The organism is Streptococcus sp. 27098_8_148 (assembly GCF_041432105.1).
GTDB classification, from domain to species: Bacteria; Bacillota; Bacilli; order Lactobacillales; family Streptococcaceae; genus Streptococcus; species Streptococcus parasanguinis_AE.
Genome location: NZ_JAPVYY010000001.1, coordinates 57,672 through 115,342, shown reverse-complemented (window position 1 = coordinate 115,342; position 57,671 = coordinate 57,672). Strand labels below are relative to the sequence as shown.

Here is a 57,671-nt window from a genome sequence, read left to right as displayed (position 1 = left end):
CGCAGTAAAGCGTTCCATGGTTGAGATTACCCCACGGTGGATCATGACTGGACGGTGTTCTTCCCCGTCTGCTCCAATGTAATGAAGATCAAAGCGTTCTGGAAGCAAGAAGTCCAATTGGATCGTAGAAAGAGTTTCTTCTTTACCAAGAGCTGTTTTCACTTGGATATCCAATTTTGGTCCGTAGAAGGCTGCTTCTCCTTCAGCTTCATAGTACTCAACACCCATATCATCAACGGCTGCTTTCAACATGCGTTGAGCATTTTCCCACATTTCATCGTTATCAAAGTATTTGTGTTTGTCTTCAGGATCACGGTAAGACAAGCGGAAACGGTAATCTGTCAAGTTAAAGTCTTCATACACATCGATGATCAATTGAAGGATCTTCTTGAATTCTTCCTCGATTTGTTCTGGAGCCACAAAAGTATGACCATCATTCAGAGACATTTCACGCACACGTTGCAAACCAGTCAGAGCACCAGATTTTTCATAACGGTGCATCATACCAATTTCAGCGATACGGATAGGCAATTCACGGTAAGAGTGCACATGATGTTTGTAGACTTCAATGTGGTGAGGACAGTTCATTGGACGAAGAACAAACTCTTCTCCATCCCCCATATCCATTGGTGGGAACATGTCTTCACGGTAGTGATCCCAGTGACCTGAAGTTTTATAAAGTTCTACAGAAGCAATTGGTGGAGTGTAGACGTGTTGGTAGCCTGCTGCTACTTCTTTATCAACGATATAGCGTTCCAACTCACGACGGATGGTCGCACCATTTGGCAACCAGAATGGAAGACCTTGACCAACTTCTTGAGAAATCATGAAGAGGTCAAGCTCTTTACCAAGTTTACGGTGGTCACGTTCCTTAGCTTCTTCACGCATTTGAAGGTAGTTCTTCAAGTCTTTCTTGTCAAACCATGCTGTACCGTAGATACGTTGCATCATCGCATTGTCGCTATTCCCACGCCAGTAAGCACCAGCAACGTTCAGAAGGTGGAAGATTTGGATGCGACCAGTTGATGGGACGTGTGGTCCACGGCAAAGGTCAACGTATTCACCTTGACGGTAGATGGTCAACCCACCTTCGTCTTCTGAATGTTCTTCGATCAATTCTAATTTGTACGGATCATTTTTGAAGATTTCACGCGCTTGGTCTTTGGTCACTTCTTCACGAACAGATGGGAAGTTTTCTTTCACGATTTTCTTCATTTCTTCTTCGATACGAGGAAGGTCTTCGTTAGAGATTTGACCAGCTTGGTTGTCTGTATCGTAGTAGAAACCATCTTCAATCGCTGGACCAACACCCAAGTGGATATCTGGGAAGAGGCGACGAGCTGCTTGGGCAAACAAGTGAGCTGCTGAGTGACGCAAGATTGGAAGAGCGTCTTCGTGATCAGGTGTCACGATTTCAATGCTTCCATCTTCGGTGATGGCACGAGTTGTGTCAATCAATTTGCCGTTGAATTTACCAGCAAGAGCTTTTTTAGCCAAAGAATTGCTGATAGATTGGGCAATTTCAAAAGTAGTAACGCCAGATTCGAATTCACGAACAGCGCCATCAGGGAAAGTAATCTTAATCATGGTTTTCTCCTTAAAAATTTATCGTATTTTAAAATTGAGGCTTGAAGAAATAGCAAAGGGTTAGTTATAAAGAACAATTATATTTGTTTATCTAACTGAATGATGCTTTAACATTTTCATCCTATAAATAAAACAAACAGTTGAAATAAGTAAATAACTTACCAAGGAAAGGATTAAAGACATATATTGCTCATCAGTCATTATTTTACTACCCATGTATATCCTTATCGGATAGCTTCTTAGTGCATTGAATAGATAAATACCAGCAGTAAGACTTAAAAGATATCCTGCTATCACGAGTTCCTTTTTCTTAAAAAACATTAAGATACCGAGAAAAGGAGCAAGAAATGGTATAAGAGGGATAAATGCCATAAATGCAAAGAAAACAATGTACGTTGAACCCCATAGACTAAGAGTTTTCATTAGCCATACATAGACTATAAAGTAGATACAGGCAATCACCCAGGGCAATACTTTCTTCATATCAACCTCCATATTCAATTTTTGTTTATATTCTTTCCTAAGCCAGTAATAATAGTTCTCCAAACAAAAAGCGACCTCCTCGAAAGGACGTCGCAACGTGGTTCCACCTTCATTTATGTTCCTCAAAAAAGAGGGACACCTCTGATTGGCTCTAACGTAGCCACCGTTTTATGTTTGCATAAAAGAATCACGAGTAGTCCCAAACCTATCCTCTACGCGATTTCCAGCCCCACGCGCTCTCTATCAGATTTCCTAGATTTGATATGTCTCTGTCAGTTATTATAGCACGATTGAAAAATTTTGCAAGAAAAAGTTTCATTTTCAATCAAAGAAATGCGTGATTTTACGGATTTTCTTCACTTGTTTGACCGAAGCCTTCATCATCTTCACAGATCCATTGACCGGAAGAGCAATCACCTTGGTCGGGATTTTCACAATGGTCTTAGACATCCGCTTAACCCGACTTTGCTCAGGATTCAAATCATTTGAAAAGTCTTTAGAGATGATTTTATCCAAGTAAAATTCGTAGACCCGACGGCCAAAGGTTGCTGCAGAAATATCATCAATCTTTTCTGCCCACTTGGTCTCATCGATTGGAGGCATCTCATCAATCGCTTCAAGAATCGCTTGTGCCAGATTGCTCTCTTCATAAAAGAGCTTTCCAAACATAGGGTCATCAATCACATGATCGAGATAAGGATTGCCATGAGCGATGATCGGGGTACCACTCGCAATACTCTCTAAATAGGTCAACCCTTGCGTCTCACTCGTTGAAGCTGAAATAAAGAAGTCAGCTGCTTTATAGTAGAGAGCTGTCTCATTTGGTGGGATCATCCCTGTAAAGACAACCGCATCTGAAATCCCCAGTTTCGCCGCTTGTTTTTTCAAATCATCCAAATAAGGACCATCTCCAGCCACGATCAACTTAACTTTTGGATTGACCTTGAGGACATCAGGAAGGGCCGCGATAACTGCCTGAATATTCTTTTCATAAGATACCCGCGACAGGCTCAATAAAAGCGTTTCATCTTCTGCGACCTCATATTTTTCACGAAGGGCAGCTGTCTCTATCGGAGTGATTTCCGGTCGGTCAAACTTGGCCAAATCAATCCCTGTCGGAATAATACGTTTTTCTGCCTTGACCTTGTACTTTTGGAGTAAGTCATAGACGATCTCGCTTGGACAGATCACGCCATCCAGATCATTCATATAACTTCTCACAATGTATTTGACCATACTTGGGCGAATGACCATACCTCTTGCAATATAGCGGACATAGTCCTCATACTGAGTATGGTAGGTATGAATGACTGGAATCCGCAACTCACGTCCAATCCACACTCCCAAAAGGCCCAGTGAAAACTCAGTCTGGGTATGGATAATATCCAACTGGTATTGCTTAGCAATGGCAAGTGCCTTTGAAAAACCACGATAAGCAACGCGGCGGTCCTTAAAGGCGAAGAAAGGCACACTTGGAATCCGAATAATTTGCCAATCTTCATAGCGGTTGACATCTTTATCCGTTGTCGTAAAGATAAAGACCGTGTGACCCAATTTTTCTAATTCTGTTTTGAGCGTCCGAATGCTGGTCGCCACTCCCGAAACTTGCGGGAAATAGGTATCTGTAAATAATCCTACACGCATCTTACATCTCCAAAACTGTTTGATAGGCTTCGACCAATTGATGAGCCACTAAGTCGATCGAACGACTCTCAGCAACCTTATAGCCGGCCTCCCGCTTGTCTACTTGTCCGTTCAAGACCTTGTTCAAGGAATTCACAAATTCATCCACATTGTGGCACAATTCAGATGAGTTCTCGTCGATCCAGCCATTGTATACGGGAATGTCCCGCAAGACCGTATGCTGATGACTAGCCAAAGCTTCTAAAACAACGATTCCTTCTGTTTCTTCATAAGATGGGAAGAAGAAAGCATCTGAACCCGTCATAGCTCCTTGGAAGACCGCTCCCTTGAAATAGCCAGGGAATTCCACATTACTAGGATGATCCTTTTCCACGATGCGACGAATCTTACGCGGAATGATCCATTTGTTAATCGATCCAAGCCAAATAAAGCGCACATCCGGCATGCGACGGGCCACTTCTACGAAATCTTCAATCCCTTTGCGTTTAAAATACAGCCCCGCACAGATGACAACCTTTTGACCTTCTTGGATTTTAAAATGCTTGCGAAAGACCTCTTCTTTTTTCGGATCCTTTTTGTATTTTTCCAAATCAATCCCATTGGAGACCGCGATAATCGGTGTAGTCACCCCATAAGACTGAATCAGGTGTTTGGAATACTCAGATGGCGTGATCACATAGTCTGCCTTTTGGTACATGTGAGCCAAATACTTCCCAAACAAGGGCGCAAAAAAGTTAGACCCGATAAAAGAATTTTCAAAATCCTCACGGGTTGAATGGCCATGCATGATGACTTTCTTTCCACGACGCTTTGCTGCATGGAGCAAAAGGAAACTCCGTGGGCCATAGGTATTGATATGCACCACATCATAGTCCCCTAAAATATCTGTCGTATACGGAATCCCAGCCAAATCAAGCGCATGCATTTGATGCTGCAAGGCTCGACCAATTCCTGATTTTTGTAATACGGATTTTCCTTCTAAATACAGTAAAACTTTCATACCTTCTATTATACCGAAATAAAGAGTGCCCAGCAAGTCTCTACCTGTTTGCAGTATAAAAAAGAGGCTAGAACAGTTCTGTTCGAAATTTAAAATTCTATTTTATTTATATACGATATACAAAATCCAATTGCGATTCTGTTTTTCCTCAATTTTTGAAAAACCAATACTTGTTAGTAACTGACTAAATTCATGACTTGTACGATAATCTGTCATATGATAATGTATTTTTTCTTTTTCAGAAGCAATTATCAAAGTAGAATTGCTGGACAGGACTCTATAAACTTCTTGAAAACTCTTTTTTATATCCTTCCAAAAAATATGGGTCTGAATAGCAAATATTCTATCAAAATAGTTATTTTGATAAGGCATATTCTCCACATTTCCAATCTTAAGTTGGACACTACCTTTTCTTATGGAATCTGAATGAACACGTTGGGCAGTTCTATATGATTCCTTAGAAATATCAATACCATGAATCTCAAGATTTTTATTTAAAGCAAGAAGGTTCTTGATAGTACTCCCGCCACCGTAACCAATTTCTAAAATTCTATAATTATCTGAAATAGTAGTCTGTTTAATCGCCCAAAGACTAAGTTTTTTAAAATAGAATGACCATATTTTTGTGATGACTCTACCAATAAGACCACTAGGTTTTTGAGACTGCTTAATAAGAAATTCAGTTAACATTAAATATCTTCCCTCAATTATTATAAGTTTGAAATATCATTAATTATATTTCAAACTTAATTGTATTGTAAATATCAGATATCGTCAAGAATTAATGAAATAATCTGAGATAAATTTCAAAGTTGTGCTATAATTGATATCAAATGGAGTGTTCAAATGAATCAATATCAAAAAACAACAGAAAAAAAGAAGCAAGCTATTATTCAGTCTGCTCTTTCTTTATTTAAAGAAAAAGGGTTTAAAGAAACAAGTATACAATCAATTGCAAAAGTCGCAGAAGTTTCTCCTGTGTCAATCTACAATTACTTTGATAAGAAAGATAATTTAGTAGCTTTATGTATTAATGAATTGTTTAAAGACATCATACAAGAAGCTGAAAACATTCTACTCAGTAATATAGATTATAAATCAAAATTAAATCAAGCCTTAGCTTTATGTCAGAAAAAAATAAGCCAACAGATTTCTAACTACTTTCAAGAAAAAACGTTAGAGGATCCTACTTTTACGAAACTTATGACAAAAGCGATAGATGAGAAAAAGCGTGAAATATATCGTGCATATATTGAGCTAGGTAAAAATGAAAATATAATTGCTAAAGATTTGTCAACAGAGGTTATTTTAAACGTCATGAGTGCTCTCAATAGCACAGGAAATCATCTATCTCCAAATAAAAACATAGAAGACGAAACAAAACAAATTCATCATATTTTGTTGTATGGTATTTTAACAAACTCTAGAACGATTTAATTGTAACTTACACATCAATATTTGAACCAACACTCATTCAATTTCACTTCATCATTACTTATGATTTATGACACATATAAAAAGAGGCTAGAACAGTTCTGTTCTAGCCTCTTAGACTAGTAGACACGTCTTCCCAAGTCGAGACTCTAGTCTACTAATCCTTATTTTTTGGTCGTTCCACGTTGGTTGATCGTATGAGACAATAGTACTTCGCGTTCTTCCAACTCTTCTTTGTGCATGATCTTGGTCAACATGCGCATACTGATCGCACCAAGGTCATACAAGGGTTGGCCAATCGTTGATAGATTTGGACGTGTGTAACGAGTGACTTGTGAATCATCACTAGTAATGATTTCAAAATCTTCTGGTACTTTGATACCGTGATCAGACAAGCCGTTCAAGAGACCTGCAGCCAATTCATCCCCTGTTACAAAGGCAGCTGTTGCTTTGGATGCAATGATGCGTTCTGCCAAGTTATAACCTTCATCGTAACGGTACTTGGATTCAAACACAAGTCCTTCGCTATAGCTCAATTTTTTCGCTTTCAAAGCTTCTTTGTAGCCTGTCAAACGAATTTTTCCATTGATATCATCCACCAATGGGCCACTTACAAAAGCAATTTTCTTGTTGTGTTTTGCCAACTGTGTAACAGCATCAACAGTTGCTTGCTTGTAGTCAATATTGACACTTGGTAATTGGTGTTCAACATCCACTGTCCCAGCAAGGACAACTGGCGTACGAGAGCGTGAAAATTCTGAGCGAATCTTTTCAGTCAAGTGATAACCCATGAAAATGATCCCATCCACTTGTTTTGAAAAGAGGTTGTTTACCACTGAAACTTCTTTGTCATCGTCTTCATCACTATTTGCAAGAACAATATTGTACTTGTACATTTCAGCAATGTCATCGATCCCCTTAGCCAATGTAGAGAAATAGCTATTCGTGATGTTTGGAATCACAACACCGACTGTTGTGGTTTTCTTGCTAGCAAGACCACGCGCAACAGCATTTGGACGGTAATCCAAGCGTTCGATCACTTCTAATACTTTTTTACGTGTATTTTCTTTAACGTTCTTATTTCCATTCACTACACGACTAACGGTTGCCATTGAAACCCCTGCTTCACGGGCGACATCATAAATCGTTACTGTATCGTCTGTATTCATAAGATTTCCTTTCATTATTGAAAATTTCGTTTTCACTCTCTAATTAATCCTATTTTATCATGGATTGTAAACACTTTCAAGTATTTTGGTAAAATTTTGTAAACTCTTGCTTTTTTGGGGAAAATTTGACAAAATAGATCCATAGAAAGAAGGTAGCATTATGTCTAAATTAGATCAAATCGTCGATTTTCTTGAAACTGAAAAAACAGATGTCGCTGTTGTATCCGATCCTGTCACCATCAATTACTTGACTGGATTTTACAGTGATCCCCACGAACGTCAACTCTTCTTGTTCGTTTACACAGACCACGAACCACTTCTCTTCGTTCCTGCACTTGAAGTGGAACGGGCGACTGCAGTTGTCGATTTCCAAGTGGTTGGCTATGTGGATTCTGAAAACCCTTGGGAAAAGATTAAAGGGGCTATCGCAAAACCAGATGCTAAAACCGTTGCACTTGAATATGATAACTTGATCCTGACCAAATACAATGGCTTGCGTACTGTCTTTGAAAAGGCTCAATTCACCAACTTGACACCACGGATTAACCGGATGCGCTTGATCAAATCTGCTGATGAGATCCAAAAAATGTTGGTGGCTGGTCAATATGCAGATAAGGCTGTCAATATGGGATTCGACGCCATCTCACTAGATAAAACTGAAACTGATATCGTAGCAGAAATCGACTTTGGTATCAAACGCTTGGGTTATGAAATGAGCTTTGAAACCATGGTCTTGACTGGAAATAATGCAGCTAACCCACACGGAATTCCTGGAAGCAACAAAGTCGAAAACGATGCTCTCTTGCTATTTGACCTTGGCTGTATGGTGAATGGTTATGCGTCTGATATGACTCGAACTGTTGCTGTTGGGAAACCGGATGATTTCAAAAAAGAAATCTACCACTTGACGTTAGAAGCTCAACAAGCAGCCATTGACATGATCAAACCAGGTGTAACAGCACACGACGTCGACCGTGCTGCACGGAGCGTCATTGAAAAAGCTGGCTATGGTGAGTACTTCAACCACCGCCTCGGACACGGTATCGGAATGGACGTGCATGAATTCCCTTCTATTATGGAAGGAAATGACATGGTGCTTGAAGAAGGCATGTGCTTCTCAGTCGAACCAGGAATCTATATTCCAGGTAAAGTCGGTGTTCGTATCGAAGATTGTGGGTACGTCACAAAAGACGGATTTGGACTCTTCACTGAAACCAGCAAAGACTTACTTTACTTTGACTAATCCTTTAGTCGTTTCAATATATAACAAACATCTTGTTTCGTTAATAACTATAAAAAATGAGGCTGGGACAAAAGTCCTAGCCTCTTAATTATCTTTGGATTGTCGAGCAAGACGCAGTGGTTGAGTGGGCTCTACTACGCTGATTTCATCAGCTTTTACAGCCCTACTCAACTGTGCGGAGGTGGGACGACGAAATCGAATTCTAACGAATTACCGATTTCTGTCCCACTCTCTTTTTTCTTATGAAACCGATTCGAGTTTCATTCTTTTCTGCGTATCTTCTACAACGTCTTTTAAAGTGGTTTGGGACATTTCTTTTTCCATAGCAGTCTGAATGTCCTCAAGCTTTCCATCTAAAACATTATGGATATTGTGGCCAATTGGGCAGGCTGGATTCGGATTGTCATGAAAACCAAATAATTGACCTGTCGAACCTAAGCATTCTACTGCTTGATAGATATCCAGCAGGCTGATCTCATCGGCTGCTTTTGCGAGCTCAGCTCCGCCTGTCCCACGCGCTACATGAATCAATCCAGCTTTCTTCAACTGAGACAAGGTCTTTCGAATAATAACAGGGTTCACGCCGACACTTCCTGCCAAAAAATCACTGGTTACTTTTGTTTTCTCTCCTTGTAGAGCAATCATGATCAAGACATGAGTCCCAATGGTAAAGCGACTCGAAATTTGCATAACTTCACTCCTTTCTACCCGTTTTTGAAGGTAGAGTCTATTGAACAACCGTCAAGGGACGACTTTCGTTATTCCTATTATACTCTTTTCAGTTGTAATGTCAACAGTTACACTATTGGAAGAAGTCCTCTAGCCAAGCATCGATTTCTCGATCATGACCTTCTCTCTGCTCAATTTCATGAAGGAGCTCATGATTGTGGGTATGATGAATGCCATTGACCAAACTTTCATAATATACTTGGTAATAAGGAAGATGGAGGTCTTTTGCCAGTTGCAGTTCTTTTTGGACATCATAGTCCACCCGTCTAAAATCGACATCTTTTAGCCCCATTTGATCAAATTCGAGAATGGCATACATGGCCCGAAGGTCCTTGCGAAGATTCTTTTCCAAAAAGAAAGGTTGACCGATCGATCCAGGATTGATAATCAGTTCTCCTCCTGTCCCGTAGCGGAAAAACTGCTGGTGAATGTGTCCGTAGACTGCAATATCACAAGACGGGTTTGTCACCAAGCGATCAAAATCCTTCTGCTCACCAATGTGGATCAATTCGCGACCCCAATTCTTATCAGGTAAGTGGTGGGTAATGCCGATCTTTAAACCTGCGATTTCTCTATGGACCTGCATGGGCATTTTCTGCATGTCTTCAATTTCCTGGGGCGTGATTTCTTCAAGAATATATTGACACTGGCGCATGAGGTAGCGATGACTGGGTCTGGTCTCATCCAACATCCCCCTCATAGCCCGCCAAAGACTATCTTCCCAGTTTCCAAGGACTTTGACCGTAATCGGTAGCTCCTCTAACAGCTCCAAGAGGGCCCGTCTCCCTGTCCCCGGCATCAAACTATCTCCCAAGAGCCAATATTCATCCACCTTGGCTTTTCGACTATCCTCTAGGACAGCTTCCAATGCTGTCGTATTTCCATGAATATCTGAAAGTAAAGCAATTTTAGTCATGATCTTCTCCTTCTCTCCATTATAACAAAGAGAAGAAAAACTTCCACCCAAAGGTGAAAGTTTTATGAACATTCCATGCTACCAGAAATGAAAACTCAGGCTAGAAGCGGACGCTTCGTCGTTGGATTTATCTTTTTCCAAAGAGTTGCTTAACGGCTTTGTATCTTAGTCTACTGATTTGAGGGCTTCGAGCATGTCTACTTTTCGAAGATAATGGTCAACATAAATTCCTAACAGGATCAAGAGAAGGATCATTCCTCCGACAGGGAAGAGGAAAACGCCAAGTCCCACTTTAGGGTAAAAGAGAATGGCATCTGGTGCAATCATAGCAATGAGGAATTGATGAAGATAATAACCACCAACTAATCCCAAAAGGATCCCTATGATAGACAATAAGATGGTTTCGCGGTAAATATAGAGCGTCACTTCCTTATTATGGAATCCTAAGACCTTAATGGTCGATAATTCCCGGATCCGCTCTGCCACATTGATATTGGTTAAATTATACAAGATCACGATGGCTAGCAAGATCGATACGACTACTAGAATCATCATAGTGGTGTCCAAAGATTTGGCAACTGAGTTAAAGAGGGAAATCATCGAAGCATTCTGACTAACCGCCTTCACAGCTACAAGTGCCATCATATCCCGACTAACAGCCTGCACTTGTCGTGTAGAAGGATTTTTCAACTGCACCAAATAGCTATTTGCTGAAGTCCGCTTTCCGTAGATTTTTTGGTAACTTGCCTGATCCATATAGACAAAATGGCCGACATAATTTTCAGTGATTCCCGCCACCTTAAAAGTGTGACCATCTAAGGTCAGTCGATTGCCAACTGTAACCTGGGCTAGTTGTGCTAGCTTACTACTGATGATGACCCCTTTCTTGAGAGACAAGGACTCTCCTTGTTTGAGAGAACGCAAGCTGACAAAGGGAGAAAAATCTGTACGATCCGTTACCATCATCGTAATGGTCTGCTTGTCGCGTCCACCCTTTAAAGATGCTTCGATGACCTTACTATAGATCGGTCGATAATCTTTGATATCTGATTTTCCCAGACGATTGGTTAGTTCCTTGCTTTCTTGGCTTGATGCATTGGTTTTTTGGGCTACAATCAACTCATATGATAGGATCTCTTGAAATTGGCGTTTGGGAACCCCTCCTACAGAAGATTGAATCCCTAGCCCTGCGAAGAGAAGAGCAACAGAACCTGCCACTCCAAATATGGTCATCAGCATCCGTTGTTTGTAACGAAAGAGATTACGAGCAGTGACCTTGTGGGTGAAACTCAGACGCTTCCAAATAAAATGGAGACGCTCCAGGAAAATCTTCGAACCAGATACCGGTGGTTTGGGCAGTAATAAAAGATTGGCTTCTTCTTTTAATTCCTTACGCGAAACCCAGTAAGCTGGAAGCACACTCGCGACGAAAGACAGTCCGAGCGCAATCAGAGTCATATCCCCATAAAAATACTCTCTGCTCTCTCCAATCACCATCCCTTGCGTGATAATGTTGGAAATGATCCCCGATAGGAAATAATGGCCCAGCAAGGTTCCTAGAAGGGTACCGATCGTCCCTGCAAAGAATCCATAGAGGACAAATTTGAGAATGATGTCCCTGGTACGATAGCCCAGCGCCTTAAATATCCCTGCATTGGTTCTCTCTTCATCGACAAAGCGGGTCATCGTGGTAAAGGTCACCATGGCGGCTACTAGATAAAGAACAACCGGAAAAATATTTCCGACAGCGGAAATACTACTACTAGCATTGCTATACATCAGGTAACCTTGTCCACCTGGCATGGTCTTGCGGTCATAGACATGATAAGTTGGAATTTCCAGTTGATCTCGCTCCCTTTGGGCTTTTTTTAGCTCCTCCTCTTTTTTTGCGAGCTCCGTTTCACCTGCAGTCCAGTCCTTCTTTTTCTGATCCAGTTGTTCTTTGGCTTGATGGATCTTTTCTTGGCTGGCTACTTGCTCTTTAGCTGGCAGAAATGGAGCTAGTTTACTGAGCTGCGTCTCCTGCAAGTCTAATTGCTTTTGAGCCTGATCAATCTGACTCTTGGCTGACTGGAGTGTTTCCTTAGCACGACTGAGTTCTTTCTGGCCTTTTTGAATCTGCCCATCCGCCTCCTGCTTGAGCCTTTGATAGCGGGCCTTACCATTATCTTTCAAAAGTTTTTCTAACTCTTCTTGATGAGCTTTGAGCCCTTTTTGGTAGACTTGCGAAAAAGAATCTAAAGACTTCAAATCATCAAACTGGATCCGCGCCATCGCGGGAAGTTTAGTCGTAAAGACTTCTTTTGAAACCAGAGCATAGGCATCTAGATTTCCACTGCCACTCATGGCAGTGCCTAAATTCTTTTGAGACCACATCTCAGAGGATTGAACAAAGCCAACAATGGTGAATTGCTTTTGCTTTAAACTAGACCTAGTTCCCGCCTTTTCTTCAAGTGTGAGGGTATCCCCTAATCGATAACGATCCTCCCAAAAACTCGCTAGGGCCAATTCCCCTTCTTTTTGAGGCAGACGCCCCTTGGTCACACGAAAAGAAGAGAGACTCTTTGGGGGAGAAAAAAGTCGGATTGCCTTTCCTGTTCCTTTCAACGTCAGATCCAGCAGTGAACCAAATTCGACACGCGTCCCTTTGAGTCCTAAAAGCTCCTCTTGGTCTACCTGGTCTAATCCCAAGTCCCCCATGACAGCAAGATCTAGCATCTTTTGTTGCTGAATAAACTGGTTAGCCGTTCGATGCATATTTGGAGTAGTCACCTTTAAGCCTACCAAGGCCAAGCTTCCCAACAACATCAAGGTTAAGATGGAGAGAAAACGTCCTTTTGAATGTGTAAAAGAACCAAACAGATCCTTCCAATAGACTTTTCGTTTCATGCTAGCACCTCTTCTAATACTCTAGTGTAGCAATATCTTGAGGAAGCTCATTGATTTCTACCGACTTGACCTTGGCATCATGCATGCGAATCACACGGTCTGCAATCGGGGCTAAAGCAGCATTATGGGTTACGATGATGACCGTCGCTCCCTTTTTACGAGACATGGCCTGTAAAATCCCCAATACTTGCTTACCTGTCTGGTAGTCTAAGGCTCCTGTAGGCTCATCGCAAAGGAGAATTTTAGGGTTTTTCGCCACTGCCCGAGCAATCGCCACCCGTTGTTGCTCTCCACCTGACAATTGGGCAGGAAAATTATCAAGACGATTGCCAAGTCCTACTTCTCTTAAAACGGCTTCCGGATCCAAGGCATCAGAGACGATTTCTGAAGCCAATTCGACATTTTCCTTGGCTGTCAGATTGGCTACTAAATTATAAAATTGAAAGACAAAGCCAACGTCATCTCGTCGATAATCCGTTCGTTGATGGGAATTGAGCTTAGAAATATCCACCCCATCAATCAGGACCTGTCCTTCGTCATTCGTGTCCATCCCTCCTAAGATATTGAGAACTGTTGATTTTCCAGCTCCTGACGCCCCTAAAATAATGACCAATTCGCCTTTTTCAATCTCAAAAGAAACATCCTGATTAGCGAGAATCTCCGTTTCTCCACTAGTGTATCGCTTGTAACAGTGCTGCATTTCGATGTAGGCCATTTTTTCTCTCCTCCCTCCTATTTCCTATCTATATTATAGTCCTTTTCGTATAGATTACAAAGAAATCGAGGCATCACCAATAGTGATTCTTCCTCATTATCATGAACTATTATAAATTTTATGCTATAATTAGAGAGAAATTTGATTTATTCTTAGAAAGAAGGCTCATCATGAGTTTACAACAGTTTGAAAGGAAATCTCTTCAAGAAATCAACCAGTCTATTGACGTGCCAAAAGGCATCCCCTTTTGGAAGACTCTTCTACTCTTTTCAGGACCAGGAAGTCTGGTAGCTGTCGGCTATATGGACCCGGGAAACTGGATTACCAGTGTGGTCGGAGGGGCACAATACCGCTACCTCCTCTTATCAGTGGTTCTTCTCTCCTCTTTAATCGCCATGCAGTTGCAACAAATGGCTGGTAAACTAGGAATTGTCCATCGTAAGGACCTGGCCCAAACAACCGCCCATCACTTGCCAAAATGGCTTCGCTATACCCTTTGGATTGTGATCGAGCTTGCCCTGATGGCGACAGATTTAGCAGAAGTCATCGGATCAGGGATTGCCCTCCACCTTCTTTTTGGCTGGCCCTTGCTTTTTTCCATTCTGATCACCATCTTTGATGTCTTCCTCTTATTGGGGCTCATGCATCTAGGATTTCGAAAGATCGAGGCCATCGTATCAACCTTGATCCTCACAATCCTTGCGATTTTTGGTTATCTGGTTTTCCTATCGAAACCAGATATCGGGGGAATCTTTGCTGGATTCCTGCCTCAAAAAGAAGTACTGGGAATTGGGCTTCCAAAAGGAAATGAAGCCTTGACCTTGGCACTTGGAATCATCGGGGCAACGGTGATGCCCCACAACCTCTACCTCCACTCTTCCATTTCGCAAACGCGAAAAGTTGATTATAAGGATCCAGCAGATATCAAACGGGCAGTGCGCTTTATGACCTGGGATTCAAATATTGAATTGAGTTTGGCTTTTGTCGTCAACTCCCTCCTCTTGATTCTTGGAGCGGCCCTCTTCTTCGGGCACGGAGATAAGATTGGTGCTTTCTCTAGCATGTACAATGCCCTCAAGGATAACCATATTGCTGGTGCCATCGCAAGTCCTTTCTTGTCCACTCTCTTTGCCATCGCTTTGTTAGCTAGTGGTCAAAATTCAACCATTACTGGGACCCTAACCGGTCAAATCGTTATGGAAGGTTTCTTGCGATTTAGACTACCACAATGGGTGGTGCGTCTCATGACTCGGATCATTGCCCTCCTTCCCGTTATCATTGTCGCAATTTTATTCGGTGACCAAGAACATGTCCTCGATGACCTTCTGGTTTATTCTCAAGTCTTCCTATCAGCGGCTCTTCCATTCTCCATCTTCCCTCTGGTTTATTTCACCTCCAACAAGGAAATCATGGGAGAACATGTCAATGCGAAATGGAACACTTTCTTAGGTTATCTCGTTGCGATTGTCTTAACTATCTTAAATTTCAATCTGATCGTGACAACTTTTATCAAATAAAGAGAGAGTGGGACAGAAATCGGTAATTCGTTAGAATTCGATTTCGTCGTCCCACATCCGCACAGTTGAGTAGGGCTGTAAAAGCTGATGAAATCAGTGTAGTAGAGCCCACTCAACCACTGCGTCTTGCTCGACAATCCAAAAATGATTTAGAGGCTAGGACTTTTGTCCCAGCCTCTTTTGGTTTATTACACTCCCTTTTCCATCTTGCTCCTCCTTTTCCTAAAAATTTCCTGACCATTTTTTTAGGAGGGAATTATTTTAAATCACTAATTGTTGTGAGATTTTCACAAAATCTTGCCAGTGCCCGTCACTCATAAACTTGTAAAATTTTTGTACATTTTTCGTTATCTGTACAAAAATGAGAATTGTTGTCTAATTTATTCTTTTGGAGTATAATGCTCTTTGTTAGTGTCGTGAAATTATTTAACATATAAATTATTTTAACGTCAAATAAATAAGAATAAATTTATACAATTACAGAAAGGAACATATGGTACGCCAAAGACAAACAACAACCAAGTCAGACTTACGAAATGCGCTCTCAAAACTCCTCTTGCAACAACCTTTTGAAAGCATCACTATTCGACAATTAACTGAAACCGCTGGGATTAACCGCGGGACCTTCTACTTGCACTATGTCGATAAATACGACATGTTTGAGCAAATGAAAATGGACATGATGCAAGAATTGGATAGCCTCTTCGTTGAAGGAAGCCCTGTCAAGGTGAATTTTCTCAATGTCTTGACTGCTATTAAAGAGAATTATGATTTTATTTATGCCTTGTCCCAATCCTGCTGCTCGGACTTCCGTAAATTGGTAAGAAGTTTTACCCTCCATGCACTAGACGATACTCCCCATGCGAAAGAACACATCATTTCAGACTTTCAAGTTCCATACAAGTATGGGCTAGAAATTTTCATCGCTACGATTGAATCTGTAATTGTGACCTGGTTAGAATCCGGTGCCAAGGAAGAGCCAATCGAAATCGGGACGATCATTCTCAGCGTCTGCGACTTTGCTAGCTGGAACTAAATTCCCCAACCTTTTCCTACCTTTATGGAGAAGGTTTTTCTTTTTGGCAAATGAACAACATATAGATCACCTTGTTCAACTTGTTTGTAGAAAGCAAAAAAGCAGGATGCTAGGCTCCTGCTTTTTCTTTATTTTTTCTTTGCCAACATGGTTGCAAATCGAAGTTGAATCCGATGGCCATTCTCATCTCGCCGATGGAGATGGCCTGGATTTTCATTGTACTTGACCAATTCCCAATCCTTGTAATACTCCGCCAATTCTCCTTCTTTGAAGGTGAACGAGAAGGGCATCTGGCAAGGATAATCTTCCGTATCCATGGCACAGACAATGAGATTATAGCCCCCTGGATTGGTATGCTCTTGCATATTGCGGATAATCGCTGGAATCCGATCAGCGTCTAAAAACATGAGGACCACAGTTGATACGATGAAGTCATAGTTTTGGGTAAGAGCTGCAGCATTGATATCATAGAGGCCCACTGGCATGTCCAGATCTTCCTCAGCGACAATACTTTGTAAGATTTCAAGAGCCAGTTCATTTTGATCTACAGCTGTTACGTCAAAGCCATGTTGGGCCAAAAAGAGGGCGTTGCGTCCTTGCCCGCATCCTAGATCCAGTGCCTTTCCAGCTGGGACAATTCCCACTGCTTCTAGCACTTCTGAATGGACAGGATTGGTGTTGTATTTTTTGGGGAAATAGTCTTTTGGCTCACAGTAAAATTCCAAGTACCACTCCACATCGTCCGTCGCTGCTTCCACACGGTGCCAGGCCTGGGGCTCGGCCATGGGGTTCTCTGCTCCTGCTTCAAAGAGGTGGCTCGCGATTTCTTCCCCCTCTTCGGTCAATTCAATAAATCGTAACTGACCTTTTAAAACAGTAATCTTTCCCCAGGTTCCTACCTTGGTATTGTGCTTTCTTTGAAGAGCTTCTGGCATGGTATCCTTGGTCCAGATAGGCATGCGTTTGTAAGCGATCAATTTTTGTGTCATGCTGCTTCTCCTTTTTCTTTCACTACCCTTATCATACAGAAAAAAGCCCCTTTTTACAAGTTGGAAAAAGGAGAGCCCATCTCTAAGAAAAAAGACAGATCTGAAACAAGTTTCAAAACTGTCTTTTTCTTTAACGTGTATTGTATTGTTTCATGACCCGTGCGATGTCCCGGTTTTGTTCCCGACGCTTGATGGATTCACGCTTGTCATAATCATGTTTCCCTTTAGCGAGTCCCAAAAGCAATTTGGCATAGCCGTCCTTGAGATAGACCTTCAAAGGCACCAAGGTCATTCCGGTCCCTTTGGTGTCTTGGTCCAGCTTTTGGATTTGCTTTTTATGAAGAAGGAGCTTGCGACGACGGTCTGGGTCTTGGTTCCAGATATTGCCTTCCTCATAAGGGGCAATGTGGACATTGCTAAGCCAAACTTCGCCATTTTTTACTTGTGCAAAGCCATCTTTCAAGTTAATGCGTGCCGCACGGACACTTTTGATCTCTGTCCCCGTCAGCACCATCCCTGCTTCAATCGTATCCACGATGGTGTAGTCATGTCTCGCCTTTTTATTTTGCGCGACTACCTTTCCTTCGCCCTTTGCCATGTTTGGCTCCTTTCTTTGCTACTTCCTTGTAAAATGGTTTCTTCCCTTTTTTCTTTTTGGATTTAGAGGAAGAATCTTTCCGCTTGTCATCTTTTCTAGCGGTTGATCCCTTAGAAACTTTTTTGTCCTTGAGTCTGCGATCTCTACGATTGCCATCTCGGTCACGTCCTTTAGACTTGAGACCTTTTTCGACGACATCCCATTCACTTGGAATATAAGAGAAATCAATCTCTCCTGTCATCTTGTCGGCTCTTTCTACCTTGATCCGGATTTGCTGACCGACACGGAAGGTCACTCCTGATTTTTCTCCGCGAAGGGTTAGATCCCGTTCATTAAAATGGTAGAATTCAGGGAGATTGGTAATATGGATCAAGCCTTCAACCGTATTTGGCAACTCCACAAAGAGGCCAAATTTCACCACACTGGAAACCACAGCATCGTACTCTTCCCCAACATAGTCTTCCATGTATTCTGCCTTCTTCATAGCCTCTACTTCGCGCTCCGCATCAATAGCCCGGCGCTCCCGACTAGAGGATTGGTTGGCAATGTCTGGAAGAACTTGCTCAAAGTGATCTGCCACTTCTTGAGATTTTCCGTATTCGCGCACCATTCGATGAACCATCAGGTCCGGATACCGGCGAATGGGACTGGTAAAGTGAGTATAATACTCAGCAGCAAGCCCATAGTGGCCATGGTTGTGCTCTGAATAGCGAGCTTGCTGCATCGAGCGCAACAACATCATCGAAAGGACATCTGCATAGGGTTCCCCTTCGACCTTGCGCATAATTTCTTGCAGGGCTTCTTGGCTCATCTCACTAGCCGTTCCATAGATCTGGATCCCGAAGCTAGAAGCATAATCGATAAACTTCTGTACTTTTTCTGTTTTTGGATCTTCGTGGATCCGGTAGATGAACGGCAGTTTCAGTCGCGTAAAGTGCTCCGCCACTGTTTCATTGGCAATCAGCATAAAGGACTCGATCATCCGCTCGGCAATTCCTCTTTGGCGAAGGACAATATCGACCGGTTTTCCTTCTTTATTGACTAGGATTTTAGCCTCATTGGTATCAAAATTGAGGGCTCCGCGGCGAATCCGCATGCTTTCTAGAATGCCATGCAAGGTCGCCATTTGATGAATACTTGGGACAATTTTCTTAAAGGTTTGAGCCTTTTCTTCGTCGCCCGCTAAGATATCATTGACATCGCTATAGGTCATTCGGAAGGTCGTATTGATCACTGTTTGGGTAATGGTATGCTTGACAACCTTGCCATGAGGATCAATCTCCATGATGGCAGACTGGGTCAGGCGATCCACATTCGGATTCAAAGAACAGATCCCATTGGAGAGACGCTCTGGTAACATGGGTACTACTCGGTCGGTCACATAGACAGAGGTCGCCCGATTCAGAGCTTCCTTGTCGAGTGCTGAACCTTCCTTAACGTAATAAGAAACATCTGCGATGTGAACACCCAGCTCAAAGTTGCCGTTCTTGAGTAGCTTGATATGGACCGCATCGTCCAAGTCTTTGGCATCTGCCCCATCAATGGTAAAGGTGATCTCCTCTCGCAGATCCAAGCGTCCCTCTAAATCCTTTTTAGACGGTGCATCTGGAACATTCTCAGCCTCTTTCAGCACTTCTTCTGGAAATTCTGAGACAATGTCCATGGATTCTAACACTTCCAAGACATCGATTCCTGGATCGGTTACATGACCGACCACATCCCGCACAGTCGCCACAAAATAATTGTGCTTGCGGCTCGGGTATTGATCAATTTCGACCTTGAGGATTTCGGTCCCTTCCAATTGGATGGCTGGCTTCTTCACATAGATCAGCTGGCTGATCTTTTGATTTTTCGAACGAATGTAGCCGGCATATTTAGGCTTTTCCTCATCCAGAACGATTTGTCCAACTACCGTTTTAATGCTATGCTCCAAGACATCAATAATCTTAGCTTCTGCTGCCGTTCCCTTGTTTCGGTCTGCTACCTTGGTAATGACGATCTCAACGGTGTCCCCATCGATAGCGTGATTAACATCATTTCGGCCAACAAAGAGGTCCTCTTCTTCACCTTCTAAACTGACAAAGCCAAAGCCATTTTTATGCGCATGAAAGATCCCCTTGAGGGTAATAGCTGGGGCCTTCTTTTGAGCCAAACGAAGAGAGCCATCATCTTCGAATTTCAACTCATGGCGGCGTTCCATCAGAGAGATGGTTTTGACCAAGTCACGGAAATCCTTAGACCCTTCCTTTCCTAGAGCTGCTGCCAGATCATTGATCTGGGCTTTGTCATGCTCTTGTAAATATTCTTTAATACTTGTTTTCATTGATTTATTTGCTGGTTATCCAGCCTCCTTTTTTCTATCTACTTGTGTCTTTGTTTTACAAAATAAAAATAGGCAAAGACATTGTCTGAGCCTATCTTATCTACTAGAAAGTACCATTAAGATCATCGCGATCAATAACCAAAAGAAGATCATAATAGCTGTTAAACGCTGCATCACGGCTTCAAACCCGCGCGCTTTTGAACGTTCAAACAAGTCATTTGAACTTGCGTCAAAGACGTTGCTCGATTGGTTTTTTGTTGGTTGCATAAAAATTGCGATAATAATCAATACTGATAATACTAGTAAAATAGTTGTTAATGCTCCGCTCATATTCAAAACTCCTTAAAATCTTCACTATTATACCATGAAAATCATTTTGATTCAATATGTAAGGTTACTTTTCTTTCCTTGGGACAATACTTCAAGACCTCGATCTTTTCAGGATGGGTTTTGGTATTTTTACTGGTCAAATAATTCTGACTCCCACAGCTGGTGCAGGTCAATTGAACTTTAATTCGCACGTACGTCTCTCACTTTCAAATACTTTCTAAATAAGAATAAGAGGAACATCAAATCGGTAAAGGCCAAAAGGGCTGTACCGTAAAATACCCAATGATAGCCAAAATGCATGAAAATACTCGATCCCATCATTGGCCCTAACACGCCACCTAAATAATAAAAGAGCTGGTTGTAGCTAAAGATCCGAGAAATCCCTTCAGGAGGGGTTAAACGATTCAATAATGCAGAAACTCCTGGTAGTAGGGCTCCTGTCCCGATCCCAAAGAGGAAGCGTAAAATCCCTAATTGAAGGGGTGATTGCGCTTGGGCACAAAGGATATAGAGACAGCCACTATAGAGAAGGGCGATTAATAAGAGCCGGTGATTCCCGATTCGGTCTCCGAGTTTTCCCATCCAACCTGAAAAGAGCATACTAGAGACTCCCATAGCTGAAACAATCATCCCCGATACAAAGATCAGGTTATCTCTTTGTCCCAAAGCTCGCACATAAAGAGGCAGGATCGGAGAAATAGATTGGGCGATCATTTGAATGGTCATGCTGGTCAAAAAGAGTCCCAAGAGGATATCTTTTTGCTGAATGGACATGAGCAACTCCCAACTGGATTTTTGTTCTTCTTTTGGAAGGGGCTCATAGTCTTCCTCAATGCCCCAGAAGGTTAAGAGGGAAACCAAAAATAAGAAGAAGCCGACCAAGAGAAAGACATTGCGCATGCCTAGATTTTCAGCAATGAGTCCCCCAATCAAAGGCCCCATCAAGGTTCCAGCCACGACACCAGTCGATAAAGTCCCTAGAGCGTAGCCAGATTGGTCCTTTGGAACTTGACTGGCAATCAGGGCTGTACTATTGGGGACAAAGCCTGAAAAGACCCCATTGAGCAAGCGTAGGACCAAGAGCCAAAAGACGGATGGTACAAAGGCAATGCCTCCCATGGTCAGTGTCATGGCAATGGAGGCTCTAAGCATCATGGGTTTTCGACCATAGCGGTCGGCTAAGCTCCCCCAGATGGGAGACATGATCGCAGAGGTCACAGAAGAACTCGCAACGGCTATGCCAGCATAAAGGGGAACAGCCTTGCCCGTAACACCCAACTCTTCCACAAAGAGGGCCATAAAAGGAACGACTAAAGAAAGGCTGGCTCCGATGAAAAAGCAGCCGATCCAGGCAATATATAGATTTTTACGCCAATTGATTTCTCTTGTGATAAGATCATCTTCTTTCTAATTGTTGTAGGGCTGCATCTAATTGGGCATAGAGGGCCGTTAGATCGTCATTATTGTCTAAGACCAGATCTGCATGGGCGCTTTTTTCATCTAGCGGCATTTGAGACGCAATGCGTTCTTGGGCCTGCAGTTCTGATAAGTGGTTGCGTTCCATCAGGCGTTTGAGCTGGGTTTCTTTTGATACAGCTACCAACCAGACAGATTCAAACCACTCTTCATAGCCTTGCTCGATTAAGAGTGGAATATCCATAAAAAAGAGATCGGATTGTGCAGCTTGTCTATCTCTTACCTCAGCTAGAGCCTCACGAATAAGCCTGCCTTGGACGCGATTGGACCAGTTTCTTTCACTAGGATTTGAAAAGATCCGCTGACCCAAAGCGACGCGGTCCAGCTCTCCTTCTTTGGTAAGGATCTCTCTCCCAAAATGATCTACTAAGACACGGTAGAGAGCTCCTCCTGGTGCTTGCAAGTCATGGACCACTCGATCAGCATCAATGACAGGATAACCTTTTTCTTTCAAATAGGAGGTGACAGTGGACTTTCCTGAAGCAATCCCTCCTGTTAATCCAATGATTCTTGCCATCTAGTTCTCCTTTTGACAGTGCGGGCAAAAATGGGTTCCGCGTCCACCCAGCTGGATTTTCTCAATCGGTGTCCTGCAGCGCAAACACGGCTGACCTGTCTTTCCATAGACCTGATGTTCCTCCTGCATGGTACCATCCTCTCCAAAAGCATTGCTGTAAGAGCGAATAGTGGAGCCACCTTTTTCGACAGCCTGAGCTAATACGGCGATTGTTTCCTTTCGGATGGCTTTGGCTTCTCTAGCAGTCAAGCTTTGACCCAAACGAGCTGGGTGAACCTTGGCTCGATAAAGGACCTCATCTACATAGATATTGCCCAGACCAGCCACTAATTTTTGGTCTAAAAGAGCTGATTTAATGGGTTTCTTTGATTTTTTAAGAGCTGCTTGGAAGGCTGGCCCTTTAAAATCTGATTCTGTTGGTTCTGGACCAATCTTTTTCGCCAAAAAGTAGCTGTCTACAAGCTCAGGTACTAAGACTTCCATGGTCCCAAACTTGCGGACATCTTCATAGACCAGGGTGCTGCCATCTGTAAAGTGAAAGAAGATATGGGCGTGCTTGCGAAAAGGGACTTCGTCTGGATAAAAGAAATACTTACCTTCCATCCGCAAATGCGAGATGAGGACCAGATCCGTCAGATAAAACAAGAGGTATTTCCCGCGGCGTCCCATGGATCGAATTTCTTGACCTGGGAGATCTTGACAAAAAGCATCTAGATCCGTATGAATCATCTTAGGATACTTTACTTCCACTGACTGAATGGTTTTTCCAAGAATTAATTTCTCAAGACCGCGTCGAACCGTCTCTACTTCTGGTAATTCAGGCATAGAACTCCTTTCAAAAACAAGAAGCAGGCCTTCTGCCCACCTCTTCTTAATATTCTTTTTCGTTGTATCCGAAATCGGCAAGATCCAATTTCTTATCCCGCCAATTTTTCTTGACCTTGACCCAGGTTTCTAGGAAGACCTTGTCCCCTAGCATGAGCTCGATATCCTTCCGCGCAAGGGTTCCAATCTTCTTAAGCATGGCGCCACCTTTTCCGATGACAATCCCTTTTTGGCTATCGCGCTCGACCATGATGGTTGCACGGATATGAACCTTATCGGTTTCTTCATCCCGCTTCATAGAATCCACCACTACGGCAACAGAGTGAGGAATTTCTTCCCGCGTCAAGTGCAAGACCTTTTCGCGGATCATTTCAGAGACCAAGAAGCGCTCTGGATGGTCAGTGATTTGGTCAGCAGGGAAATATTGGAAACCTTCTTCCAAGTTTTCACTCAAAATATCAATCAAACGCGAAACATTGTTTCCTTGGAGGGCTGAAATCGGCACGATTTCCTTGAAATCCATCTGACTACGGAAGTCATCGATTTGCGCCAAGAGTTGGTCAGGGTGCACCTTGTCGATCTTGTTGACCACCAGAATAACCGGCACCTTAGCAGCCTTGAGGCGCTCGATGATCATGTCATCGCCCTTCCCACGTGGCTCATCTGCTGGCACCATAAAGAGAACGGTATCGACTTCTCGAAGGGTGCTATAGGCCGACTCCACCATGAAGTCTCCAAGCGCTGTCTTGGGTTTGTGAATCCCTGGGGTATCGATAAAGACGATCTGTTCCTTATCCGTCGTATAAATCCCCATAATCTTATTGCGCGTTGTCTGCGCCTTGTCACTCATGATGGCAATTTTTTGCCCCATGACGTGGTTCAAAAACGTTGACTTCCCAACATTGGGACGTCCTAAAATGGCTACAAAGCCTGATTTAAATGTCATAATATCCTTTCACGAGGGCATGCTCCCTCTTATCCAAATACCAAGGCCCAGAATTTGGGCACAAAAATCACCAGTCCTGTTAGTAGGGCAAAACCTGATACGACAAGGACTGCTCCAGCCGCCATGTCTTTGGCATTCTTTGCCAACATGGAGAAATGGTAGTTACTAGCTAAATCCACCACATTTTCAATGGCTGAATTCATAATTTCAAAAGCAATCACCAAGGTGATGCTGAGCAATAAAAAGAGCCATTCTGTCGCAGAAATCCTAAATACCAAACCAGCAAGAATTGCAACAAGGGCTGATAAGGCATGCTTGCGCATATTGCGCTCTTCTTTGATCGCCGTGAAAATTCCTGTTATCGCAAACTCCAGGCTTGAAGTGAAGTCCCGATTTTTCCATTTTCTCTTATTGTCTTGTGAGTCCATAGGCTGTCAAAATCTCTTCCTGTAAGCCAAACATTTCCTTTTCTTCTTCCGGCGTATAGTGATCATAGCCATTGATGTGAAGAAAACCATGCACTGCTAAAAATCCCATTTCGCGCTCAAAGCTGTGGCCATATTCTTCGGCTTGCTCACGCGCTTTGTCAATTGAAATAAAGAGCTCACCAATATAGGTATCGAATTCAGCCATCATCTCTGCCAATTCTGGATTTTCTGCAAGGTCTTCCTCGTCAAAAGAAATCTCCATCTCTGGCTTGTATTCTAAACTGATGACATCCGTCGGACGATCCGTATCACGGTATTCAAGATTTAGTTCATGACTGCGTTCATTGGTTACAAAAGTCACAGCCATTTCCTTGTCTTCTTTCCCAATTTTTTTAGCAGCAAATTCTAAAATTTCTTGCGTTTGTTTTAAAATTTCGTCAGAGACTTGACCAGTCTCATCTACCATTTCAATATACATCTGGATCACCTCACTATTATCACTTCATTATAGCATAAAACCAGCCTATAGACTAGATACAGGCTGGTTTAAAATATAGATCCGTAGTTTTTCATATCAAAATATCAAGAAAGATATAATAATTTTTATTTTTTTGATCAGTCAAGACACTAATAAAACTTTCCGCCGTGAGAAAAGTGCTTGAAACAATACTGTTTCAAGCACTCGGGAGTTTTGAGACTTTAGGCTCAAAACTAAGTCATGGAACTTCGAAGAAGGTCGCTGACGTCCGTAATCACATGAGGAAAGTTTCTAAGAATCTTTTATCCCAGATATTAACCAGCTTATATCTAAAATATAGTCTGTTATATTGCAAAGATAAATCAGCTAGGGATTTTCCTCGTCTTAAACAGTGGAACTCATCTTACACCACTGTTTGCTGGATGGCATTCATCTGGGCATAGATCCCGCCTTGTGCAACCAGTTCTTCATGTCTACCACGTTCCACAATGCGTCCTTCGGATAAGACTAAGATCTGATCCGCATCTTGGATAGTGGACAAGCGATGGGCAATGATAAAGGTGGTCCGGCCCTTTTGCAGGACTGCCATAGCCTTCTGGATGATTTCTTCTGTTTCCGTATCGATGTGAGAGGTAGCCTCATCCAAAATCAGAATTTGCGGATTCATATAGAGCGTCCGAGCAAAGGAAATCAATTGGCGCTCGCCACTTGAAAAGGCGGATCCTTTTTCTACGACTGGATGGTCGATTCCCTTTTCAAGACGCTCTACAAAGGGCCAAGCCCCGACTTTTTTCAAGGCATCTTGGACCGCCTCCCGATCAATGTGATCCTGACTCATGGCCACATTACTAGCAATGGTTCCTGTAAATAGATAAGGATCCTGCAGGACAATCCCCATATGGCTTCGTAGGCTCTCACGAGAGACTTGGCGAATATCTTGACCATCGATCAAAATCGCTCCTTCTTGAGGATCATAAAAACGATAGAGCAGATTCATAATCGAAGACTTACCCGATCCAGTATGGCCCACAAGAGCGATGGTTTCCCCAGGGCTAGCCTGAAAGGCAATATCTCGCAGAACTGGCTTGCCTTCTTCATAGGCAAATTGAACGTCGTCAAACACGACTTGAGCTTTTTCTATCTTCAGTTCCGATGCACCATCGGCCTCTAAGGGTTGGTCTAAGAAAGCAAGGACTCGGCTCCCCGTTTCTAAGGATCGCCGAATATTCGGGAATTGACGACTAAGATTGGCCATGAGATCAAATAGATTAATCACATAGTTAATATTGATAAATAAGAAACCAGCCGTCACACCGATATTGCCTTGTAGGAAAGAAATCCCAGCGATGGTCAAAATGCCCGCAATCACTAAAAACTTGAGCAATTCCGTCAAGGTCCAAGAAGCAATGGAATCGGCTAAAAGGATTCGATCATTGGCTCCTAACATCTTCTGGGTAGTAGCTTCAAACTCCTCCACCACACCAGGCTCTTGATGATAGAGTTGAATCATACTGGCACCATGCAAGAGTTCATTGACCTGGGTATTGACCTCGCTTCTCGCATCAAAGAAATCCTTCATAGGCTGGTCCGTCATGACCTTGTAGAGATACTGGATCCCATAGAAAATCGGAAAGACCAAACACAAGAGAAGGCCCATCATAGGACTCAGGTAAAAGAGAATTCCTAAAATAAAGAGGAAACGCACCAAGTAGATGACTAGTATCATACAAGAGTTATAAAACTGGGTCCGCAAGGTCTCCGTATCATTGACAATTCTTGTCGCGATCTTCCCAGCCGGCTTATCATCAAAATAGGAAATAGGCAGCCCTTGCATGACTTGAAAGGCTTGGTCTCTCAGACTAGCCGTTACTTGGTTACTTCCATGCAGCAAGATCCGATTGCCCATGTAGCTAATCAGCTGTCCTAGGCTCAAGACCAAGAGATAGAATCCTCCCATCTGAATCAAGTCCCCTTGCCCGCCACCGTGGGTCAATGCGGTCAAAGGGCCATCGATCATCTTTTGGAGAAGAAAGGGAGACAATTCAGAAAAAATGGTGGCTAGTAAGAGGCAAATGAAGCCAGCAAGAAAGACAGTTGGATAAAGCGTGATCCTCGATAATAATCGTTTTAAAACTTTCATCTTATTCTCCTTCCTGTTTTTGTTGCCGTTGGTATTGTTCATAATACCATCCCTCTTGAGCTAATAAATCACTAGCCCTGCCTTCTTCTACAATCTGCCCTTGATCCAAGACGATGATCCAATCCGCCTGATGAACAGCAGACAAGCGATGAGAAACAATGATGGTCGTTTTGTCTTTTCGTTCCTTTTGAATCGTGTCAATAATGGACTGTTCAGTCTTAGCATCCACTGCAGAAAGGGAATCATCTAACAGCAAAAGTTCTGCATCTCTTAAGAAGGCACGCGCCAAAGAGATCCGTTGTTTTTGACCTCCTGATACAGAGACCCCTTTCTCACCGATCAGGGTGTCCATTCCATGAGACATCCGCTCGAGATCATCCGCAAAAGCAGCTTGGGCTACTGCTTCCACCAAGTCTTCTTGGCTGGCATCTTTTTTACCAAGCGCTATATTCTCACGGATAGACTTAGAAAATAAAATATGTTCTTGGGAAACATAACCAATTTTTTCTTCAATCGAGTGTCGGTTGTAGTCCACGATCGGTTGCTGGTTGATCAAAAACTCTCCCTCACCAACTGGGTACTGCCGCAAGAATTGTCGAACAAGGGTAGTCTTTCCTGCACCGGTACGACCAACAATCCCAACCGTCTGTCCTTTCTGGATGGTCCAATCAATGCCTGACAGGCTCTTTCGCTCAGCACCAGGATAGCTGAAAGAATAGTCCTTAAACTGCACCAAATCAATCTGCTCTAAGTAGTGAGGACCATCTGGCTCCAGATCATCCGTTTCATCAATCACTTCTTTTAATTTTTTATAGGACATTTGACCTGTCTGGTAGACCAAGATCAGGTCCGCCATCATCCACATAGGCTCAATTAAAAAGACCAAATACAGCTGTAAAGCCAATAACTTACCAAGGCTCAACTGCCCGCTTGCCAGGGACTGGCCTCCAAATTGCAGGAGCAAGACTGTCGAGAATCCAATAAACAAAAGGGCTAAAGGTCCAAAAGAATACTGGATAGAGGCAATTTTGTCCCCTGTTTTGGATAGACTGGCTGTTTTTTTCTGAAACTGTTTGACCTGCTGGTCCCGTCTACTATAGGCCCGCATGACCCGGATCCCTTCGATCGACTCCAAGACCTCATCGTTCAACTGAGCGACTGCTTCCCGGTTTTGCTCAACATACTCCTCCTGCTTTCTACTCAAAAAATAGGTAGAGACGACGAGGAAGATCATGGGAATAAAGGAAATCAAGGTTAATTGCCAAGAAATGAAAAACATGGTCGGAATAATAAAGGCAAACAAGCCACCGCCAAACAGGAGCACCATCATCCCATAACCCGCCATGTCGGCCATGCCATCGACATCTGTCGTAAAGCGCGTCAAGAGATCTCCTGAACGGAATTTCTCAAAAAAGGGACGCCGCATGGCTACTAGCTTACGAAAAGCTTGTCCCTGAAGGGTCGCCTTGAAATGGACTGACGACTGAAAGAGTCGCAACTGCCAATAAAAAGCCGTCAAATAATTGAGGATGGCTGACCCTACCAAGAGGACCATATCCCATACAAAGTTCGATTGCGTCAGCGTCTGCTGACTCAAATGATCCACTAAACGCTGGATAACTTGCGTCGGGATCAATAAGGTGTAATCATAAAGAATCAGGACCATAGCGATCTTCACATATCGCCACTTGCGCTCCCTGATATACTCCCAAATAGCTCTGATCATATATTCTCCTTTTCAAAATGGCACAGAAAAAACCCAAGCAAGGAGCTGAGTACGTGCTCAGTCCACACTTGGGCCTTCTGATGCCTATCACCAATTCAGTTAAGGCAGGTAAAAATGCATATAAAAAACCCAAGACAAACTCCTCCATCTTGGGTTCCATTTATAGTTTACATCGAACTCAACTGAGATTGGAGAAGCTGTGTATTCAATTGTGTCATCAAAACATCTACTTTGTTCATGATGGTTTTCTCCTTTCTCTTTGTTGTTCTAACTTTACCACGGATTTCCTTGCTTGTCAACGTTTTTTTGAAAATTGTTGAAAAAACCGGACTTTTAAAGATGGACTCGCAAAAAAAGAAGCCTAGATCTTCTCTAAGTTTCTCTCTTCTGATATGCTAGTTGCCGGGATTGAACCGGCGACCTCATCCTTACCATGGATGCGCTCTACCGACTGAGCTAAACCAGCAGTACCTATCTACTATATCATGGAGATAGGCCTTTTGTCAATATCCTGACTCATTTTTCTGCCAAATATTCTTCCTTAGTGAGGACATAATGAACTCTCGTCACCATTCTCCCTTCTTCATGCAAGTCTAGCATCGCGTAGGGCTCCTCGTGAGAATATTTCATCCCTGATTTGGCCATCACCCGTCCAGAAGCTGGGTTGTCCTGATCATGAACAGCAATGAGCTTGTTCATCCCTAACTGTTCAAAAGCCAAGGCAATGACTGCCTTGGTAGCCTCTGTCGCAAGACCCTGGTTCCAATAGTCTTTATTCAGAACATAGCCGATACTCCCCTTCTTCAGACAAAGATCCAAATCCAGCAAATCAATCGTCCCGATAAATTTTCCATTTTCTTTGAGCTCGATCCCCCATTTTCCAAGTGGGCTCGCTAGGTAAAAGAGGGCAATATTATTACGCGTCTCTTCAAGACTATGATTGGTTGCAAAGGTATAGCGCGTAACTGTCTCATCAGAAGCATACTCAAACATAGCTGGTGCATCATCAAGAGTGACCGGACGCAAGTGCAAACGCTCTGTCTCCACTTCACGATAAGCCGCTAACTTCACATATAAATTTTCCATTTGACACTCCTTCTTTAGGAATTAGTTTAGCAAATAACATAAAGTAAGGCAAGCTCAAATTTTTCTTGCTTTTTAACCCACTTTTCTATACAATAAAATCAATCAAAACAATCGGATAAGGAGTGAAAAGGTCATTGAGTCAAGAGAGCAATCTTACACCAATGGCCTTTTTACACCTAAATCTGAGCAAGGAGGCAAGAATGCTTATTGGTATTCCTAAAGAAATTAAAAACAACGAAAATCGGGTCGGTTTGACACCTGCAGGAGTACAAAGCTTGGTCAAGAAAGGGCATCAAGTTTTAGTAGAAACAAATGCCGGACTTGGTTCTGGCTTTGCAGATGAAGATTACGCCAAACAAGGAGCGACTATTGTTGCGACTGCTGCAGAAGCTTGGGCCGCTGAGATGGTGGTCAAAGTCAAAGAACCTCTTACTGAAGAATACGGCTTCCTTCGCGAAGACCTCTTGCTCTTCACTTACTTGCATATGGCTGCCGCACCTGAATTAGCGGACGCTATGGTCTCAGCTAAAACAACTGGGGTGGCCTACGAAACGGTGCGTGACCTTGATGGACAATTGCCTCTCTTGGTGCCAATGAGTGAGGTGGCTGGACGGATGGCCGTGCAAATCGGTGCTCACTTCCTGACCAAACAAGAAGGTGGATCAGGAGTCCTCCTAGGTGGGGTACCAGGTGTTCCCAAAGGGAAAGTCACCATCATCGGAGGCGGGGTCGTTGGAACCCACGCAGCTCGTATCGCCCTTGGACTCGGCGCCCAAGTGACCATCTTAGATATCAGCGCTAAACGTTTGGCTGTTCTGGAAGATGTCTTTGGCCACCAAATCCAAACCCTCATGTCCAACCCATTTAACATTGAAGCCAGCGTCCGTGATGCTGATGTTGTCATCGGTGCTGTCTTGATTCCTGGTGCTAAAGCTCCTAAATTAGTGACAGACGATATGGTTAAACAAATGCGTCCCGGTTCAGTCATCGTCGATGTGGCCGTTGACCAAGGTGGGGTTATTGAAACAGCAGACCGTGTCACAACGCATACGGAGCCAGTTTACGAAAAACATGGTGTGCTCCACTATGCCGTTGCCAATATCCCAGGGGCTGTCGCTCGTACCTCTACTATCGCCCTTACCAATGTGACCCTTCCTTATGTCGAATCCCTAGCTGACAATGGCTTCCACAATGCCATTGCCCTCGACGAAGGCCTGCGCCAAGGGGTCACCACTTACCAAGGTCACATCACTAGCCAACCCGTTGCTACCGGTTTAGAGCGTGACTTCACACCAATAGATGAATTGGTTTAAACTATCATAAAAGAATTACCATCGAAAAAAACAAACAACTTATTTTTTCATATGAACTAATTAAAAATGTTTTGGAAAAAACAAGTTGTTTTGAATTTTTTAAATCATTTTTAGAGACTTTCCGCCGTAAGAAAAGTGCTTGAAACAATTTAGTTTCAAGCACTCGGAATAATTGAGACCTTAGGCTCAATTATTAGTCATGGAACTTCTTGGATTGCTGAAATCATCCACTGGATAATTTCACCTAACCTCCGTTCTCACCTAAGGAAAGGCTAGGAGATGATTTTATCGTCAATTTAAGGCAAAGATCCGACGATCTTTGCCTTTTCTTTTATTCTTCTTCCACATCCGGTTTTTCTTTGAGGACTGGATTTGGGATGGGCTCGTAGGCCCGGATAATTTCTGCTACTACTGGATGGCGAACGACATCCTTGGCAGAGAAATGCACAAAGTCAATTTGAGAAATGTTCTTCAATTTCTCCTGAGCATCAATCAAGCCTGATTTGACATTTCGAGGAAGGTCAATCTGGCTGGTATCCCCATTGACAATCATCTTGGAATTAAAACCAAGACGGGTCAAAAACATCTTCATCTGCATGATGGTGGTATTTTGCGCTTCATCGAGAATGACAAAGGCATCGTCTAAGGTCCGCCCCCTCATATAAGCCAAAGGCGCAATCTCAATAATTTCTCGTTCCATCATCCGAGTGGTTTGGTCTTTCCCTAAAATTTGATAAAGAGCATCATAGACCGGACGTAGATAAGGGTCTACTTTTTCTTTGAGATCTCCTGGAAGGAAACCAAGGCTCTCTCCAGCTTCAACAGCAGGACGCGTCAAAATGATCCGCTTGACTTGACCACGCTTGAGGGCAGTCACAGCCAAGGTCACTGCTAGGAAGGTTTTCCCAGTCCCCGCTGGTCCAATCCCAAAAGTGACATCATGATTCTTGACACTATCCACATAGATCTTTTGACCAAGCGTTTTAACTCGAATGGGCTTACCGTAACTATCCTTGATAATCTCTTCTTCATAGAGAGCGATGAACTTATCCAATTCACCATTTCTCACCATGGTAATGGCGGTCACCACATCCGGCGTTCCAATGGTCATGCCACGGTTGACGAGGACCAAAAGAGCCTGGATGACTTGACGAACCTGCTCGCAGCTTTCTTCTTCCCCAATGATTTGGACGATTTCTGTCCGGGCGTGAATAGTTACCCCAAATTCTTGCTCCATCAAACGAAGATGGCGTTCGTTAGATCCAAACAAATGAAAGAGATCGTCTGGATGCGTTAATGTAATTTCAACTGAATGTTCTTGCAAATAAAGAACCTCTCTACCTGTATTTTTCTATTATTATAACAAAGAGGCCGAGAAAAAACCATCCTCGACCTATCCTTCTCTAGTGGGCTTGGTATTCTTCCCAAATCGCATCAAAATCGCCAAGATTAAAGGAAAAGCTCGCATGCTCTTCTAGATAGCGACTGACCTCGTCAAAGTCATCTGTATGCTTGGGAAAAGCAGACTCGTGAAAAGCAAGATCTGCTAGAATGGCCTTAGGAGCATTGCTTTTAGGATTACGCTCCGTCATCAACCAAGTATAAAACGATTTTCGCATAAGCCTCCTCTTAGATTAACTCTGTTCCAAACTGGTCCTGCTTGATTTTTTTGGCCTTCATCAAGCCACCCAAGGCCTTTTTGAACTGGCCTTTTGAAATCCCAAAAGTTGCCTTGATCTCTTCTGGAGATGATTTATCATTCAAGGTCATAAAGCCACCATTGGCTTCCAAATAGGTCAAAATCATTTGGGCATCGTTTTCCAACATTTCAAACGAACGTGGCTTCAAAGATAGGTTCAAGGTCCGGTCCACCTCACGAAATCCAATGACGCGGGCATTTAAGACCTCTCCCAAACGTGGTTCTGCATAGCGCTCACTTGGGTGGATAAAGCCCAGCATATTGTTCTCTGGAAGGTAAACAAAGGTTCCAGACAATTTCAAGCGGTAGACAATGGCTGGCCAGTTTTGGTTTTGCATATTGTTATAGGCTGGACGAGCAAAACGCTGAAAATCTTCCTGGTAGGCTAAGATCCCCCAAATCCGATCTTTCTTATCGACTTCTAAACGAATATAGAGACGATCGCCCTTTTTAGGCCATAGATCTTTGATCTCCGGTAGGATATCTAGTGAGACAACAATCTGCTTATCTGGAAGCCCTGTGTCCACAAAGACTCCCAAATCCTTGCGCACTTCCGTGACCGTTCCCCAGCCAAAGCTTTCTTGAGTTGCAGTGACTTCAAGTGTCGTGAGTCGGAGCTTTTGCTTCATATCCGTATAGGCAAAGCCCTTGACACTTTCTCCGACTTTGTGTGGGCCTTCTGCTTTATCAAGCGCGTAGGTCTGGCCATCTTTTTGAACAAAATAGAAGTGATCATTTTCATCGATGACCATTCCCATGATGTAGCTTGCTAGATTCGTATTCATGTTTCCTTCTTTCCTCTTGCCTCTTCACAAGAATAATGGAAATAAAACCCAGCCAGCAGTGCCAACTGAGTCTTTCTTTCCTGTAATGGTTGGGATGGATTAAACTTCCATCAATTCTTTTTCTTTGTGCGCTGTCATTTCATCTACATGCTTAACAGCATCATCCGTAACTTTTTGGATCTCTTTTTCAAGACCTTTCAATTCATCTTCTGTGATCTCTTTTGCTTTTTCTTGTTTCTTCGCTTCATCCATAGCATCACGACGGATGTTACGGATCGCTACTTTAGCATTTTCACCCACTTTTTTCACTTCTTTTGCCAAGTCACGACGAGTTTCTTCAGTCAAAGCTGGGATAACCAAGCGGATAACAGATCCATCGTTGGCTGGAGTGATACCAAGGTCAGAAGCATTGATGCTGTGCTCGATGTCTTTCAAAGATGATTTATCAAATGGTGTGATCAACAAGACACGCGCTTCTGGAATGGTGATAGATGCCAATTGGTTCAATGGTGTCTCTACTCCGTAGTATTCTACGAAAATACGATCCAAAAGACTTGCATTTGCACGTCCAGCACGGATGCTACCAAATTCACGTCCCAAACTTTGGTGAGACTGGGTCATTCTTTCTTTTGCTTTTTCTACGATTGGGTTTGCCATAATCTTCCTCTATTTTCTATTATTTTTCTACGTTATTTGATACGGTTGTACCGATATTTTCACCAAAGACAACGCGTTTGATATTGCCTGGTTCATTCATATTAAAGACAACCAAGTCAATGTCGTTGTCCATGGAGAGAGTAGAGGCTGTTGAGTCCATGATGCGAAGACCTTTGTTGATCACATCACGGTGAGTCAATTCCTCAAATTTCACAGCTGAAGCATCTTTTTTCGGATCGGCATTGTAAACACCATCGACCCCATTTTTGGCCATAAGAATGGCATCTGCTTCAATCTCAGCTGCACGAAGGGCTGCGGTCGTATCTGTTGAGAAGTAAGGAGAACCGATCCCTGCACCAAAGATCACGATCCGATCTTTTTCAAGGTGACGAAGGGCACGACCACGGATATATGGTTCTGCAACTTGTTGCATAGCAATCGCAGTTTGAACACGGGTATCCACGCCAACTTGTTGTAGCGAATCAGCCATCACAAGAGCGTTCATGACAGTACCGAGCATCCCTGTGTAGTCTGCTTGGACACGATCCATCCCTGCTTCAGCAGCAGGTTCTCCACGCCAAAGGTTTCCCCCTCCAATCACCAAGGCAATTTCAATTCCAAGTTCGTGAACTTCCTTGATTTCTTGGGCCATATTTTGGACAGTTTTGATATCGATTCCGACACCACGTTCGCCTGCAAGAGCCTCACCAGATAGCTTGATTAAGATACGTTTATACTTAGGTTCTACCATTTTCTCTCTCCTTTTTTGATCTGTATTATTTTACCATAAATTACGTTTTTTATATAGTCATATCCATCAAAATTTTCTTTTTTCCATCCGATTAGTTTTACCAACTGTAGCAAATAAAAATGGAGTACAAAAAAAGCTACCCGAAGGCAGCTTTTCATTTCAATTAAAGTGAGTTAACATCCACTTTGATACCAGGACCTTGAGTTGTAGTCAAAGTCAAGCTAGTTACGTAAGTACCTTTAGCTGTAGCTGGTTTTGCTTTTTGGATTGTGTCGTTGAAAGCTTTAAAGTTTTCAACCAATTTAGTATCATCGAATGAAACTTTACCGATGATCGCTTGAACGATACCTGCTTTATCAGCACGGTAAGTGATTTTACCACCTTTAGACTCTTCAACTGCTTTCGCAACATCCATTGTTACTGTACCAGTTTTAGGGTTTGGCATCAAGTTACGTGGTCCAAGGACACGTCCAAGACGTCCAACAAGAGCCATCATGTCAGGTGTAGCGATAACAACGTCGAAGTCCAACCAACCATCGTTGATTTTCGCAACAAGGTCATCTTCACCTACGAAGTCTGCACCAGCAGCTTTTGCTTCTTCAGCTTTTGCACCACGTGCAAATACAAGAACGCGAGCTGTTTTACCAGTTCCGTTTGGCAATACCATTGCACCACGGATTTGTTGGTCAGCTTTTTTCACGTCGATGTTCAAGTTGTATGCAACTTCTACAGTTGCGTCAAATTTTGCAAAGTTAGTTTCTTTTGCAAGAGCTACAGCTTCTTCTACGCTGTAGACTTTTGTGCTGTCGATTTTTTCAAGAGCAGCACGAAGTTGTTTGCTTTTTTTAGCCATTTTATCTTTCTCCTTGTAATGTGGTCATATCGATTTTCATCTCCCACGTCACTCGTCATTTGATCAAGTGTATTGCGGGCAAATAGGATTGTTACAATTAGTCAGTAACAGTGAATCCCATAGAACGAGCAGTACCTTCGATCATACGCATTGCAGACTCAATGTTTGCAGCGTTCAAATCTGGCATCTTAGTTTCAGCGATTTGTTGTACTTGTGCACGAGTTACAGTTGCAACTTTTGTTTTGTTCGGTGTACCTGAACCTTTTTCAACACCTGCAGCTTTTTTCAAAAGAACAGCAGCTGGTGGTGTTTTTGTAACGAAATCGAATGATTTGTCTTCATAAACAGTGATAACAACTGGGATGATCATACCAGCTTGATCAGCTGTACGAGCGTTAAACTCTTTAGTGAATCCCATGATGTTGATACCTGCTTGACCAAGCGCTGGACCAACCGGTGGAGCTGGAGTAGCTTTACCAGCAGGGATTTGCAATTTTACAAGTTTTTCGACTTTTTTAGCCATTTCTTAAATCCTCCTTTGTGGTTTTGGCGGTAATTACAGATTTTTACCTCCCACAAGTATGCTTTGTGCATACCTTTCTATTATACACGATTTCTCTTTTTTTGCAAGAAAAAATTAAAATATAGTAAACTTTTTTTTCGTTTTATGATAGAATGAAGCTATGTTAATCAAAGTTGCTTCTGTATTATTTATTTTTTTAACGCTGATTCTGAGCGGCATCATCATTCACCTCTTTAAACTCCAAAAAAGAGGATGGCGATCCACTGATATTGCCTTTCCTTTATTTGCCTTGGAGTACTACCTGATCTCAGACAGCGCCTTTTATCACAGCCTCTTACCGCTACTAGCTTTAAGCCTTTCGCTTTTAGCCTTGGGGCTAACGATTTATTTCTTAAAAAAGAAAAAGTGTTTTTATTACCCTAAATTTATCAAATACTTCTGGCGCGCTGGATTTCTAGTCACCTTCTTGCTCTATCTGATCCTAACCGCTAGTTTGTTTATCTAATGCCAAAAAGAGGCTGGGACAAAAGTCCTAGCCTCTTAATTGTTTTTGGATTGTCGAGCAAGACGCAGTGGTTGAGTGGGCTCTACTACGCTGATTTCATCAGCTTTTACAGCCCTACTCAACTGTGTGGAGGTGGGACGACGAAATCGAATTCTAACGAATGACCGATTTCTGTCCCACTCTCTTTCTTTTATTTCTTCCGATGAAAGAACCAGCCCACTAGTTTCTTGAAGACTTGAATCAATATGAGAGCAAGAACCGCCATGATGGCGCAGATAAGCAGCGTTTGAAGCCTCAAGGGGCTCATGTTGAAGAATTTTCCTAAGATACTACTTGAAACCAGAAAAGCTAGGATATTTCCTAGGAGAACCAGTCTCTTGTAGTGATTGAGAGGCTGGGATTCTTGGTAGATGATGGTAAAACCGACGAAGGCCATCAAGCAGATGGCTACACTCGAGAGCTCTTCTGACCTCATGCCAAATGTTGAAGAGAGCAATACCAGACTGAAGATCAGTATAAAATCCGTCAAGGCAGCAGGTAGCGCATTTTTAAAGACCGTTTCAATAAAGCGCCCCTTGATGCGCTCGCTATTGGTCTCGAGCGCTAGAAAGAATCCTGGAATCCCAATCGTAAATCCACTGATCAAAGACATCTGCGACGGCATGATGGGATAGGTAAAGGCTAAGAGCGTCACTGAGATAGCCAACAGAATGGAGAAGATATTCTTGATCAAAAAGAGACTAGCTGATCGTTGAATGTTATTGACCACACGACGACCTTCTGCCACGATAGACGGCATCTTCCCAAAGTCAGAATCCAGTAAGACCACTTGCGCCATCTTTTTGGTCGCATCATTTCCAGATTCCATCGCAATACTACAATCCGCTGTTTTGAGGGCCAGAATATCATTGACGCCATCTCCGGTCATAGCTACTTTATGCCCCTTTGCCTGCAAGCCTTCTACAAGGCTTTTCTTTTGCTCTGGGGTCACCCGACCAAAGACTGTATACTGGCTCGCTGCCTGGTGCATGTCTTCTTCCGTCAGTAAAGTTCTGGCATCGATTAGATCCTCTGCTCCTTCAATTCCTGCTTTTTGTGCAATAGCTGAGACGGTAGCAGGGTTGTCCCCTGAAATGACCTTAATGGTTACACCTTGTTCTTTAAAGTAGGCGAAGGTTTCTTTGGCATTTTTTCTCAAAGGATTGGAGAGAATAATCCAGGCTACCAAATCTACAGGAGCCTCTAACGTCTCTCTAAGGTCTTCTCCCCTATATTTTCCAAAGGCCAAGACCCGATGGCCTGCCTGAGTAGCAGGGGCGATCTCTTTTTCAAGCTCAGAGAAGCTCTCTCGTAAAACAAATTCTGGAGCGCCTAATACATAGATCCCCGATTCAAAGGCAATGGCCCCATACTTTTTCTTGGACGTAAAGGGCAGTATTTCAAGAGTCTTCCAAGGACGGCTGACTGGCGTCTTGTGGAATTTTCGGATCGCATCCATGGTATCGTTTTGATCCATACTAGCTTCTACATACTGAGCTAGAGCTTCCAAGTCTTGAGCGTCTTTAACTGGACGAATCTCTGTCACTTCCATACCAGGCTCTGTAATGGTCCCTGTCTTATCGACACAAAGGACATCCACGCGCGATAATGTCTCAATCCCCTTCATGCTATTGAGCAGAACCTTTTCCTTGGCCAATCTGACAGCACCAAGAGCCAGTGCCAAGGTCATCAAGAGGTACAAACCTTCTGGAATCATCCCGATCAAGGCTCCGACTGTTGAAGTCACACTGAGCTTTAGGCTATCGCCTAGGCTGATATAGCTACGAAGAAAAAGGAGGGAACCTAGCGGAATGATAAGGAGACCAATGATCCCTACGATGCGGTTAACTGCATGAACCATATCAGACTCCTCATGGGACTTGACCTGCTTGGCTTCCAAGCTCAATTGGTTGATGTAGGAGTCATTCCCCACTTTTTCCAATCGTGCCAGTCCTTGACCAGCAATCACAAAGCTACCTGACATGAGCGCATCTTGCGCTCCTTTTTTGACCTCATCAGCTTCACCTGTCAATTGCGATTCATCGACTTTTAGCTCGCCCTCCAGCAAGACCCCATCCGCATAGATCTGATCTCCAGCTTGAAAGAGAACCAGATCACCCTCCACCAGCTGATCGATAGGTAGAGCGACTTCTTTGCCTTCGCGAAGAGCGATCGCCTCACTCATGTGTAGAAATTGCATCTGACGCAAGATCCGTCTAGAGCGGACTTCCTGCACAATACCAACTAAGGAGTTGACCACGACAATCGGGACAAACAAGAGATTGTTCCAAGATTTCACTGCTACCAGCAAAATAGCCAAAATCAAAAATATCAGATTAAAGTAGGTAAAGACATTGTCTCGAATGATCTGTCCTAGGCTTTTTTCTGTCTTGATTGTGACCTTATTTTGCTTGCCCTCTTGGATCTTTTCCGCTACTTCTTCCTGACTGAGTCCTTCTAATCTAACCATTGCTTTCCTCACTCATGTATTTCCAAGGGCAATCCTTCTGGATCGAAGAAAAATGCCATCTTCTTGCCATCAAAATCATCATAGCGAAGGCCTGTATTCTCAATACCTAGCTGATCCAATCTAGCTAGATAGGTCTCTACATCGTCCACTTGAAAGGCCAGATGACGCAGTCCCGCATGCTCGGGCAAGGGGAGCTTCGGACGGTCTGGGGCCGTCGGTTTGATAAAGAGTTCTAAAGTCAGCTGCCCCTGACGGAGATTGATCAAGATATCTCCGCGTTCAGGACGGTCATACTCACTGACAATCGCAAAGCCCAACTGGTCCACATAAAAGTGCAACATGGCGTCGCGATCCCGTCCAATGATGGCAATATGATGAATCGTGTCTAACTTCATCTGGTCCTACTTTCTATTTTCTATAAAAAGAAAAGGGAGTGGGCCATATGCCCTTTTTCCCTATCCTTATGATTGTTGCAACACTTTTCGAGGCTTAGTCCCTTCAGCTGGTCCAATCACACCCGCTGCTTCCAACTCTTCCATGAGGCGAGTCGCCCGGTTAAAACCAACCGATAAGCGGCGCTGGATCATCGAAGCACTGGCTTTTTGGGTCTCGATGACGAGCGCTTTGGCCTCTTCAAAGAGAGGATCACCTTCATCAGAGCCACCCATGCCTCCGTCAAAGTCTGACTCCGATACTTCTCCTGGATCAAAGGCATCATCATAATCAGCTTCTGCCTGCTCTTTGACAAAGTTGACAATCCGCTCCACATCATCATCAGAGATAAAGGATCCTTGTAGACGGATCGGGTGATTTTCATCAATCGGTTTAAAGAGCATATCCCCGCGACCGAGCAATTTCTCTGCTCCATTTTCATCTAAGATGGTCCGTGAGTCGGTCCCAGATGATACCGCAAAAGCGACACGGGAAGGCACATTGGCCTTGATCAAACCGGAGATAACGTCAACCGATGGTCGCTGAGTTGCCAAGATCATGTGGATCCCCGCTGCACGCGCCTTTTGTCCAAGGCGAATAATAGCATCTTCCACTTCTTTACTTGCGACCATCATCAAGTCTGCCAACTCATCAACAATGACCACAATCAATGGAAGGGGAACTTGCTTCATCTCAGACTGGGCATTGTACTCAGCCACCTTGGCATTAAAGCCAGCAATATTGCGAGCACCCACTTTCGAGAAGAGCTCGTAGCGATTTTCCATCTCATCAACGACCTTCTGCAGGGCTCGACTGGCCTTTCGTGGGTTGGTCACAACTGGGATCAAAAGGTGAGGAATATCATTGTAGACTGAAAGCTCCACCATCTTTGGATCGACCATCATAAACTTGACTTCGTCCGGACGGGCCTTCATCAAGATACTCGAAATAATCCCATTGACCGCTACTGACTTACCAGATCCGGTCGAACCCGCTACCAAGAGGTGGGGCATCCGAGCCAAATCAAAAGTCCGAGCTGAACCATCTACAGCCTTCCCAAGAGGAATCTCAAGGAGTTTAGCTGGATCTGTTTTGGACTGCTCCCACAATTCACGGAAGGAAACGGTCGCAATCTCTGAGTTGGGCACTTCAATCCCGACCAGAGACTTCCCTGGAATTGGTGCTTCAATCCGCACATCCTTGGCAGCTAGGGCCAAGGCCAAATCATCTGCTAGGTTGGAGATGCGGTTGACCCGCACACCAACAGCTGGCTTGACTTCATACTTGGTGACAGAAGGACCGATCTCTGCCCGCTCCACTGTCGCCTTGATATTGAAGCTTGCAAAGGTTTCTTCCAAAATGCGGATATTCTGACGAACGATGTTTTTCTCTTTGGATTGATTTTTGGGCTTGTCAGGTGCGAAGAGATCAATGGTTGGAAGCTTGTACTGGAGGAGTTCCTTAGGTGTGAAATCCACTTGAACTTCTTCTCCATCGTCCTCGAATTCTTCGGCTTCCGGAAGCTCTTCGTATGCTTCAGGCTCTTCAGGCCATTCTTCATCTGGCAGGTAGATCTCTGGTGTTGCTGGTGCGACAATTTCGGCTTCTGGGAAGGTCTCTGTGAACGGCTCTTCCGCCAGCACCTCTCCCGTTTCAGGGTCTACAGGATGCCCTTCCATTGAAAGGGGAGATGGAAGAACTGCACTTGCTTCTTCTTGCTCTCTTTCAGCTGCAGCAGCTTCCTCAGCAGCTCTCGCTTCTTTTTCAAGGAATTTCTGCTCGCGACGTTCTTTGCGTTTTTCCATAGAAGCGTGGAAGGCTTCCGATCCCTTTTCAAACAAATCATAGATGGAGTAAGGACTCATCAAGAGGATCCCCAATCCAATAAAGAGAAGGCCAATAAAATAAGAGCCAATATTTGAAAACAGGAAGGAAATCGGAGCATAAAGAAGGGCACCGATCATACCACCACCGGCAAAACTCTCCACTCGCAGATGAATCAAGTCTGCCATGATTCTTGAAAAAGTGACCTTGATTCCATTATTGTCTAAATGAAGGGAGGATACAAAGAAGGCCTGAAACATCAAAAGAACCCCAACAAAGAAGCTTAGGAATCCTGAAATCACCCCTTCGTGTTTATCCAGCCATTTAAAGGCATAAAGGTAGAAGAAGGTCGCTAAAATAGCCAAATAAGCCAAACTTCCGACAAAAAGACGGATCAAATTATAGGCTAAGACCCCTACTGCCCCCAATTTCAAGGCCGCAAAAATTAAGACCAGACTAATCAGAATGGTCGCAATCATGCGATGAATTGCTTTTTTTCTTTCTAATTCTGCTTTGGACAGTCGTCTTGTCGACCGTGTTTTTTTTGATTGATTATTGTTTGCCATAACCTTTATTATATCACATTTCCAAGCTAGTTCTCTAGTAAAATCTCTTCCATAAATTTGTAGCAGAAAGCAGAAAAACAGCACCGAGTGGGCACTGTTCTTTAGAGCTGTTTAGAACGATATTCAATGATGTTCAAATTCCAAAATGGTTCTTACTCAGATTTTTTATCCTCCGGTGTGATGGTATCTAGAACTTGGTCGAATTTTTGCTCTCTTTCCAAGTCATGATCCATTTGAATGATATCGATTTGATCTTGTAAATTTGTCTGTTGGACTTGTGGTTTATATAGTGAGGTAAATCCTACTCCAATCACCAGTAGATTCGCTCCAAGGACGCAAAGTCTTTTGACATGCCAAGCCATCGGCAAGGGAATTTTTGCTCCGAAACCTGATTTCTTGACCCAATCCGGATGGTCTCGCATCACGCGATTTGCTGCCATCAGAGGCTTCAAGTAGCCAAAGAGCGCAATGACCGTTGTCAAACCAATACCCCGAAAACGATTCTGATTGGACGGAGAAACATGGTTCACATCCATAAATACCATTCCCGTAATCACTAAAATAATGACCAGTAATAAGCCCAAAGATCTCCAAAGAACTTCTCTACGGTAACATTTCAATTCATCAAACGACATCTCGTTAAAATTCTTATTCATTTTTTAATAACTCCTTGTGTTTTTTCAGGTATTGTTTGCCATACCATTCTTCTACTGACTTACCTTCCCAGTTTCGGTATTCTTCAGGATATTTCCATTTGTAGTAGGCTTGGAGGAAGTATGGTAAGCCTATAAAAGCACTGACAGCAAGCACTACTATATTACAAAAGATCCACAGCAATAAAAAGCCAAATGCCTTGATGGAAGTTGAAACATCTAATGAAAAGATTCCCAAAATATGCTTGATAATGATCCCTATTCCTAAAATAGCCATCCCATAAAGAGAAATCATTTTTGCGATCTTATTAAGGAAAGTATCTTCCGAAGCCTCTGCATACATAAGTTTTCTTAATCCTGCTAACGCAATTGTAAACAGCATGTAAGTTGCTATCATCATGATTCCATAAATGGCAATGATTTCCGCAGTGGATAGATTGGCCAATAAAATGTCAAAAACAACTAGATCTATTTCCAATATGAACCAAACCAAAAATGTAAAAACGTGAAACTGATAGCGATATGGTAACAGGTAAGCTCGTTTCACCCACTTTCCAATCACAACGAAAGAAAGCCAAATGAGAACCAAGATTAAAAATACATTTACTGTTAAGGATTCATGCTTAGCTATTGGAAGAGTTAACGTCTTGCTTTCATGAAATTCCATTGATACAATCAACAGAAAGAAGTTAAAACCGACAGGAAAAATAAGGGATAAAATAAAACTTCGAATTCGAAACCAAAGAGAAGCATGCCCATTCTTAAAAAATTTCGCTGTCTTATCATGTTGCTCTTGCTGTAACTTTACAAACCCATCGTCTTCGAGATTGAGACTTTCTTCAAAACTGGCTTTAAAGATCGATTTCTTCATTCTTATCTTCCAACAACTCCTTGTGTTTTTTCAGGTACTTCTTACCATACCACTCTTCCAGTGATTTTCCTTCGAACTCTCGATATTCTTCTGAATATTTATTTCGATAGTAACCATACAGTGAATGGGGCAAAAGTAATATAAAATACATACCCAAAAATATCACATTCATTAGAAATATCATACCAATCACTGATACTACACCTATAATATCGGTTCTAACTTCTCCGATTTGTGGAAAAAAGAATTTTAAAACCATCCAAATTGCAACAATTCCTCCAGCAAATCCTGTAACTAATTGAATTTGTTTAGATTGAGAACCATTATCAGTTTGTTTTTCATATAATCGAGTTCGAATTGAAGATATTCTTTTTCGAATAATCATCCCATCAATGATTCCAATTAGAGAATAAATTACAAGTAAACCAGGAATGGTTAAAGTTCTCCCAAAACCACTAATAAAGAATAAATTAACAAACAATATCATCCATATTATATACAAGTTTCCATTTAGAATGCTAACATATGGAACTTTTGCAATGTATTGTTTTCTACAATTGACTTTACTTATGGCATACCACAAAAAACCGCACAAGAAAAATAACCAGAATGGCAAAAAATTGATGCCCCAAGTTTTCACAGTCATGCCATTCTGTGGATGGGCAATATTTGAATCGGTTATTGCTGATAGTCCAAACAGGAACAAAATCCCCAAAAATGAAAATAGTTTCCTAGCAATACTAAATGGCTTTGTGTAGATTTTGCGACTATTTGTGTCCTTGACCATATAATCGATAAAGCCATCGTGACGCAAACGACGGCTTTCATAAAAATTAGCCTTAAAGATTGATTTCTTCATTCTTACCTTCCAAAAACTCCTTGTGTTTGTTCAGGCTCTTTCAATTAATCTCTATTTCGATTAGAGGATTTACAGATGACTGCCCTCATCCTCCAAGTATTGTTTAGCCTTTCGAACGATATAGAGTGACTCATCTTCTGAAATCAACTTACGAAAAAGCTCTTTCGCTCTATCCTTATCACCTTTAAGAGTAGCATTCAAGGCTTGGTAGTAGATAATTTCCAACTGTTGATACTTGAAGTCATTGCTTAAGTCTTCGAAATAGTCATTGCTTTGGTGGGCAATGGTTAAATCATAAAAAGCGAGACAGACCTTTTTAGTTTTCTCAGCTAAAGTCGGGTCTGTGATGGTCAATTCATTCAACCGACCCTCCAGTTCTTCTCTAGTCAAATCAGGATCTGTGAGAACAGTAGATCGCATGAGATAACTCTCAAAAAAGTTCTTATATTTCTGCGGACAATCCGTCTGACTGATTGCTTCTCTAGCTTCCTTTATAACAGTATCAAAATCTCCCATCATAAACGAATAGGCAACCGATGTCAGCTTAATATCTATCTGTAAAATGGGCTTTTTCACATTCTTGTTCAACTGAAGGTATTGCTGCCAAAAAGCTAAATCTAAGTCTACATGGAGCAAGGTGTTGCACTTGTTGGTGTAGCTTTTCTTGAGCAATTGGATGAATAAAATCAAGCATGCAATAACCAATAAAACGCCAGCAGTCTGAAGAAGAGTATCCCTGACCACTAATCCAATGCAAAAGATCAGAAGCATTGCTAACAAGCCTGCAGATCTAATATAGAGTCTATAGTTTTTGCGTAGAGTTTTATAATCCAATTTGTAGCCTCCTATTCATGATACGGTTTTTGAGGGAATTCGTTCATTTTCAAACAAATTAACATATCTCCCATCATACCGAATTTTCCATCTATACGCAACTTCCTTCTTAATTAGTGATTTATCAAATGTTATCGGTCTTGAAACAACCTCAGAAAATAGAGAATCCCGTCCAGATTTGAAAGTATCGCAAAATTAAGGTACAATAGAGAAAGACAACTATGTTGGAAAGGAAGAATATGAAAAAATTAATCGCACTACTATTATTTTCCGGCTTGGCTTTGACAGCTTGTTCGTCCAATAAGACAGACGCTAGCTCTTCAAGCGCAAGCAAAGAAAAGACAGAGCAGACAGCAACTTCTAGCTCTAGTGAAAAAGATCAAAAGAAAATTGAACAAGAACAAAAGAAATTAGAACAACTGCGCAAAGATTTTAACGATGCCATGACCAATGAAAATGCAGTTTTTCCACAGCTCTCAAATGAAGTGGCTGAAGACGAAGCAGAAGTTAAAATCACAACAACTGAAGGCGACATCACTGTCAAGCTCTTCCCTAAATATGCTCCACTTGCAGTTGAAAACTTCTTGACCCACGCAAAAGAAGGCTACTACAATGGCTTACTTTTCCACCGTGTCATTAACAACTTTATGATCCAAACTGGGGATCCTAAGGGAGATGGTACTGGTGGCGAATCCATCTGGAAGGGCAAAGACAAATCCAAAGATTCAGGTACTGGTTTTGAGAATGAGTATTCTCCATACCTTTACAACCTTCGTGGAGCCCTTGCCATGGCCAATTCTGGTCCAAATACCAATGGGAGTCAATTCTATATCAACCAAAATAAGGATGATATTTCAAGTAAACTCCCAACTGACCGCTTCCCAGCTAAGATCATCGATGCTTATAAAAATGGTGGAAATCCAACCCTCGATGGTGGTAACTACACTGTCTTTGGCCAAGTGATCGATGGCATGGATGTGGTCGATAAAATCGCCTCTGCCGAAACTGATGATAAGGACAAACCAAAAACAGACATAAAGATTGAAAAAATCGAGATCTTAAAAGACTATAATTTCAAGAAATAATGAAAAGAGAACCGAGAGGCTCTCTTTTTAAGATATTGATAAACATTTTACATAAAATTAGCTAATAGATTCATTGGTAAAAAAAAGAATTCTAATTATTTAAGTCATTCATCTACTGAAACTTTCCGCCGTGAGAAAAGTGCCTGAAACAGATTTGTTTCAGGCACACGGAATTATTGAGACCTTAGGCTCAATAATTAGTCATGGAACTTCCTGGATTGCTGAAATCATCCACTGGATATTTTCACCTAACCTCCGTACTCACCTAAGGAAAGTTTCTAAGAAGAATCTGAAAAGAGAACCATGCGGTTCTCTTTTTGTCTTTAAGTCAATTCATTAAAGTCCCAGATTTGGTCCATCCAGCCTTCATAGAAGTCTGGCTCGTGGCAAACCATGAGGATCGATCCCTTGTACTCTTTCAGAGCCCGTTTCAATTCATCTTTGGCATCCACATCCAAGTGGTTGGTCGGCTCGTCTAGTACCAAGACATTATTTTCACGATTCATCAAGAGACAGAAGCGTACCTTGGCTTGCTCTCCACCGGATAACACCTGGATTTGGCTCTCGATATGCTTGGTAGTCAAACCACAGCGAGCAAGGGCTGCACGGACTTCTGCTTGGTTGAGAGCTGGAAAGGCATTCCAAACTGCTTCAAGCGGGGTCTGACGATTGCCACCTTCGACCTCTTGCTCGAAGTAGCCAAGCTCTAGGTAGTCTCCACGCTCGACTTCACCAGCGATTGGTGGGATGATTCCCAGCAAGCTCTTCAAGAGAGTGGTTTTCCCGATCCCGTTGGCCCCGATGATGGCCACCTTTTGATTGCGCTCGAAGGTTAAGTTCAAAGGCTTGGTCAACGGACGGTCATAGCCAATCTGAAGATCTTTGGCTTGGAAGATAAAGCGTCCAGGAGTCCGGGCATTTTTAAATTCAAAGGAGGGTTTTGGTTTCTCACTTTGCAACTCAATGAGTTCCATCTTGTCCAGCTTCTTCTGACGAGACATGGCCATGTTCCGTGTAGCCACACGCGCCTTATTGCGGGCTACGAAATCTTTCAAATCAGCAATCTCTTTTTGCTGGCGCTCATAAGCCGCTTCCAATTGCGATTTCTTCATTTCATAGACTTCAAGGAATTGGTAGTAGTCTCCGGAATAGCGGGTTAACTGCTGATTTTCCACATGGTAGACGATGTTGATCACATCGTTCAAGAAAGGAATATCATGGGAAATGAGGACAAAGGCATTTTCATAATTTTGCAAGTAGCGTTTGAGCCAATCGATGTGCTCTGCATCCAAGTAGTTGGTTGGCTCGTCCAAGAGAAGGATATCTGGTTTCTCAAGTAAGAGTTTGGCCAAGAGGACTTTGGTCCGTTGCCCACCTGACAAGGAGGTCACATCTGTGTCCATGCCAAAGTCCATAACCCCAAGAGCACGGGCCACTTCATCGATCTTGGCATCCAAGGTATAAAAATCACGACTTTCTAGACGCTCTTGGAGTTCTCCTACTTCTTCCATCAAAGCATCGACATCGTCTCCCTCTTCCGCCATGGCCATATAGAGGTCATTGATGCGAGATTCAGCTGTGAACAACTCATCAAAAGCTGTCCGTAAAACATCGCGAACTGTTTGTCCTTCTTCTAAGACCGAATGCTGATCCAGGTAACCTGCCGTCACATACTTAGACCACTCGACCTTCCCTTCGTCAGGTTGCATCTTACCAGTCACGATGCTCATGAAGGTGGATTTCCCTTCACCATTGGCCCCGACAAGACCGATATGTTCTCCCTTTAGCAAACGGAAGGACACATCCTCAAAAATCGCACGGTCCCCAAAACCGTGACTCAAATTTTTCACTTCTAAAATACTCATGCTTGACTCTCTTTCATTGATTTCACTCGTATGATTATATCATCTTCACTACAAAATGAAAAGGGAGCCCAACTCCCTTTAGAATATATATAAATAAATTATAAGTAAGATAGGTTACGCGATTTTGTCAAGAAATCAAAATAAGTTCTAACTTATGAATCTCATAAAGAATATACCGAAACTTTCCGCCGTGAGAAAAGTGCTAGAAACATTATTGTTTCTAGCACTCGGGAGTTTTGAGACCTTAGGCTCAAAACTAAGTCATGGAACTTCTTTGAAGTTCGCTGACGTCCGTACTCACCCAAGGAAAGCTTCTGGCATACCTTTATTATAGATCTGAAGAAAATCCAACTCCCTTTTCTTTTACAAACCTAAGTCTGCGTATGGTTTTCGGTAGCCCACTTGAACAACTTTTCCGTCTTTGACAAGCAAAGGCCGCTTGATCAGCATACCGTCTGAAGCAAGGAGATCCGCCGCTTCTTTCACTGTCAGTTGATCCACCTTATCTTTCAAACCGAGTTCACGGTATTTCATCCCGCTAGTATTGAAGAAAGACTTGATCGGTAGGCCAGACGCTGCTATCCAGTCTTGCAATTCTTGGCTAGTCGGTGTTTCTGTGACGATGTTTTGGCTTTGAAAGTCATATTGGAGACCGTCCAATTCTGATTTAGCCTTTCGACAAGTCGAACATTTTGGGTATTCAATAAAGGTATACATCGCTTTTATTTCTCCTTCCAGGTAATTCCTTCATGGTGTAAGAGCCAGCGTTTGCGATCGAGTCCAGACGCATAGCCCGTCAGTTGTCCATCTTTTCCCATCACGCGGTGGCAAGGGACTAAGATCGTCAAGGGATTGCGTCCGACAGCCTGTCCTACGGCCTGGGCTGAACCACAAGAAAGATCCTGGGCAAGCTGTCCATATGTCTTGGTCTCACCATATGGGATCTCTCGCAATAACTGCCACACCCGCTCTTGAAAAGCTGTCCCTTGCGGTGCTAGTGGAAAGCTGATAGCGATTGGATTTCCCGCAAAATAGTGGTCCAACCACTCCTTCACCTTCTCATGGTAGGGATGGACCTGCTCCAGCGCCCCATAAGGATCAGGCGCTTCCTCTTTTGGATCATAAAAATCAAGCTCTACAAGGCCTTCTTCACTGACAACGATCGAAAGAAGCCCCATAGGGCTTTCATAAAATTGTTTAAGATAGAGAATCATTATAGGCTTCTTCTGCTCTTTGGTCCCAGCGGTCCTCTTCTGAGACCACTTGGAATAGACTCGTTTCTGCTTTTCGTTTGATCTTTTGATAAGCCAGACGGACGCCATCAATAGGGACCTTCCCACAATAATGGTAGCCCAATTTTTCAAGCAAATGTTGCATGACCAGATTATCTGGGTGCGTATCGCAACGGAAATCCGGTCCTTTTTCCCCTTCGATTAAACCTTGAAGGAAGGTCTGAGCCACCCCTTTGCCAGCAGCTTCTTTGGCTACAGCGACGCGGTGAAAAGTGACATACATATAGTTGTCATGCTCCCACTTGCCATCGTAAATCTCATTATAGGCCGCTTCATTTCCCTTGTGGACGGCTGCATAGGCGACGACTTCCTGATCTTCAACGGCCACATAGCCACGACTTTCTAGAATATCCTCAAAAATGATCTCTTCATCTGGATAGCCATCCTGCCACTGGTCGACCTGTCTTTGAGCCAGGCTTTCCTTGGCATCTTGGATGATTTCCATAATTCGCTTGATCTCGTTGGGATAAGCCATTCTAATTTCCATCCTGCTTCCAACCTTTCCTAGTCTTGATGGTAACGAGCATAGAGCTCACTCTTTTGCAGGCCGTATTGTTTGGCGACCTGTTTAATTGCTTGATTTTTCTTCATGCCCTCTTGGACCAAGGTATCGATCTCTTGGATCAAGTCGACCTCTTCTAGGTCTAGCTCTTCTTCCTTGGCTCCTTCGACGATCAAGAGACACTCCCCTTTGAGGGGATTTTCTTCAAGAAATGCGACTAACTCAGAAATACTGCCGCGAGTATATTCCTCGTAGATTTTGGTTAATTCACGAACCAGGACGACAGGACGATCCCCATAGACAGCCAACATATTCTCTAAGGTTGCCTTCACTCGATGGGGAGACTCATAAAAGATCTGAGTCTCAGGATAGGCCACTTTTTCTTGGAAAAATGCCTTCTGTTGCCCCTCTTTGCGAGGCAGAAATCCATAAAAAATATGAGGTTGAGGGGCTAGGCCACTGGCAATCAAACCCGTTATACCTGCACTAGGACCAGGCACAGCTACGACAGGAATCTCGCGTTCAATCGCTGCCTTGACCAAATCATGACCAGGGTCAGAAATACTAGGGAGTCCTGCATCTGAGACTTGCGCTAAGTCTTTTCCAGATTCTAAATGGGCGATCAGATCTGGAATTTTCTCCATGGCATTGTGCTCATGAAAGCTGGTCTGGGGTGTCGCAATCTCAAAATGCTTGAGCAAGAGGCCTGTATTTCTAGTATCCTCAGCTGCGATCAAGTCCACATCCTTTAGGGTCTGGACCATGCGGTAACTCATATCCTCCCGGTTACCGATCGGTGTTGGGACCAAGTAAAGCACCCCAGTTTTCTTTTCCCCTTTAAAACTTCGTTGGATCTGCATGCTTACTCCCTAAATAACAACTCGTCACAAAACATACACTCTTCATCGTTCTCACGGCGTTGACCATAGGAATAAGTGCAGATATGAAAACCATCATTGTAAATACGTTGCAAATTTTCACGACCATGGTGTTGTGACTTTGCGGATGAAGTCTTCTCAACTTCCCCCAAACGCTCTCTCAATTTATCATTTTCTAAGCGAAGAGCTGTATTTTCTTCGATGACTTGTTTCAAATTTTTCTTGATGGCTTCGACTTCAGCCAAGGTGACCAACAAATTCTGAGAAAAGCCGTCTAAAGCATCAAATAATTCTTTTTTATTCATTCTGACTCCTTAACTTTCTAAGCTCAAAACCATATATTCTAGAGCATTTTGAAAAGAAACATTGGCCTTCCACATCCTGCGAACAAGACTCAATTTCTCAAGCAACTGCTGGGATCGACTCAAGCGCAACTGCTCTTCTAAAGCCAACTCCATCAAACGAAAGGCCTGGCTTTGTTTTTCCTTATCATCTGCTAAGCTTACCAATCGAGTCACTTCCAAATAGGCGCGATTCAAATTGGATTGACAACGTTCGATGAACTGATCACAAACTTTTGCTAGTTCAAAAAACGTAGCATTCTTTTTTTGTTGCTCTGCTTCTTCGAGACTAAAACTAAAACGAGCTACTAAATTTGCCTGTGATTTGATCAAGCCTTCTTTTTCTAGCAGTTCGGTTAGGTAGGCTTGCTTTTTAGGAAAATGTACCTGCTGGGCCCGACTCTTGATGGTCGGTAAAATCAAGTTTTCATCGGATGTCAACAAGAAGAGATAGATCTCACTCTGGGGCTCTTCCATAACCTTTAAGAGAGAATTCGCTGCATTGGTGTGCATCTTGTCCGCATCTTGGACGATAAAGACCTGCCGACTTCCTTCAAACCCGGATTGAGAAAAGTCTTGAACCAACGAGCGAATACGATCAGTCTTTATGATCTGGTTGACTGGACGCACAATCTTCACGTCTGAGAATTCTTCTTCAGCAATCAAGCGACAGGATCGGCATTTGCCACAAGGCCAGACTCCCTGCAAATCTTCACAAAACTGACTTTGAGCTAGCAAGAGGGCCATCTCAAAACTGGCAAACGAACCTGTAAAAAGATAAGCATGACTGAGCTGTTTGTGTTCTAAGATCTGGGTGAAGCGCTCCACCAATTCTGGCTGGAGCTGTTGGATCTCTTCTAGCTTCATTTCAATATCCCCAAGCGATTTTCTAAAACAGCCAAGACATCCGCAAAGACTGCTTCAAAGGATTGACTAGCATCGATTTTCACAATGCGCTCTGGTTCCTTTTCATACAAGGCCAAATAACCCTGTCTTACTTTTTGGTGAAGCTCCAAACCTTCCAAATCCAAACGATTGACTTCCCGCTCTTGGTTTTTGGCAATTCGGGCGAGCCCTTCTTCGACATCCAGATCAAAGTAAAGGGTTAGATCTGGCTTAAGACCATCTGTCGCGAATTGATTGAGCCACTCGATATCTTCCACACTCAGACCGCGACCATACCCTTGATAAGCGACCGAGCTATCAATAAAGCGGTCCATCAAGACAATCTTCCCAGCTGCAAGGGCTGGCAAGACACGTTCCACCAAATGCTGCCGGCGACTAGCAATATAAAGCAACAACTCGGTCTTGGCATCCATACGAGTATGGTCTGGATCTAAAATGACTTGGCGGATCTTTTCTGCAATGTCTACACCGCCTGGTTCACGGGTTGTAATAAAAGGAATTCCTTTTTCTTCAAGTAGAGGCAAAACGGCTTCTAGGACCGATGATTTCCCCGCTCCTTCTGGACCTTCAAATGAAATTAATGTACCGTTTACCATAGTATCCTCTTTCTAGTTTTCTTCCTTTTATTTTACCAAAAATAAGGGTAAAAATCTTGTATTTTAGGAGAGAAAATTTTTCAAAGTCATTTTCATTTTTTCACTTTTTTGTTACAATGATCTTATAAAGTTTTAGGAGACAACCTATCATGTTTAAATTTAAAGATATTCTGGCTATCATCTTGGGGGCCGGCATTTTTTCGTTTGGGATCTATTTTTTGGTCATTCCCTTTCACTTCTATGAAGGAGGAGCGACAGGGATTACCTTGATCACCTATTACCTCCTCAAAATCCCTGTATCCCTGATGAACTTGCTGATCAATATCCCTCTCTTCGTTCTGGCTTGGAAACTGCTGGGCAAGAAATCTCTTTACCTGAGCTTACTGGGGACTTTCTCGGTTTCCGCTTGGATGGCGATTTTTGAAGCGATACCCCTCAGCCACCGCTACCATCACTTCATCTTTAACGCCTTTAAAGGAGATATTCTGCTTGCCTGTATCGCCTCAGGGGTTGTACTTGGTTTGGGGCTAGGGATTATCTTCAATGCTGGAGGAACCACTGGAGGAACAGATATCCTCGCTCGCATCTTTAACAAATACACTTCCCTCAGTATGGGAAAGCTCATGTTGATTGTAGATGCCATTGTTCTGACAACTGTGGTCATTGTCTTCCAAGATGTCCGTACAGCTATGTATACCCTCTTCTTTATCCTGATTGACACCCTTGTGATTGACTTGATTGGAGAAGGTGGTTTTGCTGGAAAAGGCTTCCTTATCGTCACATCTAAACCAGAAGAAATTGCCCAAAAGGTATCTGACGACCTGGGTCGCGGGATTACCTTTATCCGCGGGATGGGCTATTACAGCCGTAAGGACCTGGATATTGTCTACTGTGTCGTTTCGCGGAATGAGATGAAACAAATGAAAGACATCATCAATCAGATCGATCCATTCGCCTTTATCACCATTTCAGAAGCCCATGAAATTCTCGGCGAAGGCTTTACTTTAGATAAAGAAAAACAACCCATTAACCGTTAATAGAAAAAATAAGGCTAGATTCTCATCTAGCTTTGTTTTTCTATTTACGATTTTCCTTAGGTGAGTACGGACGTCAGCGAACTTTTACAAAGTTCCATGACTAATTTTTGAGCCTAATATCTCAAAAATTCCGAGAGCATGAAACAAGTATGTTTCATGCTCTTTTCTCACGGCGGAAAATCTTAGAATACACGTCATAATTAATAAAATCTTAATTATTTTTACAGAATTTATTAAGTTACTTTATACAAAAATCAGACTGGATTGTCATCCAGCCTGATTTTTTATTAAATAGCTTTTGCGGTTGTTCGAGTGATTTCATCGACTTTCAAACCGTTGGCTTCAAATTTACTACGGATCCCTTCTAGATCTGTCACCCCATCAATTTGAACTTCGATAACCACACGATCGTCTTTTGTTGGGATATTGACTGTATTGGCGATGTTATACCCTTCTTCTACAATCAAGTGAATGATTTGTTCGAGAACGCCAACCTTATCTTCAGTCACAAAGCGAACACGAACTCCTTCTTCTCCATAACCGGATACTTCAAGGAAGGCACGGAAAATATCACGGTCTGTGATGACACCGGATACTTGGTCATTGTCCACGACTGGAAGAATTCCCACCTTGTTCTTATACATGAGGTAGGTCGCATCTTCTAAGCTCGCAAATTTAGAGACGGTAATGACATCACGAAGCATGACATCTTTAACCTTAGTCTTGTTCAAGAGATAGTTCATCTCGAAAATAGACAAGCTTGTAGCTTTAGATGGACTTGCTTCTGCAATCGTACCTTCTGTCACCAAACCAACCAATTTATCATTTTCAATGACTGGCAAACGGTGCAAACCTTGTTCGCGCATCAAATCTGCCGCGTGGGCAATTGTAGTATCTGGACTAATGTAAACCACTTTATGTGTCATAAAATCTTTAACAGCCATAACAAGTTCTCCTATGCTTTTATTAGTTTTATTATACTTGATTTTAAGAATGATTTCAAACGCTTTCAGCAGTTTTCTCTTGTTTTCAAAATTTAGAAAAATCAAACACACGTACCTTTTTATTCAACATTTAAATCTTGCAAACTAATCATAGTCACTAGCAACCGATTTATTAGAAAATAAGGAAAGTACAAATACCACAATGGATAATAATAAGAATATACCCCAGGCAAACTGAGAGTTCCACATAGATAAACTTGTAAATAAAATAGTTGCTATTGGCATTGATAATACTGATATGACCTTAAAAAAACTACTAGTTTGTGCAAGAATATCCGGTGGAAGTTTTGCCATTAAGAGACTATTTAATTTGGGATTTACCTTACTACTAAGATACATCATGAATGCCAACACACTAAAGGAAATAATTTCCAAACTATTTATCCAACCACATATTCCTATGACTATTAATAATCCACTATCTATTTGAAGTATTTTAATAAGTGAAAGTTTAGAAAAATAATCATTAGGGGTCATTCCACCAATTAGGGCTGAAACAAATAATATTGTTTGAAGTAAAAACACCGACTGAGCAAAAGATAAACCAAAAGGAGTTATTTCTGTAAATTTCAAATTGTACATTATTAAAATAGCACTGCCTAGCGAATTTAATCCTAAAATTGAAAAAATCATTAGACCAAAACGTACTTTCTCTTGATATTTAAATATACTTTTACTATTTTTGTAAAGGTTCTTAAGTTGTGAGATAAACCCATTTTCTGGTGAATAATTAACTTCTGGATGTGTCAATTGTCTTTGGATTTTAAGCAATACCATCGATGATAATAAGAAACTTATAGCATTTATCGTAGCTAAAAAGAAGAAATTATTATGAGAAATCGTTAGTAACCAAACTCCCAAAGTTTGACCAAAAATCAAAGTTATTTGACTTATTACTTGATCAAAAGAGTACGCTTCCATCAGATCTTCTTCGGGAATGTGGGACTGAAACATAGGTAATACTAGGCCTCTTCTGTACTCTGCAATACAATCTGATAGGATGTTAATGAAACATACGATCGAGAAAACTAGCCATGAATTTTCTTTCGATAAGAACGCAACCATAATAAATAATACTGCTTGTATATATCCTAATAATAGCAACCACAATTTCTTATTCTTTGTTTTGTCAGCCTGCATTGCAATAAAAAGAGCACAAATCGTTGGAATATATTGTATAAAACTTGCTACACCAACCGCCAATTTACTATTCGCAATACTTGCTGCAAAAACTACAAAAACAAGATTATAAATGGTTGAACCTAAATCATCGAAGAAACTAGACAAGACCAGATTCCTAAAAAAAATATTTCTAAAAAAAACTTTCATCTGCTATACCTTTCTAGTAGAAACTTGATAGACATAACTTCATTCAAATAAAAAATATTTTTAAGTTTTTCAGAATTACTTTTTCTTTTATATGAATTAACAAAATATCGAAGTATTTAATTGTTATATCTGAATATAGTTTACTACTAAATTTTAAATATTTAACAGAGTTTCAAATATGAAATATCCTATCTCATACATCTGATCTTTTGCCTAATTTATATGTATCCCAAACTGGTCCAATTTTACCTCTAAAATATTAATCAGTTGACTATGAATGAAACCAGATAAGGAGAAAACGTAAATTGTGTTAATGATAGCAGACATGATTATGGAGTGAATATCTTATTTGGAGGAAAAACAAATGGTACAATCAATCTTTGAGGAAATGGGCGGCAGATACGAACGGCAAGGCGAATACATTTTACCCTGCCTTACCATACCACCCGAAAAGGAACAGCCGATAGACTTATTCGGACGGCGGCACTTGGACTATCTGCGGGAGTACCGCAAAATTACATACACCAATCTTCTCACAAGCGGCAGGCTCAATGCTTACCTTGCCGACATTGACAGACAGGCACAGGAACGCTTTGAACGGCTCATAGAGGGCATGAAACAAGCACAGGGCATAACAGAACAGTTAAAGGCAGAAAACGCCTTAAAATGGACTGGAAGAATGAATAACATAAGGGCTTGTGCGAGGGAGATTGTGGAAAAGGAAATTATTTTTGCATAAACAGATGATTAGTGGCAGGGGGAAATCCTGCCGCTTTTTCTGCTTTAGTTTGTCAGCTTGACAAATAAAGGGTTAAGGAATATAATTAGATTCAGTATTATACAAGGAGTTAATAAATATGCGGCAAGGTATTCTTAAATAAACTGTCAATTTGATAGTGGGAACAAAAAGTAGCAGTCCCGTTTCACTTTTAATATGGGGCTTAGTTTTTTGTACCCAGTTTAAGAATTCTTTTATCA

57 protein-coding genes, 1 tRNA gene and 1 pseudogene (1 of these 59 only partly in view) are annotated in these 57,671 nt (G+C 42.4%); 9 read left to right on the top strand and 50 right to left on the bottom strand.

What is annotated here, in order from left to right:
* The 6 genes and pseudogenes from thrS to O3646_RS00550 all read right to left on the bottom strand — a co-directional run.
* Positions 1-1,587, bottom strand: the 5' portion of a protein-coding gene (thrS, locus tag O3646_RS00575; protein WP_371610363.1) for a threonine--tRNA ligase. The gene continues 357 nt to the left of window position 1, outside the view; only the first 1,587 of its 1,944 coding nucleotides appear in the window; the start codon lies at positions 1,585-1,587; its stop codon lies off the left edge, out of view.
* Between the two features lie 87 nt (positions 1,588-1,674).
* The gene (locus tag O3646_RS00570) at positions 1,675-2,070 is read right to left on the bottom strand and encodes a hypothetical protein (protein ID WP_371610362.1); all 396 of its coding nucleotides are present in this window, start codon (positions 2,068-2,070) and stop codon (positions 1,675-1,677) included.
* 81 nt (positions 2,071-2,151) lie between these two features.
* Positions 2,152-2,279 (bottom strand): annotated as a pseudogene (locus tag O3646_RS00565) (AAA family ATPase); the annotation flags it as partial.
* A 112-nt stretch (positions 2,280-2,391) separates the two neighbouring features.
* Positions 2,392-3,714 carry a glycosyltransferase family 4 protein gene (locus tag O3646_RS00560; RefSeq protein WP_371610361.1) on the bottom strand — a complete coding sequence of 441 codons (1,323 nt, stop codon included), beginning with the start codon at positions 3,712-3,714 and terminating at the stop codon, positions 2,392-2,394.
* A gap of 1 nt (position 3,715) precedes the next feature.
* A complete protein-coding gene (locus O3646_RS00555) occupies positions 3,716-4,714 on the bottom strand; it encodes a glycosyltransferase family 4 protein (protein WP_371610360.1) in 999 nt (332 codons plus the stop codon).
* Positions 4,715-4,816: 102 nt separating this feature from the next.
* Positions 4,817-5,404, bottom strand: coding sequence for a class I SAM-dependent methyltransferase (locus O3646_RS00550; protein ID WP_049485661.1), 588 nt, complete (start codon positions 5,402-5,404; stop codon positions 4,817-4,819).
* Positions 5,405-5,560: 156 nt separating this feature from the next.
* Here O3646_RS00550 and O3646_RS00545 point away from each other — a divergent pair, with 156 nt between their 5' ends.
* The gene (locus tag O3646_RS00545) at positions 5,561-6,151 is read left to right on the top strand and encodes a TetR/AcrR family transcriptional regulator (RefSeq protein WP_024055141.1); all 591 of its coding nucleotides are present in this window, start codon (positions 5,561-5,563) and stop codon (positions 6,149-6,151) included.
* A gap of 161 nt (positions 6,152-6,312) precedes the next feature.
* On the opposite strand, the gene ccpA is transcribed toward O3646_RS00545, so the two are convergent.
* Positions 6,313-7,317 (bottom strand): catabolite control protein A, encoded by a 1,005-nt coding sequence (ccpA, locus tag O3646_RS00540; RefSeq protein WP_021153619.1) that lies wholly within the window; start codon positions 7,315-7,317, stop codon positions 6,313-6,315.
* Positions 7,318-7,477: 160 nt separating this feature from the next.
* Here ccpA and O3646_RS00535 point away from each other — a divergent pair, with 160 nt between their 5' ends.
* A complete protein-coding gene (locus O3646_RS00535) occupies positions 7,478-8,560 on the top strand; it encodes a Xaa-Pro peptidase family protein (RefSeq protein WP_003005548.1) in 1,083 nt (360 codons plus the stop codon).
* 240 nt (positions 8,561-8,800) lie between these two features.
* Here O3646_RS00535 and O3646_RS00530 read toward each other — a convergent pair whose 3' ends face one another.
* The 4 genes from O3646_RS00530 to O3646_RS00515 form a co-directional block, all read right to left on the bottom strand.
* Positions 8,801-9,250: an Rrf2 family transcriptional regulator gene (locus O3646_RS00530; RefSeq protein ID WP_031576605.1), complete on the bottom strand. Its 450-nt coding sequence runs from the start codon at positions 9,248-9,250 to the stop codon at positions 8,801-8,803.
* Positions 9,251-9,362: 112 nt separating this feature from the next.
* Positions 9,363-10,205, bottom strand: a complete 843-nt coding sequence (locus tag O3646_RS00525) for a metallophosphoesterase (RefSeq protein WP_129824040.1) — start codon at positions 10,203-10,205, stop codon at positions 9,363-9,365.
* 165 nt (positions 10,206-10,370) lie between these two features.
* Entirely contained in the window at positions 10,371-13,094 is a 2,724-nt protein-coding gene (locus O3646_RS00520; RefSeq protein WP_371610359.1) for an FtsX-like permease family protein, read from the bottom strand.
* 13 nt (positions 13,095-13,107) lie between these two features.
* Positions 13,108-13,809 (bottom strand): ABC transporter ATP-binding protein, encoded by a 702-nt coding sequence (locus O3646_RS00515; protein ID WP_070595245.1) that lies wholly within the window; start codon positions 13,807-13,809, stop codon positions 13,108-13,110.
* Between the two features lie 170 nt (positions 13,810-13,979).
* Here O3646_RS00515 and O3646_RS00510 point away from each other — a divergent pair, with 170 nt between their 5' ends.
* Positions 13,980-15,326, top strand: coding sequence for an Nramp family divalent metal transporter (locus tag O3646_RS00510; RefSeq protein ID WP_003013089.1), 1,347 nt, complete (start codon positions 13,980-13,982; stop codon positions 15,324-15,326).
* Between the two features lie 493 nt (positions 15,327-15,819).
* Positions 15,820-16,362 carry a TetR/AcrR family transcriptional regulator gene (locus O3646_RS00505; RefSeq protein ID WP_049483745.1) on the top strand — a complete coding sequence of 181 codons (543 nt, stop codon included), beginning with the start codon at positions 15,820-15,822 and terminating at the stop codon, positions 16,360-16,362.
* Between the two features lie 128 nt (positions 16,363-16,490).
* On the opposite strand, the gene tehB is transcribed toward O3646_RS00505, so the two are convergent.
* From tehB to O3646_RS00430, 15 genes are all read right to left on the bottom strand, one after another.
* The gene (tehB, locus tag O3646_RS00500; RefSeq protein WP_070588787.1) at positions 16,491-17,351 is read right to left on the bottom strand and encodes an SAM-dependent methyltransferase TehB; all 861 of its coding nucleotides are present in this window, start codon (positions 17,349-17,351) and stop codon (positions 16,491-16,493) included.
* A gap of 130 nt (positions 17,352-17,481) precedes the next feature.
* Positions 17,482-17,949, bottom strand: coding sequence for an SsrA-binding protein SmpB (gene smpB, locus O3646_RS00495; RefSeq protein WP_003005443.1), 468 nt, complete (start codon positions 17,947-17,949; stop codon positions 17,482-17,484).
* Positions 17,912-20,272: a ribonuclease R gene (rnr, locus tag O3646_RS00490; RefSeq protein ID WP_371610358.1), complete on the bottom strand. Its 2,361-nt coding sequence runs from the start codon at positions 20,270-20,272 to the stop codon at positions 17,912-17,914. The genes smpB and rnr overlap by 38 nt, the downstream gene beginning before the upstream one ends.
* 96 nt (positions 20,273-20,368) lie before the next feature.
* On the bottom strand, positions 20,369-20,602 hold the full coding sequence (secG, locus tag O3646_RS00485; RefSeq protein WP_003008189.1) for a preprotein translocase subunit SecG: 234 nt from the start codon (positions 20,600-20,602) through the stop codon (positions 20,369-20,371).
* Between the two features lie 41 nt (positions 20,603-20,643).
* Positions 20,644-20,793: a 50S ribosomal protein L33 gene (rpmG, locus tag O3646_RS00480; RefSeq protein ID WP_003005699.1), complete on the bottom strand. Its 150-nt coding sequence runs from the start codon at positions 20,791-20,793 to the stop codon at positions 20,644-20,646.
* On the bottom strand, positions 20,783-21,982 hold the full coding sequence (locus O3646_RS00475) for a multidrug efflux MFS transporter (protein ID WP_277612641.1): 1,200 nt from the start codon (positions 21,980-21,982) through the stop codon (positions 20,783-20,785). The genes rpmG and O3646_RS00475 overlap by 11 nt, the downstream gene beginning before the upstream one ends.
* A 16-nt stretch (positions 21,983-21,998) precedes the next feature.
* Complete coding sequence (coaE, locus tag O3646_RS00470) at positions 21,999-22,595, bottom strand: dephospho-CoA kinase (RefSeq protein WP_371610357.1); 597 nt, start codon at positions 22,593-22,595, stop codon at positions 21,999-22,001.
* On the bottom strand, positions 22,596-23,420 hold the full coding sequence (gene mutM, locus O3646_RS00465; protein ID WP_371610356.1) for a DNA-formamidopyrimidine glycosylase: 825 nt from the start codon (positions 23,418-23,420) through the stop codon (positions 22,596-22,598).
* Positions 23,421-23,466: 46 nt separating this feature from the next.
* Entirely contained in the window at positions 23,467-24,366 is a 900-nt protein-coding gene (gene era / locus O3646_RS00460) for a GTPase Era (RefSeq protein WP_003004993.1), read from the bottom strand.
* A gap of 29 nt (positions 24,367-24,395) precedes the next feature.
* Positions 24,396-24,794, bottom strand: coding sequence for a diacylglycerol kinase family protein (locus tag O3646_RS00455; RefSeq protein WP_003008202.1), 399 nt, complete (start codon positions 24,792-24,794; stop codon positions 24,396-24,398).
* Positions 24,775-25,272, bottom strand: a complete 498-nt coding sequence (gene ybeY / locus O3646_RS00450) for an rRNA maturation RNase YbeY (protein WP_013903932.1) — start codon at positions 25,270-25,272, stop codon at positions 24,775-24,777. Before ybeY ends, O3646_RS00455 begins: the two co-directional genes overlap by 20 nt.
* Before the next feature lie 403 nt (positions 25,273-25,675).
* Positions 25,676-27,412 (bottom strand): tetracycline efflux ABC transporter Tet(46) subunit B, encoded by a 1,737-nt coding sequence (gene tetB(46) / locus O3646_RS00445; protein ID WP_371610355.1) that lies wholly within the window; start codon positions 27,410-27,412, stop codon positions 25,676-25,678.
* 1 nt (position 27,413) lies between these two features.
* A complete protein-coding gene (gene tetA(46), locus O3646_RS00440; protein WP_371610354.1) occupies positions 27,414-29,138 on the bottom strand; it encodes a tetracycline efflux ABC transporter Tet(46) subunit A in 1,725 nt (574 codons plus the stop codon).
* Positions 29,139-29,531: 393 nt separating this feature from the next.
* A tRNA-Thr gene (locus tag O3646_RS00435) sits at positions 29,532-29,604 on the bottom strand.
* 50 nt (positions 29,605-29,654) lie between these two features.
* Positions 29,655-30,224 carry a GNAT family N-acetyltransferase gene (locus O3646_RS00430; RefSeq protein ID WP_371610353.1) on the bottom strand — a complete coding sequence of 190 codons (570 nt, stop codon included), beginning with the start codon at positions 30,222-30,224 and terminating at the stop codon, positions 29,655-29,657.
* Positions 30,225-30,424: 200 nt separating this feature from the next.
* Here O3646_RS00430 and ald point away from each other — a divergent pair, with 200 nt between their 5' ends.
* Positions 30,425-31,537 (top strand): alanine dehydrogenase, encoded by a 1,113-nt coding sequence (gene ald / locus O3646_RS00425; RefSeq protein WP_371610352.1) that lies wholly within the window; start codon positions 30,425-30,427, stop codon positions 31,535-31,537.
* 331 nt (positions 31,538-31,868) lie between these two features.
* On the opposite strand, the gene O3646_RS00420 is transcribed toward ald, so the two are convergent.
* The 7 genes from O3646_RS00420 to rplK all read right to left on the bottom strand — a co-directional run bounded on the left by O3646_RS00420 (position 31,869) and on the right by rplK (position 36,805).
* Positions 31,869-32,861, bottom strand: coding sequence for a PhoH family protein (locus O3646_RS00420; protein ID WP_223345232.1), 993 nt, complete (start codon positions 32,859-32,861; stop codon positions 31,869-31,871).
* Positions 32,862-32,940: 79 nt separating this feature from the next.
* Positions 32,941-33,156, bottom strand: a complete 216-nt coding sequence (locus O3646_RS00415) for a YozE family protein (protein ID WP_003005127.1) — start codon at positions 33,154-33,156, stop codon at positions 32,941-32,943.
* 10 nt (positions 33,157-33,166) lie between these two features.
* A complete protein-coding gene (gene cvfB, locus O3646_RS00410) occupies positions 33,167-34,021 on the bottom strand; it encodes an RNA-binding virulence regulatory protein CvfB (RefSeq protein ID WP_371610351.1) in 855 nt (284 codons plus the stop codon).
* Between the two features lie 99 nt (positions 34,022-34,120).
* Positions 34,121-34,678, bottom strand: a complete 558-nt coding sequence (gene frr / locus O3646_RS00405) for a ribosome recycling factor (protein WP_003005165.1) — start codon at positions 34,676-34,678, stop codon at positions 34,121-34,123.
* A 19-nt stretch (positions 34,679-34,697) separates the two neighbouring features.
* Positions 34,698-35,429 (bottom strand): UMP kinase, encoded by a 732-nt coding sequence (pyrH, locus tag O3646_RS00400; RefSeq protein WP_003005706.1) that lies wholly within the window; start codon positions 35,427-35,429, stop codon positions 34,698-34,700.
* 163 nt (positions 35,430-35,592) lie between these two features.
* Complete coding sequence (gene rplA / locus O3646_RS00395; protein WP_003005355.1) at positions 35,593-36,282, bottom strand: 50S ribosomal protein L1; 690 nt, start codon at positions 36,280-36,282, stop codon at positions 35,593-35,595.
* Between the two features lie 97 nt (positions 36,283-36,379).
* Positions 36,380-36,805: a 50S ribosomal protein L11 gene (rplK, locus tag O3646_RS00390; RefSeq protein WP_003005369.1), complete on the bottom strand. Its 426-nt coding sequence runs from the start codon at positions 36,803-36,805 to the stop codon at positions 36,380-36,382.
* Between the two features lie 160 nt (positions 36,806-36,965).
* Between rplK and O3646_RS00385 the strand changes: the two genes are divergently transcribed.
* Entirely contained in the window at positions 36,966-37,310 is a 345-nt protein-coding gene (locus O3646_RS00385) for a DUF3397 family protein (protein WP_201089572.1), read from the top strand.
* Between the two features lie 190 nt (positions 37,311-37,500).
* On the opposite strand, the gene O3646_RS00380 is transcribed toward O3646_RS00385, so the two are convergent.
* From O3646_RS00380 to O3646_RS00350, 7 genes are all read right to left on the bottom strand, one after another.
* Positions 37,501-39,819 (bottom strand): HAD-IC family P-type ATPase, encoded by a 2,319-nt coding sequence (locus O3646_RS00380; RefSeq protein ID WP_371610350.1) that lies wholly within the window; start codon positions 39,817-39,819, stop codon positions 37,501-37,503.
* An 8-nt stretch (positions 39,820-39,827) separates the two neighbouring features.
* On the bottom strand, positions 39,828-40,214 hold the full coding sequence (locus O3646_RS00375) for a VOC family protein (protein WP_195326747.1): 387 nt from the start codon (positions 40,212-40,214) through the stop codon (positions 39,828-39,830).
* 66 nt (positions 40,215-40,280) lie between these two features.
* Positions 40,281-42,641 carry a DNA translocase FtsK gene (locus tag O3646_RS00370; RefSeq protein WP_371610349.1) on the bottom strand — a complete coding sequence of 787 codons (2,361 nt, stop codon included), beginning with the start codon at positions 42,639-42,641 and terminating at the stop codon, positions 40,281-40,283.
* Between the two features lie 152 nt (positions 42,642-42,793).
* Complete coding sequence (locus O3646_RS00365) at positions 42,794-43,297, bottom strand: hypothetical protein (RefSeq protein ID WP_371610348.1); 504 nt, start codon at positions 43,295-43,297, stop codon at positions 42,794-42,796.
* Positions 43,290-44,165 carry a hypothetical protein gene (locus O3646_RS00360; protein ID WP_371610347.1) on the bottom strand — a complete coding sequence of 292 codons (876 nt, stop codon included), beginning with the start codon at positions 44,163-44,165 and terminating at the stop codon, positions 43,290-43,292. Before O3646_RS00360 ends, O3646_RS00365 begins: the two co-directional genes overlap by 8 nt.
* Positions 44,146-45,024: a hypothetical protein gene (locus O3646_RS00355; RefSeq protein ID WP_129824020.1), complete on the bottom strand. Its 879-nt coding sequence runs from the start codon at positions 45,022-45,024 to the stop codon at positions 44,146-44,148. Before O3646_RS00355 ends, O3646_RS00360 begins: the two co-directional genes overlap by 20 nt.
* A gap of 69 nt (positions 45,025-45,093) precedes the next feature.
* Complete coding sequence (locus O3646_RS00350; protein ID WP_070675040.1) at positions 45,094-45,858, bottom strand: hypothetical protein; 765 nt, start codon at positions 45,856-45,858, stop codon at positions 45,094-45,096.
* A gap of 239 nt (positions 45,859-46,097) precedes the next feature.
* On the opposite strand from O3646_RS00350, the gene O3646_RS00345 reads away from it, so the two are divergent.
* Entirely contained in the window at positions 46,098-46,943 is an 846-nt protein-coding gene (locus tag O3646_RS00345; protein ID WP_070675041.1) for a peptidylprolyl isomerase, read from the top strand.
* A 323-nt stretch (positions 46,944-47,266) separates the two neighbouring features.
* Here the strand turns inward: O3646_RS00345 and O3646_RS00340 are convergent, their stop codons facing one another.
* From O3646_RS00340 to tmk, 8 genes are all read right to left on the bottom strand, one after another.
* Positions 47,267-48,808: an ABC-F family ATP-binding cassette domain-containing protein gene (locus O3646_RS00340; protein WP_129824019.1), complete on the bottom strand. Its 1,542-nt coding sequence runs from the start codon at positions 48,806-48,808 to the stop codon at positions 47,267-47,269.
* A gap of 363 nt (positions 48,809-49,171) precedes the next feature.
* Complete coding sequence (locus tag O3646_RS00335) at positions 49,172-49,525, bottom strand: arsenate reductase family protein (RefSeq protein ID WP_049523248.1); 354 nt, start codon at positions 49,523-49,525, stop codon at positions 49,172-49,174.
* 5 nt (positions 49,526-49,530) lie between these two features.
* On the bottom strand, positions 49,531-50,022 hold the full coding sequence (locus O3646_RS00330; RefSeq protein ID WP_272107007.1) for a methylated-DNA--[protein]-cysteine S-methyltransferase: 492 nt from the start codon (positions 50,020-50,022) through the stop codon (positions 49,531-49,533).
* Positions 50,006-50,587, bottom strand: a complete 582-nt coding sequence (locus O3646_RS00325; RefSeq protein WP_272107006.1) for a GNAT family N-acetyltransferase — start codon at positions 50,585-50,587, stop codon at positions 50,006-50,008. Before O3646_RS00325 ends, O3646_RS00330 begins: the two co-directional genes overlap by 17 nt.
* Positions 50,588-50,604: 17 nt before the next feature.
* A complete protein-coding gene (gene rsmI / locus O3646_RS00320) occupies positions 50,605-51,462 on the bottom strand; it encodes a 16S rRNA (cytidine(1402)-2'-O)-methyltransferase (protein ID WP_070587045.1) in 858 nt (285 codons plus the stop codon).
* A 2-nt stretch (positions 51,463-51,464) separates the two neighbouring features.
* Positions 51,465-51,785, bottom strand: coding sequence for a DNA replication initiation control protein YabA (yabA, locus tag O3646_RS00315; protein ID WP_003005416.1), 321 nt, complete (start codon positions 51,783-51,785; stop codon positions 51,465-51,467).
* 9 nt (positions 51,786-51,794) lie between these two features.
* Entirely contained in the window at positions 51,795-52,688 is an 894-nt protein-coding gene (locus O3646_RS00310) for a DNA polymerase III subunit delta' (RefSeq protein ID WP_371610346.1), read from the bottom strand.
* The gene (gene tmk, locus O3646_RS00305) at positions 52,685-53,323 is read right to left on the bottom strand and encodes a dTMP kinase (protein ID WP_021153665.1); all 639 of its coding nucleotides are present in this window, start codon (positions 53,321-53,323) and stop codon (positions 52,685-52,687) included. Before tmk ends, O3646_RS00310 begins: the two co-directional genes overlap by 4 nt.
* A gap of 149 nt (positions 53,324-53,472) precedes the next feature.
* Here tmk and O3646_RS00300 point away from each other — a divergent pair, with 149 nt between their 5' ends.
* Complete coding sequence (locus O3646_RS00300) at positions 53,473-54,360, top strand: YitT family protein (protein WP_371610345.1); 888 nt, start codon at positions 53,473-53,475, stop codon at positions 54,358-54,360.
* Positions 54,361-54,647: 287 nt separating this feature from the next.
* Here the strand turns inward: O3646_RS00300 and O3646_RS00295 are convergent, their stop codons facing one another.
* Together O3646_RS00295 and O3646_RS00290 are read right to left on the bottom strand one after the other, a co-directional pair.
* Complete coding sequence (locus O3646_RS00295; RefSeq protein ID WP_371610344.1) at positions 54,648-55,304, bottom strand: CBS domain-containing protein; 657 nt, start codon at positions 55,302-55,304, stop codon at positions 54,648-54,650.
* A gap of 144 nt (positions 55,305-55,448) precedes the next feature.
* Complete coding sequence (locus tag O3646_RS00290) at positions 55,449-56,693, bottom strand: MFS transporter permease (RefSeq protein ID WP_371610343.1); 1,245 nt, start codon at positions 56,691-56,693, stop codon at positions 55,449-55,451.
* 364 nt (positions 56,694-57,057) lie between these two features.
* Between O3646_RS00290 and O3646_RS00285 the strand changes: the two genes are divergently transcribed.
* Positions 57,058-57,432, top strand: coding sequence for a TnpV protein (locus tag O3646_RS00285; RefSeq protein ID WP_054353813.1), 375 nt, complete (start codon positions 57,058-57,060; stop codon positions 57,430-57,432).
* Positions 57,433-57,671: the final 239 nt, after the last annotated feature.

What these genes read in the sequence shown, in the direction of transcription:
- O3646_RS00295 (WP_371610344.1), bottom strand. Translation starts at nt 55,304, where the DNA reads ATGGCTGTTAAAGATTTTATGACACATAAAGTGGTTTACATTAGTCCA.
- O3646_RS00515 (WP_070595245.1), bottom strand. Translation starts at nt 13,809, where the DNA reads ATGGCCTACATCGAAATGCAGCACTGTTACAAGCGATACACTAGTGGA.
- O3646_RS00505 (WP_049483745.1), top strand. Translation starts at nt 15,820, where the DNA reads ATGGTACGCCAAAGACAAACAACAACCAAGTCAGACTTACGAAATGCG.
- O3646_RS00375 (WP_195326747.1), bottom strand. Translation starts at nt 40,214, where the DNA reads ATGAAGTTAGACACGATTCATCATATTGCCATCATTGGACGGGATCGC.
- O3646_RS00510 (WP_003013089.1), top strand. Translation starts at nt 13,980, where the DNA reads ATGAGTTTACAACAGTTTGAAAGGAAATCTCTTCAAGAAATCAACCAG.
- O3646_RS00300 (WP_371610345.1), top strand. Translation starts at nt 53,473, where the DNA reads ATGTTTAAATTTAAAGATATTCTGGCTATCATCTTGGGGGCCGGCATT.
- tmk (WP_021153665.1), bottom strand. Translation starts at nt 53,323, where the DNA reads ATGGTAAACGGTACATTAATTTCATTTGAAGGTCCAGAAGGAGCGGGG.
- O3646_RS00290 (WP_371610343.1), bottom strand. Translation starts at nt 56,693, where the DNA reads ATGAAAGTTTTTTTTAGAAATATTTTTTTTAGGAATCTGGTCTTGTCT.
- O3646_RS00285 (WP_054353813.1), top strand. Translation starts at nt 57,058, where the DNA reads ATGGTACAATCAATCTTTGAGGAAATGGGCGGCAGATACGAACGGCAA.
- O3646_RS00355 (WP_129824020.1), bottom strand. Translation starts at nt 45,024, where the DNA reads ATGAAGAAATCAATCTTTAAGGCTAATTTTTATGAAAGCCGTCGTTTG.
- O3646_RS00310 (WP_371610346.1), bottom strand. Translation starts at nt 52,688, where the DNA reads ATGAAGCTAGAAGAGATCCAACAGCTCCAGCCAGAATTGGTGGAGCGC.
- O3646_RS00530 (WP_031576605.1), bottom strand. Translation starts at nt 9,250, where the DNA reads ATGCAAATTTCGAGTCGCTTTACCATTGGGACTCATGTCTTGATCATG.
- O3646_RS00335 (WP_049523248.1), bottom strand. Translation starts at nt 49,525, where the DNA reads ATGTATACCTTTATTGAATACCCAAAATGTTCGACTTGTCGAAAGGCT.
- O3646_RS00555 (WP_371610360.1), bottom strand. Translation starts at nt 4,714, where the DNA reads ATGAAAGTTTTACTGTATTTAGAAGGAAAATCCGTATTACAAAAATCA.
- ybeY (WP_013903932.1), bottom strand. Translation starts at nt 25,272, where the DNA reads ATGTATATTGAAATGGTAGATGAGACTGGTCAAGTCTCTGACGAAATT.
- rplK (WP_003005369.1), bottom strand. Translation starts at nt 36,805, where the DNA reads ATGGCTAAAAAAGTCGAAAAACTTGTAAAATTGCAAATCCCTGCTGGT.
- coaE (WP_371610357.1), bottom strand. Translation starts at nt 22,595, where the DNA reads ATGGCAAGAATCATTGGATTAACAGGAGGGATTGCTTCAGGAAAGTCC.
- O3646_RS00525 (WP_129824040.1), bottom strand. Translation starts at nt 10,205, where the DNA reads ATGACTAAAATTGCTTTACTTTCAGATATTCATGGAAATACGACAGCA.
- tehB (WP_070588787.1), bottom strand. Translation starts at nt 17,351, where the DNA reads ATGACACAAAAATTGATCGCTTACAAACGCATGCCTATCTGGACCAAG.
- O3646_RS00415 (WP_003005127.1), bottom strand. Translation starts at nt 33,156, where the DNA reads ATGCGAAAATCGTTTTATACTTGGTTGATGACGGAGCGTAATCCTAAA.
- rnr (WP_371610358.1), bottom strand. Translation starts at nt 20,272, where the DNA reads ATGAAAACAAGTATTAAAGAATATTTACAAGAGCATGACAAAGCCCAG.
- mutM (WP_371610356.1), bottom strand. Translation starts at nt 23,420, where the DNA reads ATGCCTGAATTACCAGAAGTAGAGACGGTTCGACGCGGTCTTGAGAAA.
- O3646_RS00345 (WP_070675041.1), top strand. Translation starts at nt 46,098, where the DNA reads ATGAAAAAATTAATCGCACTACTATTATTTTCCGGCTTGGCTTTGACA.
- O3646_RS00545 (WP_024055141.1), top strand. Translation starts at nt 5,561, where the DNA reads ATGAATCAATATCAAAAAACAACAGAAAAAAAGAAGCAAGCTATTATT.
- rplA (WP_003005355.1), bottom strand. Translation starts at nt 36,282, where the DNA reads ATGGCTAAAAAAAGCAAACAACTTCGTGCTGCTCTTGAAAAAATCGAC.
- O3646_RS00550 (WP_049485661.1), bottom strand. Translation starts at nt 5,404, where the DNA reads ATGTTAACTGAATTTCTTATTAAGCAGTCTCAAAAACCTAGTGGTCTT.
- ald (WP_371610352.1), top strand. Translation starts at nt 30,425, where the DNA reads ATGCTTATTGGTATTCCTAAAGAAATTAAAAACAACGAAAATCGGGTC.
- yabA (WP_003005416.1), bottom strand. Translation starts at nt 51,785, where the DNA reads ATGAATAAAAAAGAATTATTTGATGCTTTAGACGGCTTTTCTCAGAAT.
- cvfB (WP_371610351.1), bottom strand. Translation starts at nt 34,021, where the DNA reads ATGAATACGAATCTAGCAAGCTACATCATGGGAATGGTCATCGATGAA.
- frr (WP_003005165.1), bottom strand. Translation starts at nt 34,678, where the DNA reads ATGGCAAACCCAATCGTAGAAAAAGCAAAAGAAAGAATGACCCAGTCT.
- era (WP_003004993.1), bottom strand. Translation starts at nt 24,366, where the DNA reads ATGACATTTAAATCAGGCTTTGTAGCCATTTTAGGACGTCCCAATGTT.
- O3646_RS00520 (WP_371610359.1), bottom strand. Translation starts at nt 13,094, where the DNA reads ATGAAACGAAAAGTCTATTGGAAGGATCTGTTTGGTTCTTTTACACAT.
- O3646_RS00325 (WP_272107006.1), bottom strand. Translation starts at nt 50,587, where the DNA reads ATGGAAATTAGAATGGCTTATCCCAACGAGATCAAGCGAATTATGGAA.
- O3646_RS00535 (WP_003005548.1), top strand. Translation starts at nt 7,478, where the DNA reads ATGTCTAAATTAGATCAAATCGTCGATTTTCTTGAAACTGAAAAAACA.
- O3646_RS00365 (WP_371610348.1), bottom strand. Translation starts at nt 43,297, where the DNA reads ATGAATAAGAATTTTAACGAGATGTCGTTTGATGAATTGAAATGTTAC.
- O3646_RS00560 (WP_371610361.1), bottom strand. Translation starts at nt 3,714, where the DNA reads ATGCGTGTAGGATTATTTACAGATACCTATTTCCCGCAAGTTTCGGGA.
- O3646_RS00385 (WP_201089572.1), top strand. Translation starts at nt 36,966, where the DNA reads ATGTTAATCAAAGTTGCTTCTGTATTATTTATTTTTTTAACGCTGATT.
- O3646_RS00360 (WP_371610347.1), bottom strand. Translation starts at nt 44,165, where the DNA reads ATGAAGAAATCGATCTTTAAAGCCAGTTTTGAAGAAAGTCTCAATCTC.
- O3646_RS00570 (WP_371610362.1), bottom strand. Translation starts at nt 2,070, where the DNA reads ATGAAGAAAGTATTGCCCTGGGTGATTGCCTGTATCTACTTTATAGTC.
- O3646_RS00455 (WP_003008202.1), bottom strand. Translation starts at nt 24,794, where the DNA reads ATGGACTCACAAGACAATAAGAGAAAATGGAAAAATCGGGACTTCACT.
- secG (WP_003008189.1), bottom strand. Translation starts at nt 20,602, where the DNA reads ATGAGCGGAGCATTAACAACTATTTTACTAGTATTATCAGTATTGATT.
- rsmI (WP_070587045.1), bottom strand. Translation starts at nt 51,462, where the DNA reads ATGCAGATCCAACGAAGTTTTAAAGGGGAAAAGAAAACTGGGGTGCTT.
- pyrH (WP_003005706.1), bottom strand. Translation starts at nt 35,429, where the DNA reads ATGGTAGAACCTAAGTATAAACGTATCTTAATCAAGCTATCTGGTGAG.
- O3646_RS00340 (WP_129824019.1), bottom strand. Translation starts at nt 48,808, where the DNA reads ATGAGTATTTTAGAAGTGAAAAATTTGAGTCACGGTTTTGGGGACCGT.
- O3646_RS00330 (WP_272107007.1), bottom strand. Translation starts at nt 50,022, where the DNA reads ATGATTCTCTATCTTAAACAATTTTATGAAAGCCCTATGGGGCTTCTT.
- ccpA (WP_021153619.1), bottom strand. Translation starts at nt 7,317, where the DNA reads ATGAATACAGACGATACAGTAACGATTTATGATGTCGCCCGTGAAGCA.
- smpB (WP_003005443.1), bottom strand. Translation starts at nt 17,949, where the DNA reads ATGGCAAAGGGCGAAGGAAAGGTAGTCGCGCAAAATAAAAAGGCGAGA.
- O3646_RS00430 (WP_371610353.1), bottom strand. Translation starts at nt 30,224, where the DNA reads ATGGAAAATTTATATGTGAAGTTAGCGGCTTATCGTGAAGTGGAGACA.
- O3646_RS00370 (WP_371610349.1), bottom strand. Translation starts at nt 42,641, where the DNA reads ATGGCAAACAATAATCAATCAAAAAAAACACGGTCGACAAGACGACTG.
- O3646_RS00380 (WP_371610350.1), bottom strand. Translation starts at nt 39,819, where the DNA reads ATGGTTAGATTAGAAGGACTCAGTCAGGAAGAAGTAGCGGAAAAGATC.